The 57,671-nt window shown below is 60.3% G+C and carries 41 protein-coding genes and 1 tRNA gene (2 of these 42 only partly in view); 22 read left to right on the top strand and 20 right to left on the bottom strand.

Annotation, left to right across the window (positions count from 1 at the left end):
- The 6 genes from FYK55_RS13060 to FYK55_RS13035 form a co-directional block, all read left to right on the top strand.
- Positions 1-1,253, top strand: partial view of a sulfatase family protein gene (locus FYK55_RS13060; RefSeq protein WP_235908655.1) — the 3' portion only. 214 nt of this gene lie to the left of the window's left edge; 1,253 of the gene's 1,467 nt are visible here — the last part of the coding sequence; the start codon falls outside the window, past its left edge; the stop codon is at positions 1,251-1,253.
- 157 nt (positions 1,254-1,410) lie between these two features.
- Positions 1,411-2,745 carry an MFS transporter gene (locus FYK55_RS13055; RefSeq protein ID WP_150076861.1) on the top strand — a complete coding sequence of 445 codons (1,335 nt, stop codon included), beginning with the start codon at positions 1,411-1,413 and terminating at the stop codon, positions 2,743-2,745.
- 137 nt (positions 2,746-2,882) lie between these two features.
- On the top strand, positions 2,883-4,253 hold the full coding sequence (locus FYK55_RS13050; protein WP_150076860.1) for a Gfo/Idh/MocA family protein: 1,371 nt from the start codon (positions 2,883-2,885) through the stop codon (positions 4,251-4,253).
- A 314-nt stretch (positions 4,254-4,567) separates the two neighbouring features.
- The gene (locus FYK55_RS13045) at positions 4,568-5,020 is read left to right on the top strand and encodes a HugZ family pyridoxamine 5'-phosphate oxidase (RefSeq protein ID WP_150076859.1); all 453 of its coding nucleotides are present in this window, start codon (positions 4,568-4,570) and stop codon (positions 5,018-5,020) included.
- 132 nt (positions 5,021-5,152) lie between these two features.
- Positions 5,153-6,361: a sialidase family protein gene (locus FYK55_RS13040; RefSeq protein WP_150076858.1), complete on the top strand. Its 1,209-nt coding sequence runs from the start codon at positions 5,153-5,155 to the stop codon at positions 6,359-6,361.
- Positions 6,354-7,883, top strand: coding sequence for a sulfatase (locus FYK55_RS13035; RefSeq protein ID WP_201743705.1), 1,530 nt, complete (start codon positions 6,354-6,356; stop codon positions 7,881-7,883). The genes FYK55_RS13040 and FYK55_RS13035 overlap by 8 nt, the downstream gene beginning before the upstream one ends.
- Before the next feature lie 96 nt (positions 7,884-7,979).
- Here FYK55_RS13035 and FYK55_RS13030 read toward each other — a convergent pair.
- From FYK55_RS13030 to uvrB, 3 genes are all read right to left on the bottom strand, one after another.
- A tRNA-Leu gene (locus tag FYK55_RS13030) sits at positions 7,980-8,063 on the bottom strand.
- A 158-nt stretch (positions 8,064-8,221) separates the two neighbouring features.
- A complete protein-coding gene (locus FYK55_RS13025) occupies positions 8,222-9,181 on the bottom strand; it encodes a hypothetical protein (RefSeq protein WP_150076856.1) in 960 nt (319 codons plus the stop codon).
- Positions 9,182-9,442: 261 nt separating this feature from the next.
- Positions 9,443-11,608, bottom strand: a complete 2,166-nt coding sequence (uvrB, locus tag FYK55_RS13020; protein ID WP_150076855.1) for an excinuclease ABC subunit UvrB — start codon at positions 11,606-11,608, stop codon at positions 9,443-9,445.
- Between the two features lie 274 nt (positions 11,609-11,882).
- Between uvrB and FYK55_RS13015 the strand changes: the two genes are divergently transcribed.
- Positions 11,883-14,225, top strand: coding sequence for a GMC family oxidoreductase N-terminal domain-containing protein (locus FYK55_RS13015; protein ID WP_150076854.1), 2,343 nt, complete (start codon positions 11,883-11,885; stop codon positions 14,223-14,225).
- A 19-nt stretch (positions 14,226-14,244) separates the two neighbouring features.
- Here FYK55_RS13015 and FYK55_RS13010 read toward each other — a convergent pair whose 3' ends face one another.
- The 3 genes from FYK55_RS13010 to FYK55_RS13000 all read right to left on the bottom strand — a co-directional run bounded on the left by FYK55_RS13010 (position 14,245) and on the right by FYK55_RS13000 (position 16,863).
- A complete protein-coding gene (locus FYK55_RS13010; RefSeq protein ID WP_150076853.1) occupies positions 14,245-15,204 on the bottom strand; it encodes a DUF1559 domain-containing protein in 960 nt (319 codons plus the stop codon).
- A gap of 235 nt (positions 15,205-15,439) precedes the next feature.
- A complete protein-coding gene (locus FYK55_RS13005) occupies positions 15,440-15,916 on the bottom strand; it encodes a hypothetical protein (protein WP_150076852.1) in 477 nt (158 codons plus the stop codon).
- Positions 15,917-16,326: 410 nt separating this feature from the next.
- Positions 16,327-16,863 (bottom strand): REP-associated tyrosine transposase, encoded by a 537-nt coding sequence (locus FYK55_RS13000; RefSeq protein ID WP_150076851.1) that lies wholly within the window; start codon positions 16,861-16,863, stop codon positions 16,327-16,329.
- 438 nt (positions 16,864-17,301) lie between these two features.
- On the opposite strand from FYK55_RS13000, the gene FYK55_RS12995 reads away from it, so the two are divergent.
- The 3 genes from FYK55_RS12995 (at position 17,302) to FYK55_RS12985 (ending at position 20,573) form a co-directional block, all read left to right on the top strand.
- On the top strand, positions 17,302-18,201 hold the full coding sequence (locus FYK55_RS12995) for a DMT family transporter (RefSeq protein ID WP_161604482.1): 900 nt from the start codon (positions 17,302-17,304) through the stop codon (positions 18,199-18,201).
- A gap of 134 nt (positions 18,202-18,335) precedes the next feature.
- The gene (locus tag FYK55_RS12990) at positions 18,336-19,379 is read left to right on the top strand and encodes a galactitol-1-phosphate 5-dehydrogenase (protein WP_150076849.1); all 1,044 of its coding nucleotides are present in this window, start codon (positions 18,336-18,338) and stop codon (positions 19,377-19,379) included.
- 72 nt (positions 19,380-19,451) lie between these two features.
- Positions 19,452-20,573 carry an aldose epimerase family protein gene (locus FYK55_RS12985; protein WP_150076848.1) on the top strand — a complete coding sequence of 374 codons (1,122 nt, stop codon included), beginning with the start codon at positions 19,452-19,454 and terminating at the stop codon, positions 20,571-20,573.
- A gap of 288 nt (positions 20,574-20,861) precedes the next feature.
- Here FYK55_RS12985 and FYK55_RS12980 read toward each other — a convergent pair whose 3' ends face one another.
- Positions 20,862-21,134 (bottom strand): membrane or secreted protein, encoded by a 273-nt coding sequence (locus FYK55_RS12980; protein ID WP_150076847.1) that lies wholly within the window; start codon positions 21,132-21,134, stop codon positions 20,862-20,864.
- Positions 21,135-21,270: 136 nt separating this feature from the next.
- Entirely contained in the window at positions 21,271-23,016 is a 1,746-nt protein-coding gene (locus FYK55_RS12975; protein ID WP_150076846.1) for a serine/threonine-protein kinase, read from the bottom strand.
- A 183-nt stretch (positions 23,017-23,199) separates the two neighbouring features.
- Between FYK55_RS12975 and FYK55_RS12970 the strand changes: the two genes are divergently transcribed.
- Entirely contained in the window at positions 23,200-24,321 is a 1,122-nt protein-coding gene (locus FYK55_RS12970) for a FliG C-terminal domain-containing protein (protein WP_150076845.1), read from the top strand.
- Between the two features lie 383 nt (positions 24,322-24,704).
- Here FYK55_RS12970 and FYK55_RS12965 read toward each other — a convergent pair whose 3' ends face one another.
- From FYK55_RS12965 to FYK55_RS12945, 5 genes are all read right to left on the bottom strand, one after another.
- The gene (locus FYK55_RS12965) at positions 24,705-26,621 is read right to left on the bottom strand and encodes a c-type cytochrome (protein WP_150076844.1); all 1,917 of its coding nucleotides are present in this window, start codon (positions 26,619-26,621) and stop codon (positions 24,705-24,707) included.
- Positions 26,622-26,786: 165 nt separating this feature from the next.
- The gene (locus FYK55_RS12960) at positions 26,787-29,540 is read right to left on the bottom strand and encodes a PVC-type heme-binding CxxCH protein (RefSeq protein WP_150076843.1); all 2,754 of its coding nucleotides are present in this window, start codon (positions 29,538-29,540) and stop codon (positions 26,787-26,789) included.
- A 284-nt stretch (positions 29,541-29,824) separates the two neighbouring features.
- The gene (locus tag FYK55_RS12955) at positions 29,825-30,268 is read right to left on the bottom strand and encodes a hypothetical protein (RefSeq protein WP_150076842.1); all 444 of its coding nucleotides are present in this window, start codon (positions 30,266-30,268) and stop codon (positions 29,825-29,827) included.
- Positions 30,265-31,653 (bottom strand): TIGR01777 family oxidoreductase, encoded by a 1,389-nt coding sequence (locus FYK55_RS12950; protein WP_150076841.1) that lies wholly within the window; start codon positions 31,651-31,653, stop codon positions 30,265-30,267. Before FYK55_RS12950 ends, FYK55_RS12955 begins: the two co-directional genes overlap by 4 nt.
- Before the next feature lie 98 nt (positions 31,654-31,751).
- On the bottom strand, positions 31,752-32,723 hold the full coding sequence (locus tag FYK55_RS12945) for a sigma-70 family RNA polymerase sigma factor (RefSeq protein ID WP_150076943.1): 972 nt from the start codon (positions 32,721-32,723) through the stop codon (positions 31,752-31,754).
- A 403-nt stretch (positions 32,724-33,126) separates the two neighbouring features.
- Here FYK55_RS12945 and FYK55_RS12940 point away from each other — a divergent pair, with 403 nt between their 5' ends.
- Positions 33,127-34,050, top strand: coding sequence for a helix-turn-helix domain-containing protein (locus tag FYK55_RS12940; RefSeq protein ID WP_150076840.1), 924 nt, complete (start codon positions 33,127-33,129; stop codon positions 34,048-34,050).
- 137 nt (positions 34,051-34,187) lie between these two features.
- On the opposite strand, the gene FYK55_RS12935 is transcribed toward FYK55_RS12940, so the two are convergent.
- Positions 34,188-35,330, bottom strand: a complete 1,143-nt coding sequence (locus FYK55_RS12935) for a DegT/DnrJ/EryC1/StrS family aminotransferase (protein WP_150076839.1) — start codon at positions 35,328-35,330, stop codon at positions 34,188-34,190.
- 283 nt (positions 35,331-35,613) lie between these two features.
- Between FYK55_RS12935 and yajC the strand changes: the two genes are divergently transcribed.
- The 8 genes from yajC (at position 35,614) to FYK55_RS12900 (ending at position 45,789) form a co-directional block, all read left to right on the top strand.
- Complete coding sequence (gene yajC, locus FYK55_RS12930; RefSeq protein WP_150076838.1) at positions 35,614-36,012, top strand: preprotein translocase subunit YajC; 399 nt, start codon at positions 35,614-35,616, stop codon at positions 36,010-36,012.
- 47 nt (positions 36,013-36,059) lie between these two features.
- Positions 36,060-36,227 (top strand): hypothetical protein, encoded by a 168-nt coding sequence (locus FYK55_RS29080; protein ID WP_161604481.1) that lies wholly within the window; start codon positions 36,060-36,062, stop codon positions 36,225-36,227.
- Complete coding sequence (secD, locus tag FYK55_RS12925) at positions 36,205-39,465, top strand: protein translocase subunit SecD (protein ID WP_150076837.1); 3,261 nt, start codon at positions 36,205-36,207, stop codon at positions 39,463-39,465. The genes FYK55_RS29080 and secD overlap by 23 nt, the downstream gene beginning before the upstream one ends.
- A 157-nt stretch (positions 39,466-39,622) precedes the next feature.
- Complete coding sequence (locus tag FYK55_RS12920) at positions 39,623-41,686, top strand: M28 family peptidase (RefSeq protein WP_150076836.1); 2,064 nt, start codon at positions 39,623-39,625, stop codon at positions 41,684-41,686.
- A 119-nt stretch (positions 41,687-41,805) separates the two neighbouring features.
- Positions 41,806-42,558 carry an OmpH family outer membrane protein gene (locus tag FYK55_RS12915; RefSeq protein WP_150076835.1) on the top strand — a complete coding sequence of 251 codons (753 nt, stop codon included), beginning with the start codon at positions 41,806-41,808 and terminating at the stop codon, positions 42,556-42,558.
- Positions 42,559-42,814: 256 nt separating this feature from the next.
- Complete coding sequence (gene lpxC / locus FYK55_RS12910) at positions 42,815-43,717, top strand: UDP-3-O-acyl-N-acetylglucosamine deacetylase (RefSeq protein WP_150076834.1); 903 nt, start codon at positions 42,815-42,817, stop codon at positions 43,715-43,717.
- A 177-nt stretch (positions 43,718-43,894) separates the two neighbouring features.
- Positions 43,895-44,707 (top strand): acyl-ACP--UDP-N-acetylglucosamine O-acyltransferase, encoded by an 813-nt coding sequence (gene lpxA / locus FYK55_RS12905; protein WP_150076833.1) that lies wholly within the window; start codon positions 43,895-43,897, stop codon positions 44,705-44,707.
- Entirely contained in the window at positions 44,704-45,789 is a 1,086-nt protein-coding gene (locus FYK55_RS12900; protein ID WP_150076832.1) for a Gfo/Idh/MocA family protein, read from the top strand. Before lpxA ends, FYK55_RS12900 begins: the two co-directional genes overlap by 4 nt.
- 195 nt (positions 45,790-45,984) lie before the next feature.
- On the opposite strand, the gene FYK55_RS12895 is transcribed toward FYK55_RS12900, so the two are convergent.
- The 3 genes from FYK55_RS12895 to FYK55_RS12885 form a co-directional block, all read right to left on the bottom strand.
- Positions 45,985-47,238 (bottom strand): outer membrane protein assembly factor BamB family protein, encoded by a 1,254-nt coding sequence (locus tag FYK55_RS12895; protein WP_150076831.1) that lies wholly within the window; start codon positions 47,236-47,238, stop codon positions 45,985-45,987.
- 149 nt (positions 47,239-47,387) lie between these two features.
- Positions 47,388-49,217 (bottom strand): sulfatase family protein, encoded by a 1,830-nt coding sequence (locus FYK55_RS12890; protein ID WP_150076830.1) that lies wholly within the window; start codon positions 49,215-49,217, stop codon positions 47,388-47,390.
- Positions 49,218-49,429: 212 nt separating this feature from the next.
- Entirely contained in the window at positions 49,430-51,622 is a 2,193-nt protein-coding gene (locus tag FYK55_RS12885; protein WP_235908652.1) for a Tex family protein, read from the bottom strand.
- 82 nt (positions 51,623-51,704) lie between these two features.
- Here FYK55_RS12885 and FYK55_RS12880 point away from each other — a divergent pair, with 82 nt between their 5' ends.
- Complete coding sequence (locus FYK55_RS12880; protein ID WP_150076829.1) at positions 51,705-52,466, top strand: exodeoxyribonuclease III; 762 nt, start codon at positions 51,705-51,707, stop codon at positions 52,464-52,466.
- Positions 52,467-52,499: 33 nt separating this feature from the next.
- On the opposite strand, the gene FYK55_RS12875 is transcribed toward FYK55_RS12880, so the two are convergent.
- Entirely contained in the window at positions 52,500-53,528 is a 1,029-nt protein-coding gene (locus FYK55_RS12875) for a hypothetical protein (RefSeq protein WP_150076828.1), read from the bottom strand.
- 257 nt (positions 53,529-53,785) lie between these two features.
- Here FYK55_RS12875 and FYK55_RS12870 point away from each other — a divergent pair, with 257 nt between their 5' ends.
- Positions 53,786-54,730, top strand: a complete 945-nt coding sequence (locus tag FYK55_RS12870; protein ID WP_201743704.1) for a sugar phosphate isomerase/epimerase family protein — start codon at positions 53,786-53,788, stop codon at positions 54,728-54,730.
- 198 nt (positions 54,731-54,928) lie between these two features.
- On the opposite strand, the gene FYK55_RS12865 is transcribed toward FYK55_RS12870, so the two are convergent.
- Together FYK55_RS12865 and FYK55_RS12860 are read right to left on the bottom strand one after the other, a co-directional pair.
- A complete protein-coding gene (locus FYK55_RS12865) occupies positions 54,929-56,677 on the bottom strand; it encodes a sialate O-acetylesterase (RefSeq protein ID WP_150076827.1) in 1,749 nt (582 codons plus the stop codon).
- A 177-nt stretch (positions 56,678-56,854) separates the two neighbouring features.
- Positions 56,855-57,671 carry the 3' portion of a hypothetical protein gene (locus FYK55_RS12860; RefSeq protein WP_150076826.1) on the bottom strand. It continues 1,580 nt past the right edge of the window, so the window shows 817 of its 2,397 coding nt (coding positions 1,581-2,397); its start codon lies beyond the right edge, outside the window; its stop codon occupies positions 56,855-56,857.

Genomic DNA, 57,671 nt, shown 5'->3' with positions numbered 1-57,671 from the left:
TGGATATCCGAACGCCGGCCTTGGACCGATTGGCGGCCGAAGGCATCCGCTTTGACAACATGCGGGCCAATTGCACCGTGTGTTCCCCCACCCGCGCGGCGATCTTGACGGGACGCTTTGCCGATCGCGTCGGAGTTCCGGGGGTGATCCGGACGAACCCGGAAAACAGTTGGGGCTTCTTCGATCCGACCGTTCCGACGCTCGCAGCTCGGCTTGGCAAACTGGGGTACCACACCGCAATTGTGGGCAAGTGGCACCTCGGCTTGCAGTCTCCCAATACACCGACCGAACGTGGTTTTGATCACTTTCACGGTTTCTTGGGCGACATGATGGATGACTACTACACGCACCTGCGTGGCGGTCAGAACTTCATGCGGTTGAACGATCGGGTGATCGATCCGGAAGGGCACGCGACCGAACTGTTCACGCAGTGGGCGATCGACTACATCACCCAGCGAAGTGGCCAACCGGAGCGACCTTTCTTTTTGTACTTGCCGTACAACGCGCCGCATTTCCCGATCCAGCCACCGGACGAATGGTTGCAGCGGACGCAGCAGCGGCTGCCCGACTTGGACGAGAAACGAGCGAAGAATGTTGCCCTGGTGGAACACTTGGATCATCACGTCGGCCTGTTGCTCGAAAAGCTAGACGCACTCGGGCTGCGTGACAAAACGGTCGTGGCGTTCACCTCGGACAACGGCGGTTCCCTGCCGCACGCCCAGCGGAATTTGCCGTTCCGTGACGGCAAGCAAAGCCATTATGACGGTGGATTGCGAGTGCCGTTTTTGATTCGACCGACCGACGCATCGCTGGCTGGGACACGAAGCGACTACGCGGGACTGACGTTTGACTTGGCAGCGACGTTCCTGGATCTGGCCGGCGCCCAGGAATTTCCGAATTGGGCCGGAGAGGGCGACGCGCAAATGGATGCGGTCAGTTTGCGACCCATTCTTGAGGGTCGCACGATGGCGCAAGCCGATCGCGAGCTGTATTTCGTCCGGCGTGAAGGCGGCAACCGGTACGTCGGCAAGGCGTACCATGCCCTGGTCAAAGGCAAATGGAAGCTGATGCAGAATGACCCGTTTTCTCCGCTGGAGTTGTACGACCTGGAAGCCGACCCGGAGGAGACGTCGAATGTCGTCGACGATCATCACGGGATTGTCAGACAGCTGAAGGATGCGCTGCGTGGCCACGTGCAAAACGGCGGACGCGTCAAATGGCAGCCGGCCGTTGATGACCGCCACGATCGTTGACCACCCTCCCTTGCCCAAGACGCCACAGATTCTGCCATTCGCCTCGCTCGATGCGAACGTGGCTGCAGCGGACAGTGTCTTCTGACGAGAGTCGGGGGGGCGAGATTCAACAGCAGTTCGTTTTTCTTCGTGAAGGTTTGACGGATACCGATTGGCAATGAATGCTCTGTCGAATCATTTGGCCAGGCGGTTGCCGTTCTTCTACGGCTACTTGATGTTGCCGATCGCGATGTTGATGCAGATCGGTACCAGCCCGGGCCAGACCTTCGCGGTCAGCGCCTTCACTCCCGCACTTTTGGATTCGTTGGGGCTATCGGAAAGCCGGTTGGGGCTGGCGTACATGCTGGGAACCGTCTTGGCGGCGGTGCCGTTGTCGATGGTGGGACCGAGCGCCGATCGATTCGGGCTGCGACGCGTCTCGGTGGTGGTGATTCTGGCCCTGGCCGGGGCGTGCTTATTCACGTCGACGGTGAACGGCTTCTTCGGGTTGTTGGTTGCGTTCTTCCTGCTGCGATTTCTCGGGCAAGGTTCTTTGACGCTCCTGTCGGGCAATACGACGGCCATGTGGTTTCGCAATCGCATCGGCAGGGTTTCTGCGTTGCTCAGCATCGGATCGGCGGTCGCGTTTGCATTTGTTCCGGCTTGGATCGCACAAACCATTGAAGTGATTGGTTGGCGGTCGACCTATCACTTGATCGCGGTGCTGTTGGTCATGTTGTTGTTGCCGCTGGTCTTGCTGCTTTATCGCAACCGGCCGGAGGATGTGGGCCAACACGTCGATGGCCTGGTGCTGGCGGATGAATTGGCTGATCCGGAATCCGATGAATCGACGGAAGCAGACCGCGAAACGCGTCGCACCGCCGGCGGATTATTGGACCCGCGTTCGTTGACCCTGGCTCAGGCGATGCGAACCAAATCCTATTATGTGTTGGCTCTCGCAAATATCCTTTGGGCAATGGCCGGCACCGGGGTTCTGTTTTACCTGTTCACTTTGTGCGGTGATCGTGGTTTGCCGGAGGACACCGCAAGCTGGTTGTTCAAGATCCTTGGCTTCACGATGTTGGCGATGCAGTTGAGCGGTGGCGTGCTGGCTGACTTTCTTCCGTTGAACCGACTGCTGGGGTTGGGAACGTCGCTGGTCGCGGCAGCACTGATCTGGTTGTACCTGGATCGTTCGGTGACCGGGGCGCAAGCCTTCGCCGCGCTGTTCGGGGGCGGTCAAGGGATGTTGATCTCGGTCAGCGCGGTGGCCTGGTTGAAGTTCTACGGGCGTGACTTTCTGGGCAGCATCCGCGGGGCGGTGTGGTGTGGAACGGTCGCCGGAAGCGGCTGTGGGCCATTGATCATGGGTGCGATCAAGGATCGCACAGGAGACTACGAGCTCGCGATCCTGGTGTTTGCCGCGGCGATCCTTCCGCTGTCGATTGCGACCTGGTTCATTCGTCCGCCGCTTCGGGGCGACGAAGCGGGGGCGGTGCCGCGGGCGTCCTGAGCAGCGTCCTCAAGTGGTGTTTCTGCGCGAGGGATTCCAGCGAGCTTTCCGCGCGGCGTACCGGCGCTGTGGTTTCAGCTATACTTCCTCCTCTTCTATCTGCCTGTCTCCCTCCCAATAGTGAAAGGATCTGCAAGATGTCGTCCCGCCGTCAATTCTTGAAAGCCACTGCCGCGGGGACCGCCTTGGGTGCGTCCGTTGCCGCCAATCCGTTCGCCCAGTCTGCCTTGGGGCAAGGACAATCGCAAAAGCTCCGTCTGGCATCGATCGGTGTCGGTGGATCACGTGGACGCTACAACCGCGGCGGTCAAATCGCTCGCGAGGCATCCAAGTTCGCAAACATGGTTGCCGTCTGTGACGTCGACGACTTGCACACCGAAGAATTCAATCAGTCGTTTGGCGGAAAATTGAATACGTATCGCGACTATCGCGAGATGTTGGACCAGGAGAAACCGGACGTGGTGACGATTGGGACGCCCGACCATTGGCACGTCCCGATCGCGATCGCTGCCCTTCGTAGCGGCGCCGACGTTTATTGCGAGAAGCCACTGACCCTGACCATCGACGAAGGGAAGCAGATTCGATCGGTCGTCGAGGAAACCGGGAGAGTGTTCCAAGTCGGGACGCAGCAGCGGAGCAGCAAGAACCATTTTTTGAGCGCCATCGCCATCGTGCAGTCCGGCCGATTGGGCGACAACGTCAACGCCTATGTCGCGATCGGCGGCGCCCCGGCCGGCGGACCGTTTGAATCTCATGCCGCCCCGGAAGGTCTGGATTGGGACATGTGGGTCGGTCCGGCACCCCAAGCGGATTACTGCGAAGAACGCCGTCGAATGTTCCGCTGGTATTTTGAGTATTCCGGCGGAAAGATGACCGACTGGGGGGCCCACCACATCGACATCGCTCAGTGGGCGCTGGCCCCCGGCGAAGATGGACCTCGCAAAATCAAGGGCTCGGGCAAGTTTCCTGAGACCGTTCCCAGCGACCTGGATTGGGTCGGATTTCTCAACGGAGAGGTTTCACTGCCCAACGGTTACAACACCGCAACCGAATTCAGCATTGATCTCAAGTACGGCAACGGCAGCCTGATCAGCGTCAACAATCACTACAAACGCGATGGTGACAATGTCGATTTCGGAAACGGGATCTTGTTCGAAGGCGACAAGGGACGGATCTTCGTCAATCGCGGGAAGCTGGAAGGCCGTCCGGTCGATGAACTGACCGACGCTGACCGCAAAGAGTTGGATGGCATCATCAAGGAGCTGTGCAACGGCAAATCCCCCGGCAACCACATGGGGAACTTCTTTGAGTGCATCGAAGATGGCGGCAAGCCGATTTCCGACGTCTGGTCCCATCATCGGACCATGACATCCTGTCACTTGTGCAACATTGCGCTGATGACCGGCCGCGAGTTGACTTGGGATCCGAAGCAGGAATCATTCGTCAATGACGAGGAAGCGAACCGGTTCCTGAGCCGCAAGTCCCGCGAGTTGGCCAGTGTCGGCTAGCAGCGAGTGGGTTTTCGAGTGTCGCCTTCCACTCCGTGAAAGTTGCATTCATTCCTGCGGCTTTCGCAGCTGTCACACGGTAGCTGCCGTCGCCAGACGGCAGGGCACCACGCCGTGCTGGCAGGCATGCCTGTCTTGGCACGGAGGCCGGACAATGGCAAGCAACTTCATCAGTGGATCGGTGCTACCCGGTCCGCAGCTAGAAGATTGCGAGTCAACGACACTGCGGCGTTCCGAACTTCAACATTTGGTTTGTTCTTGGCATCGATCCGGTTGATGCCAATTCTTCCCCGCGTCAAGAGGGTCTGAGCTCCATGTCCGGAATCAAATTGGCTCGGGATTTGATTCGCCTCACACCGGCGGCCAGCCTGGGCACGTTGGATCCTGAAGGTGGGCCTTTCGTCACCCTGGTGAACGTTGCCGCGGAAAGCCCAGTGGCGATCACGGTCTTGCTCAGCCGGCTTGCCCGACACACGCGAAATCTGGATCAAAATGGGGCCTGTTCGCTGTTGCTCGTCTCTCCGGCGGAGGACGGTGAGGATCCACTGACCCTGCCCAGAATCACTCTGAGGGCCAACGCGGAACGGGTGGATCGAGCCGTCGATGCGACGCTGCGGGAACTCTTTCTGCAACGTCATCCTTCCGCCGCCATGTACGCCGACTTCGGCGATTTTGGATTCTTCCGTCTGTCCGTGGGCGAAGCGCATTTGGTGGCAGGGTTCGGTCAGATCGAAACCTTCACCGCTGCCGAATTGCAGGCAGATTGAACGCTCCGCTCGCGCAAGGAAACGCGGGCCGCGTTATCGATTGCCAATCCATTCGATCGGGGAATCATCATCACTCGCGGATTACCCCCAGGATCACCGGATCCACCTTTCATCCCTCCAATCATTGAATCCATGCGATTTTCTTTTTTGTATCCGTTGCTGGTTTCATCGTTGTTCGGCATTGTCGGCGCCTCGTGCGGCTTGGCATCGGCCGATGAGCACACCGCGACGACCGTGTTTCAACGTGATAGCGAAGGCTACAAGGTGTTTCGGATTCCCGCGATCGTCCAAGCCGCTAACGGAGACCTGCTGGCGTTTTGCGAAGCACGCCAGGGAGGGGACGCCAGCGAAATCGATTTGGTCTTGCGACGTTCCAGCGACGGCGGGAAAAGTTGGCAACCGCTGCAAGTCGTCCAGGAGAGCGAAGATTTCCGAGCCTTCTTTGCCGATGCCGTGCCTTCGATCACGATCGGCAATCCCGCGCCGGTGGTGGATCGGATAGATCCGGAGCATCGCGGTCGGATCTGGCTTCCGTTCACGTTGGAAAACGATCGCGTTTTTGTGACCCACAGTGACGATCACGGTGAATCCTGGTCCCGCCCGCGCGAGATCACTGCGGAAGTCAAACCTGAGGCGTGGGGTTGGTACGCAACCGGTCCGGTGCATTCGATCCAAATCCAAAACGGGCCGTTCCGTGGGCGTCTGGTGGTGCCTGCGGACCATCGTGTCGGCCCAGACGGCGCCGACGACGGTCTCAATGGCGTCCAAGTCATTTACAGCGACGATCACGGTCAGACCTGGCAACTTGGAGCCGTCGACGATTCGTACGAAGATGAACTGAATGCCAACGAGACGACCGTGGTCGAATTGGAGGACGGTCGGCTGTACTTCAGCACCCGCGATCAACACGGCAAGGCGGCCGGAACGCGGGGCAAAGCCTTCAGTGAAGACGGCGGTCAGACCTTCGTCCCCGCCAAAGAATCGGGATACAAGTGGTTTGTCCCCGAGTCAGACGTCCTGGATCCGCCGGTGGTTCAGTGTGCATTGCTGCGGGTCAATGCCAAGTCGCAGGGAGACCCGCGAAACTTGATCCTGTTCTCCGGACCCGATGACAACGGCCCCAGTGGAAAAGGCCGCAGCGACCTGCGATTACGTTACTCCACCGACGAGGGGAATACCTGGCAAGATGGTCCTTTGATTCACACGGGGCCGGCAGCCTACAGTGACATGGTCAAACTTTCCGATGGCGAGGTGGGCGTTCTGTTTGAAGCCGGATCCGTTGGGAAAAGTTCCTACGATCGCATCGACTTCGTGCGTTGTGTGTTGGATACCCTTGAGTGATTCCATGGTCTTTCGATTCGCCCGTTGTGTGGTAGCACTCTGGCCGTTGTTGATCGCGGTGTCCCATTCAGCCGTCATTGCCGACGAGGCGTCGAAACCCAACGTGGTGTTCCTTGCCGTCGACGACCTGAAAGATTGGGTGGGGTGTTTGCGCGGGTACGACGGCGTGGTGCACACGCCAAACATTGATCGTCTTGCTGCGCAAGGCATGTTGTTCACGAACGCCCATTGCGCGTCACCCAAATGCGCGCCGTCCCGCGCGGCGGTCATGACCGGACTGCGACCGTCGACGACCGGGCTTTATGACAACGGGCACTGGTGGAAACCCAACCTTCCCGAGGTGGTCACGATCCCGATGCACTTTCGCGCTTCGGGATACAAAGTCGTTGGAGCGGGGAAAGTCTTTCACCACACGGCGGGCAACAATCCGCCGAATCAGTGGGACGATTACTTCAAACTGACGTTTCGCAATGATCCGTGGTTTCGCGGGAGCCGCGTCAACTACCCCTGGTCGGAAAGTGGTCCGCCTCCGCCGGGGTTTCCGTTTAGCGGCGTGCCAGGTCTGGGGCATGAGAACGATTGGGGCGCGTTGCCGATCCCCGAATCACAATACGATGACACACTCACCGCCGACTACGCGGTCGACTTTTTGCGAGGGTCGCACGATCGCCCCTACTTCTTGGCATGCGGATTCTTCCGGCCTCATCTTCCCTGGTACGTCCCGCAACGTTTTTTTGACCGCTATCCAACCGAGGACATTCGGCTGCCGCAAACGCAGGCCGAAGATTTGAGGGACGTTCCCGCCGAGGGACAAAAGCTGGCCTCCGCACGACGGAGCGATCTGAAGGCGATTGTGGATGCAGATCAATGGAAGCAAGCTGTCCGCGCGTATCTGGCAAGCATCACCTTCGCCGACTGGCAAGTCGGACGCGTTCTGGACGCTCTGGAAGACCGCCAGGACGCGGACCGCACCATCGTTGTGCTGTGGTCCGATCATGGTTGGCACTTGGGGGAGAAACAGCACTGGCACAAGAGCACGCTGTGGGAGGAGGCGACACGGGTGCCGTTGGTGATCGACGTCCCCGATTCGCCGGCCGGCCGGTGTGAGACTCCCGTCGGTCTGGTGGATTTGTTTCCCACGTTGATTCAGCTATGCAATCTGCCACAGCTTTCCGGCCACGACGGTGTTTCGCTGCAGCCGTTGTTGCAGGATCCGATGTCATCCTGGGATCGGCCAGCGGTGATCGAATACCATCGGGGAAACGCGGCGGTGCGATCCGGGCGGTTCCGCTACATCCGTTACCACGACGGAGGCGAAGAGCTGTATGACCATCGATCGGATCCGCAGGAATGGACCAACCTGGCCGATTCCGAACGACACGCCGATGTGATCCGCCAGCTTTCCAAGTGGTTGCCGAAACGCTGGGCGGAGTCAGCGCCGACCAAGAATGCTTTTGAATTCGACCCCCAGCGATACAGCTGGAGAAACAAGTCCACGGGCAGGGTCACGTCGGGCGATTGAACGAATTCGTTGTGTTCCGTCGATCGATTCCTTTCGTGCTGGCGGCGCGACACAAAAAAAGGGTTTCCGGTGAATCACCGAAAACCCTGTGTTGAGTGCGGATGAGAGGATTTGAACCTCCACCCTCTTGCGAGGACTAGAACCTGAATCTAGCGCGTCTGCCAGTTCCGCCACATCCGCGAGTGGTCATGGTTCCGAGAGCGATTTCACCGAGTGAATGTTCACTTTCGAAGGGGCGGTAGATTATCCGTTGATGTCCGATGCTGCAAGGTGCCCTCAGCGTCTGAAATCGGATTTGATGGGCCGGCACGCCGTCCGCAGCCGCTGCCCTCTCGGGCTTAGAACGAAAAGTATCGCAGCCAGTTTCGGACGCATTGGCCGGGCACGTAGGCGACCGGCTGTCCCCACAGTCCCTGGCCGATCTGCAACGGATAGTTCTCCTGGCCAAACTTGAGCAACGATGGCGCCGGGGCGGCCGAAGGCGGGGCCGCAGGTACCTGCGTGACCGCGGGGCCGTAGATCGTCCCTGGCGGCGGAGGCATCGCGGCCGGGGCGGCGATTTCCGGCGGAAGGGCCGGGCCGGATACCGTGGTGGAAACCGGGGTGACATACGTCGTCGGGGCAATGCATCCGCATGCCGATCCGAATGCGCTGGCCGCCATGTACGGACTGGGCCCGGTGATCAAATGGCAATTGTTTGGTGTCGCGAATCCGCCATCGCCTAATTGTGGTTGGGACATCGGCGTCAAATCGCTGCTCGGCGGGTAGACCGGGGACCCAGTGGCGTTCGGCGGAATGGACCCGGTGCCGGTGGATGAACCGGGTGGCGGAAGCGCGCGTGGGGAACTGGTGGCAGCGTTCGGGGGCAATGCTGGGGGAGCCGAATTTGGATACGGTGGCGTGTCCGGCAGTTGCGTTCCGGGCGGCATTGTCGCTCCGCCCGGCGGGGCTTGTCCGCCCATGCTCCCCGAGCCGGTGATCGGATCGGCCGCTGCTCCGGGAGGCATGGTGAATTCGGATTGCATCCACACGGTTTGTCGCACCGGGTTGGTGTCGGATCGAACCGGCTGGCCTTGCTGCCGAAACGCCGTTTCGACTCGTCCGGTGGTGACGCCGGATGTCTCGATCGCCGCGGTCGGCCGGACGCTGCCACCCCGATACGTGTCGACAGCGCTGGGCGCGCCCAACGGACGCATCCGAGTCATCGGGGTGTCGGACTGAGCGGCCGCGTCCGTCTGCCATCCGCCGTCGAAAAAGACCGACACGGCAAGGCAGGAGACAAGCAAAGACGTACGCATTCGCATCATAAAACCGACGGCAATGAATCCAGAGACTTTCCGCTACCTAGGCTAGGTAGCCTTTCCCGGGAACTGGTTGCAAGGTCGATGCCGTTTCCCGGCGGGTGACCGTGAAACAGGCCGTCGCGAACGCCGGGACCGGTGCCGGCGGCGTCCAATCGGTGTGAAACACGATGACGAGACCGCGGTAGGGCACCGGAGTTTTTTTCAATCGTCGGTAAATCCTACACGGGGCGCAAGCGGTCACCTGCACCCCGGCGATCATCCCCGTTTGGGACGGGGAATCTTTCCCCGACCGGAGGAGCCCCGTGTGCCCTTGCGACGTCGACGCTGTCCGCGCGGTCCAGGGCCGGTCGACGCGGCAGATTCTTCCTCGATCTCCGCCAACGGTTTACCGATGTTGTCTTTCAACTGCAGCACTCGATCTCGCAGCTGCGCGGCACGTTCGAATTCCAAGTTTTCGGCCGCGGCGAGCATTTCTTGCTCGAGGGCTTCAACAAACTCGATGGTGATAAACGTCGTTTCGGAAGTTTCTTGGGCTTCCCGGTTGGTCTTTCGCCGTTTCGCCGCTTCCGATTCGATCCCGGCGCGGATGGTTTTGCGCACCGTTGCCGGGGTGATGCCGTGCGCGGCGTTGTATTCCTTCTGCAGGGCACGCCGCCGCTCGGTTTCATCGATGGCCAACCGCATCGAATCGGTCACCTGATCGGCATACAGGATTACCTTGCTGTTGGCATTTCGTGCGGCGCGTCCGATGGTTTGGATCAGGCTGGTTTCGCTCCGCAAAAAGCCTTCTTTGTCGGCATCCAGGATGGCGACCAGCGAGACCTCCGGCAAATCCAGTCCTTCCCGCAACAGGTTCACTCCGACCAGGCAGTCGAAATGTCCGGATCGCAATTCCTGCAGCAGGTCGACGCGTTCAAACGCATTCAATTCGCTGTGTAACCAGCGGCAGCGGATGTTTTGCTCCTGCAGGAAGGACGACAGGTCTTCGGCCAGTCGTTTGGTCAGCGCGGTGACCAGCACCCGTTCGTCACGCTCGGCGCGCATCCGAATCTCGCCGACCAAATGGTTGACCTGCCCGCGGGCGGAGACGACTTCGATTTCGGGATCCAACAAACCGGTGGGGCGAATGATTTGCTCGATGACCTCGCCGCCCGTTCGTTCCAATTCGTAGTCGCTGGGCGTGGCGCTGACAAAGCAGATTTGGCCGGTTCGCTGTTCCCACTCCTCGAACTTCAGGGGGCGATTGTCCAAGGCGCTGGGAAGACGAAATCCGTGGTCAACCAAAGTCATTTTGCGGCTACGGTCGCCAGCGTACATCGCCCGGACTTGCGGGACGGTGACGTGCGATTCATCGACGAAGGTGATGAAGTCATCCGGAAAGAACTCGTACAGCGTGTCGGGGGTGGCACCCGGTTCTTTTCCCGACAACGGCCGGGAGTAATTCTCGATTCCGGGGCAATGACCGACCTCGGCCAGCATCTCCAAATCGAACCGTGTGCGGGCCGAAAGCCGTTGGGCCTCCAGCAGTTTTCCCTGACTCTGAAACTGCTCCAACTGCATTTTCAGTTCTTCGCGAATCACGTGAATCGCGCGTTTGATCCGGTTTTCCGGCATCACGAAGTGTTTGGCCGGGTAGATAAAGACTTGGTCCAGAGTTTGAACGGTTTCGCCGGACACCGGTTTGATGATCGAAATCCGCTCGATCTCGTCTCCCCACATCTCGATCCGATACGCAAACTCTTCGTAGCTGGGCCACAATTCGATGCTGTCGCCGCGAACGCGAAACTTTCCCCGCTCGAACGCCATGTCGTTGCGTTCGTACAGCACGTCCACTAGCTTGAGCAGCAGGTGGTCGCGGCGGACGACTTCGCCGCGGCGCAGTCCGACGACCAGTTGTTTGTAGTCCTCGGGAGATCCAAGACCGTAGATGCTGCTGACCGAGGCGACGATGACGACGTCCCGTCGGCTGACCAGCGAACTGGTGGTGGCCAGCCGCAGCCGATCGATTTCCTCATTGATCGACGCATCCTTTTCGATATAGACGTCGCGCTGGGGGATGTAGGCCTCGGGTTGATAGTAGTCGTAATAGCTGACGAAGTAGTGGACCGCGTTTTCGGGAAAGAATTCTTTGAACTCGCTGTAAAGCTGCGCGGCCAACGTCTTGTTATGACTGAGCACCAGGGCCGGCCGACCCACTTCCGCAATGACGTTCGCCATCGTGTAGGTCTTTCCCGTTCCGGTGGCCCCCAGCAAGACCTGGGCGGGGGCACCCGAGCGAAATCCCTTGATCAGTTTTTCGATCGCCTGCGGCTGGTCGCCGGCGGGCGGAAAGGGCTGATTGAGGTGAAAGTCTGCCGGCGGGTGCTTCGTCGCGCTCGTCTTTGGGGCGGAATGCCGGGAATCATCTTGCGGGGCAATCATCAACGGCGGCTCTGCGGGTGCCAGGGGAAAGAAACGTCCCGAATGAGAGTATCGCCCAACGGACAGGGCGTCCCAAGGGGGTTCGCCGTGCACGTGAAGGGATTCACGACCATCGGCGCATCCGGCATGACCGGTACGGGGAGCATCGGGATTCGGTTTGGCCGCCCGGCTGACCAGATTGGCTCCAATCGATTCGTCCCGTCGACGATTAGCTCCCCTGACGGAGTCTTTTCACATCAATTGAGTTTCGCGATCTGGACCAGGGAAGGGCCTGATGGACGAATTGTCATCCCTGGACATCCTGGGACGTCGGGATTTTGCAAAGTACGCGGTGTCGGCGGGCTTGTTGCCGCTGGGGCTGTTCCCGGCGCTTTCGCAACCGGAATGCCCGTTGCGAGATGTCCGCGAAAAACGGTTCGACAGTCTGGTTGCGATCCTGCGAGCCCAAATCGACTCGCTCTGGTGCGGACATCAAGGCGACAACGCCTGCCAAGTCGCCGTCGAACTGCTGCGCTACGCCAGCCATCTCCCCTACCGGATGCGATATGGCGTTCGCGTCGCGCTGATCTGGTTGGATTTCTACAGCATCAAGCACACCGCGCGTCGCTTGAAACATCACTCGCCGGGCGACATCCGACGGCTGCTCAATCAGGGGGAAACGCGGCGGACCAAAGGCTCGCCGCCATTGATCCTGTGGGACGAAGACCACCTGCTGCACATGGCGGTCAGTGGACTGGCGATGTTGGGCCGCCTGATCATCCATTCACGGCCCGCCGCGCGGCGGTTGATCGGACTGGGATGGAGCGAGACGTGCGAGAACAGCGTCAACCTGGTCTCGATTGCTCCGCCACCCCTGGCGGACCTTTCGGAGCACTACGACGTGGTGGTCATCGGCAGCGGTGCCGGCGGCGCCACCGCGGCAACCCGGCTGACGGCCCAGGGGCGAAAGGTTTTGATCCTGGACGTTGGCGACTATGTCAGTCCCGACGCATTGATCCAACGCGTGCCTCAGCCCGACGGAAGCGTCAAACTGGCACCGCCGCGTAGCGACGAAGTTCTGTATCGACTGTACAAAGACGCGGGCGGACAGATCAGCGGCGGGCTGGGAAAGGTTCGGTCCAAGTTGGACTTGGTCTTTCCGCACCGCCGAAAAAAAATCCCGCCGCGGCAGACGATCAACGTTTGCCAGGCCCGGGTGTTCGGTGGCGGCCCCTATGTCAACAACGCCATTCACCTGCCGATCTCGCGGGAGATCTACGAGACCAAATGGGCGGAGCGGCAGCCTACCGGCGTCGCCTACGAACAGCTGTCCGACTTGATGCAAGCCATCAATCGGGAATTGGGGGTCAACACCGCCGTCACGGAAACTCAGATCAGCGATCGCAGCATGCGCTTTGCCGAAGGTTGCCGAGCGGTCGGTGAGGAAGCCGAGCCCTTGCCGGTGGCGATGCGACTGCAGTGTTCTGGGTGCGGTAGCGACAACTCCGTCGACAGCTTCGGAGACCACATCGGCGGCATCCATCCCTATTCACCGGGCGGGGCGAACAGCTTCCTGGTGCAGGCCATGCACAATCCGGAACCGGCGCGGGTCTCTTATCGCACCGAGGCGACGAAGTTGCAAATCCGCCGAGACGCGGAGGGGACGCCGCGGGTGACATCGCTGCACGTGCACCGCACGGAGTCGTGTGGCAGACGGACCTACGCCAAGGTCACGGCCGACGAATACGTCGTGGCGGCCGGAGTCGGCGCAACCACCAAACTGCTCGCGCAGGGTCTGGCGTCCGGCGGCCTGAGAAACTCTCACGTCGGAAAACGCTTTTCTGCCAACGTGGGCACCGCGGTGTACGCGATGTTTGACCAACCCATCTGGCCGTCGGGCTCGGACCGACCCGAACCGGGCGTCACGCAGTGCTTTCTGGTCGATCGGCGGTTGGTGCAGGGCGAAGACGGCGAATTGGTGGAAGAACCCGCCCTGGAGAACTGGTTCCATTTTCCGGGAACCGTCGCGTTGGCTTTGACCGGATGGTTCCAGCAGTTCGCCTGCACGATGCGAAAGTTCAACCACCTTTCCATGTCCGGCATCGTCGTTCCCACCCAGGTGCGATGTCAGAACTACGTCGATGCCTGTGGCGAATTCCACATCGAACTGGATTGCAGCGAGTTCGAATTGTTGCTGGCCGGTATCCGCCGCATCGGTCGCATCTATTTCGCCGCCGCCAAGCCCGGCGACGGCGTGACGCTGCATCTGCCGACCAAGGCCATGTTGCTGCGAGGCGGACGCCAAGCGATGATCCGCGACATGAACGACTTGGAGTGGGCGATTGGAGAGATCCGTCGCCGCGGTCCGGCCTTCGTCAACCTGCTGACGACGCACGGCCAGGGTGGCGCATCGTTGGGTGAAGTCGTCGACCAGGAGACGTTCCAAGTCAAAACGGATTGCGGGCAGCGTGTGTCCAACTTGACCGTCGCCGACGCCTCGGTGTTCCCCGCCGGCTGTGAAATCAATCCGCAGCTGACACTCAAGGCCATGGCGACCCTGGCCGCCGAACAGGTGATCCGCCGCACCGAACCGTCGTCATCCGAATCGGCCGCCGAAACCGTCCGGCCGGCAGCCTGAATCAGGCGCGCGTCGCGGTTCAGTACTGATCGGCCTGGATGACTTCCTTGTTGGCCCGCGTGGTGAGCGCGTGGTAGACCGGCAGGTCCACGAACTTGTTGATGAACCGGACGGAGCCGTCGGACAGCACGAAGTGGGCTCCGTCGGCGTGGTAGCTGCTGAAATCTTCGAAGTGCCCGATCGGGTCGTTCGGCACGTGATCGGCAGCACCAATCACCCGGGCGGCTGGCTGATTGGCGTCATGAATGACGCCGTGCCAGATGGATCCGCCCAACTTGCTGCTGCGTTCACCGACCATCAGCGTCTGGCTCAGACCGTCCAGGATGTCGCGGAAGCGATGTCGGCTGTTGCCGTAGAACAATCCGTCGCCCTTGTACAGGTCGTCATGGATGTCTTGTGTTCCGTACACACCGACGTAGTTGCTTTTCGCAATCTGGAACAACCAGTGGTCGACCAGGTCCACGTTGCCGCTGGCATGGTGATCATCGTGGTCGTCATCTTCGTGGTCCTCGTCCTCGTGATCATGGTCGTGATCATCGCCGTGGTCTTCGCCTTCGCCGATGAAAAACGTCGGCTCCAGAATATCGGAAGGACAGATGAAGGCCGCCAGGGAGGAAATCCGGACCGACTCATGTTCGGGATGTTCGATCGGCAGCGAAAAATTGATCTGTCCGTAGGCGGCGGAACCTTCCAGTTGCGGCAAGATCGCTGCGGCCCAGCCCCAGCCCGGTTCATGATGGTCGACGTCCGACGCAATCCAACCGCTTGGCAACTGTTTGAAACTGCTGTGGTAGTTGTGAAGGGCGACGCCGATCTGGTGAAGGTTGTTCTGGCAGGACATCCGGCGGGCCGCTTCGCGGGCCGACTGCACGGCCGGCAACAACAGACCGACCAGAATGCCGATGATCGCAATGACCACCAACAATTCGATGAGGGTAAAGGCGGATCGCGACGAAGTTTTTCGGAAATGATTTCTCATGGATAGAACTTTTTAGAGGGCGGTTGCCCCTTGCCCGTCCCTCCTGCATTCGCAGCGGTCCCGCAGGGCGGGCCGGAGCGCGGACGAAGGGTTGGCAAGCAGGACTGTCCCGGCGAAAGCAACGACAACAGCCGTGCTGGCGGGACCGTCGGGCGGTGGGAAATAGCAGCATGAAAACGAAACGGCGGCAAAGCGATCGCGAGATACGATCGTCTGCCTTCAGGCGTCGAGTCGTTCAGACTGCCGGAGGCCCTCGCAGCAGGTTCGCCGACGTGACAAACTCAAAAGCGACGACATCATGGTCGGGGCGAACGCTCTGGGTCGGCGCGGCGATGGCGACCACGATCGGTCGGGGCAACCCGACCAGTCCGTGGCGCGAAGTGAACAGATGGTGGCAGATGGCGCAGTCGTCACCGTGGTGCCCGTCGGCGGGAGCGGGATTGCCGTCGGGATGGTGGGACTGGCAAGCGGTCTCGGCAGCGGCGGGATGCTGCCAATGCTTTCGCAGCGGAGATTCGTGGCAATCGCAGTGCTCAGCCGAGTGCCCGGTTGAAGACTGGACGTGATGTGGGGATGCCGACCCCAGATCACACGCCGTGGGGTGTGAACACCCGTGGTGCCGGTGCTGCGCAACGTGCACCCATCCGGCCGCATTGCCGAGCAGCAACGTGGCGGCGGCGAAAATCGCAAGGATGTTCTGCCGTGGCTTCATGGGATGGGTTCGGGTTGGATGCCCCCAGAATACTCCGTCGAGGCGGTTATGCGATATTTGTACGCCCCGAGTCAAGCACTGGTGCGGCAACTTCACGGAATGTTCGCGGATTCGGCGTGTCCCCATCCGGGAACGCACTGCGGGCGGGCTCTGCCAGCTTTGTCGGCGCGGTGGTCCAGGCGGGAGTCTGGGGGGCAGTGGGTTCCGAGTCAGGACTCGTTCCCGGGCTCCCGCCCGGGAACGCACTGAATGCTGGCTCTGCCGCTCTGTCGGCGTGGTGGTCCAAGCGGAGGCTGGGGGAGCAGTGGGTTCCAAGGCGGTATCTCGTTCCCGGGCTCCCGCCCGGGAACGCGGTGAATGCTGGCTCTGCCAGCTTTCCGGGCGTACGAGTCTCGTGCGATCGCGACGGCTCAATGCCAATCGATCTCGACGTCGAGCAGGCTTTCCAGCCCCGCGTACGCTCGAGCGCTTGAATAGCGCCAATGCAGCGGATCGTCAACGAAACCACGTCGAAGTGGATTGTTGTGGATGTACTCGACCTTCTGTGACAGCACTTGTACCGACTCCATCACCTTGGGGTGGAATCCCTCCTGCCAAAGCTGATGTCGTTGAGCGTTTCGGTGCCGCAGCTTGACAAAATGAAGCTCTTGCAGCAGTGTGCGATAGCCCTTCCGCTCCATCTGTTGAATGATCCTGGTGGCGGTGAATGATTTGAATTCCGCGGCACGTTGGCGAAGTTTAGGGCCAACGGCAATCCAGTGAACATGGTTTTCCAGGATGACCCAGGCAAGCAACCTGATGCCACGTTCAGTTTGAAGAAATCGCCAACTGCTGAGCAGCGTATTGGCAAAGTCCGGGCTGGAAAAAACCGGCAGCCAGGCTACGACGGTGCACGTCAAGAAATGCGGTTGGAAATCTTCACCGAAGCGGTAGCGTGTACGTGTCATTTCAATGCCCCAAAGAATGACGATGCGGACGGACTGCTCGGATTGTATGCCGGTCGGATCGCCACAGCTTTTTTTCTGTTGAATTGTTCTACGAACTTTCTGGTTTCCAGCCCCGGCGGCTTTCTCGGCGCGGAGGGCCAGGCGGAGCCTGGAGAGCAGTGGGTTCCAAGGCGGGAGCCTTGGAACCAGGGCGGGATCTCGTTCCCGGGCTCCCGCCCGGGAACGCGGTGAATGCTGGCTCTGCCAGCTCTCGGCGTGGTGGTCCAGGCGGAGTCTGGGGGGCAGTGGGTTCCAAGGCGGGAGCCTTGGAACCAGGCGGGATCGGGAACGCGGTGGATGCTGGCTCTGCCAGCTCACTTAGCCGCTGTCAGGGCCGCTGCCGGAAGCGGTGCGTGCGCGGTATGTTCTTCCGCCCAACCCACCGACAGCGACCGATTTGTGCTTGAAGATTCCTACCACTTGTTGTTCCCGCTGCTGGCCAGCGTGCTGTTCGCCAGCGGGTTGTTGTTTTTAAAGCGTGCGACGGTGGCCGGAACGAACCCCTGGACGGTGACGCTGGTGGCCAACCTGTGGGCGGCCACCCTGTTTTCGTCGTTTTGGTTTCTGGAAAGCGATCCCATCCCTTGGGCGCTGGCCTGGCAACCCGCGTTGGTGGCGCTGTTCTACGTCAGCGGCCAGATCGGGACCTTTTTCGCGATCAACCATGGCGACGTCTCGATCGCGGCGCCGCTGTTCGGGATCAAGGTGTTGTTGGTCGCCATCATGGCGACCTTGATCGGCGGACAGAATCTGGCCGCCGCCATCTGGCTGGCCGCCGTTTTGGCGACCGTGGGCATTGCCCTGGTGCAGTGGACCGGCGGCGGGCATCGCAAACGGATCTGGTACACGATTTTGAGCGCCTTGGCGGCCAGCTGTTCCTTTTCGGTGTTCGATGTGCTGGTCCAGAAATTCTGCTCCTCGCCGGGAGCCGCCTGGTCGACCGGGCGGTTTTTGCCCCTGATGTTCTGGAGCGTGGCGGTTTATTCCAGCGTGTTTTTGGTCGGATTCCAGAAAGAAAAACTGGCCGACCCGCGGGTGCGGCGGCCGTTGTTGCTGGGCGGGATGTTGATCGCGATGCAGGCGATGTGCATCGTGTTCACGCTGTCGGCATTCGGCGACGCGCCGCGAGTCAACGTGGTCTATTCGATGCGCGGCATCTGGGGCGTCTTGCTCGCCTGGGGGACCGCGGTGATCTGGGGCGGGAGCGAAGCCGATTTGACAATCCGCGTGATGATCTTGCGGCTGGCGGGTGCGCTGCTGATCACGGTCTCGGTCGTGATCGCGATTTTGTTTGGGTAATGGTCGCAGGAGGCTCGCGACCAATCTCATTGCGTTGGGCGGGATATTTTCTACCCTGTTAGCTCCCACGGGCCCCGCCATGCGCGCACATTTGTCACGCCCCGACTCCCCGTTCCTCCTCCCGAGATCCCGCGATGAAAGCCCTGTTGCTGTCTGAATACAAGAAACTTGAAGTTGCCGACGTGGAGAACCCGACCATCGGACCGAAGGACTTGCTGGTTCAGGTCCGGGCCTGTGGCATCTGCGGCAGCGACATTCACGGCTACGACGGCAGCAGCGGGCGGCGGATCCCGCCGTTGGTGATGGGGCACGAAGCGGCCGGTGTCGTGACCGAAGTCGGCTCGGAAGTCAGTGACTTTTCGGTCGGGGACCACGTCACGTTTGATTCGACGGTTTCCTGTGGAGAGTGTTTTCATTGTCGCCGGGGAGAGATCAACCTGTGTGACAACCGGATGGTCCTGGGAGTTTCGTGCGGCGAATACCGACGCCACGGAGCCTTTGCCGAACTGGTCTCGGTGCCACAGCACATATGCTACCGGTTGCCCGAGGAGATGCCGTTCGAGCACGCGGCGCTGATCGAAGCCGTGTCGGTCGCGGTGCACGCCGCCAATCGCACGCCGGTTTCGTTGGGCGACACCGCCGTCGTCGTCGGCAGCGGAATGATCGGGTTGTTGGCGATCCAGGCGATTCGATTGGCCGGATGCGCCCAAGTGATCGCAATCGATTTGGATCAGGGGCGGCTCGATGCGGCACTCGACCTGGGGGCGGACGTCGGGCTGAAGGCGGACGAGGTGGACGTGGCCGCGGAAGTCAAAAAGCTGACCGGCGGACGCGGCGCCGACGTCGCACTGGAAGTTGTTGGCGCGACGGCCACGATCGAAACCGCCATCAATAGCGTCCGCAAAGGCGGTTCGGTCACGTTGGTCGGCAACCTGGCGCCCCGTGTCGAGATGCCATTGCAGGCGATCGTCACGCGAGAATTGAACGTTTTTGGGACGTGTGCCTCTAGCGGTGAGTACCCTGCGTGCATCGAACTGATGCGTTCGGGAGCCATCCGCGTGCAACCGCTGATCACGGCCACTGCCACGCTGGAAGAAGGTCCCGAGTGGTTTTCCCGTCTGTACGCCGGCGAGAAGGGCGCGATGAAAGTGATCCTTCAGCCGAGCGTGTCTGCCTGATCGGCTTGAACGCCGTCGCCGCGTTTCCGTTTCTCCTGTTCCCCACCTCTCTCGTTCACTCAGGATCTCACCATGTTTGTCCGACGTTGTTCGGCGACCGCTCCGGCCGCCTTGCTTGCGTTGCTGTTGTTCGCTTCGGTCCCCTGCCGGGCCGTGGACGTCACTCCATCGGAAGAAATCAAGTTTTTCACGCTCCAGAATGATTCGGGCATGAAGGTCCGGATCACCAATTTCGGCGCGATCATCACTTCGATCGTCGTTCCGGATCGAGACGGCAAGCTGGCCGACGTGGCCCTGGGGTACAACGACATTTCCAGCTACACCAACGCCGTCGACAAGCCCTACTTCGGTGCGGTCGTTGGACGTTATGGCAATCGTATCGCCGAGGGTAAGTTTACGTTGGATGGTGAAACCTACACGCTGGCCACCAACAACGGTCCGAATCATTTGCACGGCGGCATCATCGGCTTTGACAAAGTGATTTGGGACGCGCAAGCCAACCAGAACGATCACTCGGTCACGTTGACCTACCACGCCAAAGACGGTGAAGAGGGCTATCCGGGGAACCTGACCTGCACCGTCACCTACCGACTGACTGACGAGAATGCGATCGAGATTGAGTACTCGGCGACAACCGACAAAGCGACGCCGGTGAACGTCACGCAACACACCTACTTCAATCTCAAGGGTGAAGGCGAAGGCGATATCCTGGACCACGAACTGATGCTCAACGCGCAGCGTTACACCCCGGTCGATGAGACACTGATCCCGACCGGGAAAAAGACGGCCGTTCAAGGAACGCCGTTTGATTTCACCACCGCCAAGCCCATCGGTCGCGACATCGGTGCGGACCACGAACAGCTAGAGTTCGGCGGCGGCTATGACCACAACTGGATCCTTGACAAAGGCGGGCAGACGGGCGAGCTGACCTTGGCGGCACGTGTCTACGAGCCGACCAGCGGCCGCGTGCTGGAGGTGATGACCACCGAGCCGGGGATTCAGTTTTACTGTGGCAACTTTTTGGACGGTCGTTTGACCGGCAAGTCGGGAAAGAAGTACGTGTACCGAGGCGGTTTCTGTCTGGAGACGCAGCATTATCCAGACAGCCCCAATCAGCCCAGCTTTCCGTCGGCAATTCTGAAGCCGGGCGAAGAACTGCACAGCAAGACGGTGTTCAAGTTTTCCACGAAGTGAGTGGGGCCGGCGCAAAGTGGATTGACTTGCGCCACCCGACGATCGCGCGTAGCCACGCTCGCCAGAGCGTGGAAGAGCCGCGTTGAGGCGGTGGAGGAAACAGACATTGCCACCGTCTGGCGACGGTAGCTACGTCGAATTTGTGATTCGCGAGCCAACCGCTTCAAGGCGTTGAGACCCGACGATCCATTGAAGTAGCCACGCTCGCCAGAGCGTGGAAGAGCCGCGTTGAGGCGGTGGAAGAAGCAGACATAGTCACCGCCTGGCGACGGTAGCTACGTCTGTCCGTCAGGGGGCCAGCCAGGGGGCGACTTGCGTCTTCATCTGATTGCGGACCGGCAACGGCAGCGGATTTTGGTAATCCGGCGGCCGCATCGTGTGGTCATCGGGGCCCAAATCCGCTTGCGGGAACGGGTCGTGAACGACGGCGTTGGCTTGTTGATAGTTCATCGGGCCGGGCGGTGCGATGCAGCCGCTTTGGACCAGGGCCTGGCAACCACCCGATCCGGCCAGGATCGCCAGTCCCAGCGTGCCAACGACTGTCGATTGTTTGATTTTCATTCGGATCGTTCCGTGCCCGGCGGGGCCGTGTCGCACAGCGTCCGAGGCACGTGTCGGGGGCCGGGCGAGAGACTCACCAGGGGCAGAAAGTCCTGGCGAGGATCGATTCGGCACGGACGGATCGCAATTGCTGCTTCTAAATCGTCTCGGACTCTACCTGGTTCCGGGTGTCGGCCGGTAGAGCGATTTTTTTGGCCGATCTCTTGTAATGCTGGCTGATGGCAATGATCGAGAGCAAGTACGTGGTGCCGAACAGCAGCGGCGCGACGTTTTCCAGCCAAGCTGTCAGGGGCGCAAGCAGGAAAAACGCGATGCCCGCCAAGGCCGAACCGCCCCAGATGTGCCCCGACATGGCGATGAAAGCGAAACCGCTTAACGCCGACGCGAGCGGGAACAAAGCTTTTTGATTGACGTCGCCCAGGATCAGCAGAACGTTTACCACCGCCAGCGCACACAGGTACCCCAGCCAGATGGACCACACCGGGCGCTCGGCAATGCTGCGAGGGGACAGCGATCGGTCGCGGGCGTAGTAAATCGTGCCGATGATCACCGTCAACATCGTCAGCCGAGGCATCCAGTAGGCGACAATGTTGGGCAAATCCAACTGCAGCAGGACGAAAATCACCACGTGGGCGACAAAGATCACCAGACCCAGGAACAGCAAGGTTCCGTGCCACTCCTGAAACTGGTCTCGGTGTTGGTCTCGGCCGATTTCACGAGCGACCCTCTCGATCAGTCCGCTGCTCGCCGCACTGGTCGTCTCGCCCGATAAAAATCGATCCAGGTCGTCGGCCAACGCATCGGCGTTCGGGTACCGCCCGTTGACTTCGCGGCGCATCGCCTTCAGGCAAACATTTTCCAATTCTCTCGATACGCCGGAACGATAGCTCCGGGGCGGACAAGGTTCATCCTGCATGACGCTTCGCAGCACCTCCGCGAATCCGTTGCCGGTGTGCGGCGGCACGCCGGTCAGCAGGGCGTACAGGATCGCGCCCAGCGAGTAGACATCGGTTGCCATGCCGATCTCATCTCGGCCGGACGCCTGTTCGGGGCTCATGTAGTTGGGCGTGCCCAATACCTGGCCGGTCCGGGTCAGCATGGTTCCTTCACGATTCCATTTGGCAAGACCGAAGTCGGCGACCAGCGGCCGTCCTTCCCGGTTGACCAAGATGTTTGCCGGCTTCAAATCGCGGTGGATGATGCCGCAACGATGCGCGTACCCGACCGCGCGGGCAACATCGCGCACCATCGTCGCCGCGCCAGCATCGTCCAAGCAACGCTGGTCGACATAGGATTGAAGCGTCGGACCTTCGACCAACGCCATCGAGAAGTATTCGTGTCCGTTGCAGGTCCCGATTTCGTAAATGGAAATGATGCCGGGATGGTCCAGCCGTGCCGCCGCTTCCGCCTCGATTCGGAATCTGCGCCGTTCTTCATCGCTGGCCAGCACTCCGTTGCTAATCAGTTTGACCGCGACGGGGCGCTCCAAGCCCTTTTGTCGGGCCCGGTAAACGACCCCCATTCCGCCGCGAGCAATTTCGGATTCGATCTGGTAGGAGCCGATCTCGCTACCGCACAGGGACGTGGGAGGCGGTTCGGGGGTGTCTCCGATCCAGTGATGGTTGCGAAAGAAGCTCCGCAGTTCGTCCGCATACTCCGGGTGTTGCCGAAGGTATTGCGCGGGGTCCGGCGTTTGACCGTCTTCCAAACGCTGCAGGTAGTCCGCCAGGATCGCATCCAATGCGTCCTCGTCCTCCTGGCGGAAATCTTCCGCTGCCGCGCCCCGCGGATCGTTCGCCACATCGCCTGACGGGGGCTCGGGCGGACGCCGGCCGGGCCCGTTTTGCGGCGGAAGGAATTGGGTTTCGTCGGAAGCACTCATCAAATCAAGTATAGCCGTTGAACGGGCAATTCTGGCGGCCAATGCCGATCGTCCCCGATCAAGATTGGCCGCGACCAGCAAAAAAACAGTCGCCTGAGACCAGAATGTTCAAAGAAACCAGGTCGGACGCGACGATGGCAGTTCGGCGGCCGAACCGATCGATACGAGCGGATCGATGGCCGCGTGCTCAGCCGTGTTGGACAACTCGCCAATCATTTGCGTCGCTTCCCGACGACGCTGCCACGTCGCGAGCTTTGGATCATGCCGAACGTCAATCCGCAGCCGCCGGACGCCGGCTCGGTGTCAGGGTTTCCGGATTCAGCACGGGGCGTTGTTGAACCACGACTTTCTTGGCAACCATCCGCCCGCACCTCAGCCGCCCGGTCCCAGGTGTCGCGTCTCGCTCCCGGACAGCGGACGGATCAGGCGGAACTAGTCGCCGCGGTGGCGTTGGCGACCGTGCGGCCTGCCGCCGGCACCGCGATCCTGGCCCGATTACCGGAACCAGATCGCAAACGCGTGCAACTTCGAATGCTTTCCAAGGACTTTCCCTCGCAGCATTCCCGGCGGCGACACCACTGCGTCGCTCTGTTGGCCGGCGGTATTCGACTGGCGAAACGTCAACGGATTCCCGTCCGGTCGCGGTGGATCGGACCGCTGCGGGATCGGATCGAGCGGGATGCGGACAGCTTTGCGGAGGCCTTGCGGTCGGAATCCTCGGCGGTGGTCGGAATCCTTCTGAGCGAATTGCCCGAAGACGCGGCGCGTCGCCTTTTGCGTGCCATGCCACCTGGGCAGCAAACGGAATCCTTGCAGACACTCCGATCGATGCGTCGGGTCGATCGGCGGGTGGTCCATCAGACGCTTCAGGAATTGGCACGTAAGGTCGACGCGCGGGAAGATCAGGAAGACCCGTTGCAGGACGCCGGCTACGGCGTGGCGTGTCGGATTGTGGCCGGGTTGTCGCCGGACGATGAAGGCCGGTTGATGCGCATCATTGCGAAACAGGACCGCCAGTTGCTGGAGCGACTGGATGCATCCTTGATTCAGTTTGGTGACCTGTTGGGCCTTCCCGAATCCCTGCTGCGACAAGTCGTTGCATGCACCGACCGCGACGTCTGGGCGATCGCGCTGCAACGAACTTCGACCAGACTGCTGGAGAGAATTCGATCCGTGCTGGACGAGCAAGGGCGTGAGGCCCTTGCCGATGCGATGCGGTACCATCACGCATCGACGGATCAAGAACGCCGGTCGGCGCAACAGCAGGTCGTAGCAGTCGCCAGGAAGATTTCACCGCCGGGCTGAACGTCCCCATCGCGAGATAGTGACATCTTGGTGCCAGGAAAGTTGCTGTCAGGCCCTAGCGGTTCTTCCATTCTGGATTTGTGATGCCACTTCACCCTCCCGCTTGGAGGTCGTGCAGCTTTCCGAGCCAGGAAAAGACTTGCTTTTCTGAAATTCACCCTCCCTCCGGGAGGGTCAAAGGCGAGGCACGAGCCTTTGGGGAGGGTGTCCTATAGAACCCCCTGAAATACAATGCCCCCGGCCGTCCCCTCCCCGCGTCGTCGCAAGCTCCTCCGCGACCCTCCCGCTCGCGGGAGGGTGAACCAGAGAACGCCGGACAATGAACGCTAGATGGACCTCTGCGGAGTTGACCCGCAAATGCAGGGCAGTTGAACCACTAACGCTTACGGTTGCGACATCGATTGCAGGTACGCCAGCAATTCCAGGACCTCGTCCTTGGTGAATTGATCCATCAATCCTTTTGGCATCATCGAGGTCGTCGAACGAACCATTTCTTCGATGTCGTCTTGAGGCACCACAATCGGCTCTTTCGAGTCCGGATTGGTCACCAAGGTCACTTTGTCGTCGTCCTCGGCGATGACGATTCCCGAAAGCGTGTTGCCTTCCACGGTCAGGATCAATTGCATCGCGTATTTGGGATCGATCGTGTGCGATGGTTGCAGGATCTCCCGCAGGATGGCCGTGTCATCCCCTTTCCATTTCTTGTAAACCTCCGTCAATTCGGGGCCCACCGCGCCGCCGACCCCTTTGATCTTGTGGCATCCGACACACGAGGCTTCGTTGAAAATCTTCTCACCGATTCTGGGTGAGCGGCCTTGAGGGTCGGTCGGAAGCGCGTCGGCAAAATCATCAAGCTTCCAGGCTTGCGCAAAGCTGCGGTTGCTTCCGATGGGATTGGCGGGCACCGTGGGAGACCGGTTCCAAGCCTCCAAGTCTTCCACGACGACCATCACGCCGTACATGCGGTACCAGTGCTGGGGAAACGTGCACACGTAGGGGTATTCACCCGGCTGCTCGGGCGCGTCCAGGGTGATGCGTGTGGTGCTGTCCGGAGCGACCATTTCACTGGCGGCCAGAACGTTGGGCGAATCCGGAACGTAGGGCAGTCCGCCGGTGCCTTCGGGCCCCGCGGCAAGTCCGCCAAGGGCAACCGCTTTGAGCGCCCCCGGCTGCGTGACCACCAGGTTGTGGGGCATCAGGTCATGGTTCTCCAAGAGGATTTGCACCGGCCGACCGGCTTCGACGGCGAAGTAAGGCGTGTCGTAACGCATTTCTTCCTCAACCGTTTGGATCTTCACGACGCGGACCGTGATCTCGCGAAGCCGCTCGCGGTAGCCGCGGGCGGTATCGGCGGGCAGCTCCCGCATCAGACGATCGACCAACTGCATTGCGTCGATAAATTCCGGGCTGGTGCGATCGGCTGGCCGCGTTGCCTCGGCAAACTCCACCAATGCCAACGCCGCGTCACGACTCGGCTGGGTGCGATATACCGTTTGCGGCAACCGCAACAGTCCGCGGGCAGCCGTTATCCGCAGGCCGGTGGATTGCGTGTCGACATCCTTGCCAGCGATGACCAACGGAATCAACCGGTCAAACGTGTCCTGGACGGCGGACGGGATCTTCGACAAAGCCTCCATCGAGGCGGCTTTCAATTCAGCCGGCTCACCGGCTTCGAAGCAGGCAACCGCGAAATCACGCTGGGCCGTTTTCAGCTTGTCGTCGGGCAGCAATTCAATGGCGTGAAGCAGCGCAATGCGTTGGTCGGTCTGTTCGCCCGCGTTGCTCCGTGCCTGGTCGGATCGTCCGGCGGCTAGCAGCCCGGCGAATCCGATCGTGCTGAGCTTAGTGCCACGACTTTGGGACGCCGTAACCAGCGCGTCAGCGATCCCCGCCAGTTCGCTCGGCGGTCGATCCAGCAGCATCCGTGTCAACATCTCGATCGAACGCTTGGATTTCTCGTCTTCTGGTTTGGCCGCTTCGATTGCTGACAGAATCTCCGCCGCCGGTGAAGAACCCCTCAGTTTGACAAGTGCGTCGACCGCCTCTTCCCGATAATTGGGGCTCATCGCCGGCCGCTTCAGGATCGCTTCGTACACCGGAATGTATTTCGCGTCGTCGGTCGATCGTGGAACCAGCAGCAATCGTTCGTCGCTCAGCCGTTGAAGTTGGTAGGCGACGATCCTCGGGCTCTTGTCCAAAAAAACGGTCGGCGCCGTCACCGAATCATCCGCGGATGCGATCGTGCCCGCAAAGCAGTAAAGAAGTCCGAGTAAAGTACGGACCAGGTGGTCGTGTCGCATATCCGCTATCGTCAGAAAAAGAATCGTCGGTGGGATAAATGGTGGGGGAGAGAGCCGTCGTCTCGTCGCCTTTGGCTCCGCAAAAGTCGCGTTATTGAACGCCGCGTTCACGGAGTGAGAGACGAAGATCGAGTATCGACAGGCTGCTCGACGGAGTGCCGTCGCCTACTGTTCCAGCTCTCGCATGGTTTCGTCCAATGTGTACTGGAGGTACTCGTCCATGTCGTGCTCCAGCACGCCGAGGGCCATCTCGATGGCCGCATCGCCCTCCAAGAAGCTGATCGCACGAACCGCTTCCAGTCGGACGCGGGGATGCTCGTCGTGGACGGCTTGGCCGATACGTTCGGCGTGATCCGGGATGGCATGCATCATGTGCGACACCAGACGCACGCTGGCGGCTCGGGCCCGATGATCGTCGCACGACAGCATCGCATCAAGCAATTCGGACGGGACGCGATTGTGCGTTTGGTACATCCAAAGCGCCTCCATTTTGTGATGATTCCATTCGGGATCGGACGGATCCAGGTCTGCGACCCACTGGTCCAGCGCCGCGACAACCTGTTGCGTGTCCCGTTCGGCAAGTTCGCGTCGGACGCGGTACCGTGTTCGATCCTCGGGGGACTTCAGCAATTCCAACAGCGCCGGGATCTCCTGGCCGGCGATTGGGGGTGCTTTCAGCAGCGGCCGGTTCTTGTGGGTCAAACGCCAGATCCGTCCGTGGGAGTGGTCGCGGCTGGGGTCCCGAAGGTTGTGTTGCAGGTGACCGATCAGCGCGTTGTGCCAATCGACGATGTACAAGGACCCGTCGGGGGCAAATTCCAAATCCACGGGGCGAAAGTTTCCGTCGCGACACGACAGCAGCGTCTCCACCTCTTCGCCCACGAACCCGCTGCCGTCCTCGCTCTCGCGGATCTGGTGATTCAGGATCGCGCGTTCTCCGATCACGTTGGTGACCAGAAAGTTGCCCTGCATCTCTTCGGGAAAGTGTCGGCTGGAAACAATCGCACACCCGGCCAGGGGACGAATGCGTTTGGGATAAAACGTCGGATGTTTGTAGGTCGGGTCGCCGCCGCTGATTTCCGCCACACGCCGGTGCTGGCTTCCGCCGGGGTGCTTATTGGGATAGGTGACGTGACCGGTCAGGGGCGCGGCCCAGTACGCAAACCCCGGCGAGGCGTCACCGATAAAATCCTGGCCCCATCGGTCATAACAGTAGCCCCAGGGGTTGGAGAAGGCGAATGACGCGTGCACGTCCATGCGCTCGGTGCGCGGGTTGTATTTCCAGACCCCAGCTTCGGCCATCCTGCGGGGACCAAACGGTGATTCGATTGCCGAGAACTTGAAGGTGCCCTCTTCGAAATACAGGTTGCCACCAGGACCCCATTCAAAGGCGGCGATGCCGTGGTGGGAGTCGGCCGAATCGAACCCAATCAGCCGACGCTGAACCACGTCCGCTCGGTCGTCACCGTCGGTGTCCTTCATGTACCAAATGTCCGGTTGACGCGAGACGAATGCGCCGCCGTAGCCGAGTTCGAAACCGGTCGGCTGATGCAGGTTTTCTGCGAACACCTTGCAAACGTCCGCCGCGTGGTCGCCGTCCTGGTCCTCAAAGATCAACAGCTTGTCATTCATCGGCGTCTTGGGCTTCCAGTGCGGATACGACTTCATCGTCGCCACCCACAAACGGCCCTGGCTATCGAAGTTCAGTGCGACCGGATTGGACAGCTCTGGAAACTGTTCCTCGGAAGCCACCAATTGAATTTCAAAGCCATCGGCAAGGTCGAACAATTGCTGCTGCTCGGTGGCGGGCAGGTAGGACAGCGACCCCAGTTTGCCGGCCTTTGCGTTTTTGTCGCCCGGAATGCCCACGTTGGTTTTGGGCGTGATGAACGGCAGGGTGTTGGAATCATCGATCGATTCGGGAACGCTCCGGCCGGCGGCAACGGCCCACACCCGAGCGTCCCGGTTGGCCGTCATCTGGTCCAGGATCGCTCGTTCGCGTTCCATCACGTCCCGGTTGTTGTACGTCCCGTCATTTCCCGCCAAGCCGCGATCGCCGTAGATCGAAAACCCGTTGACCGCGCGATAGCGATGAAACCAATGAAAATTCTTGTCGGCAATTTCGGCTTGCAGCCCGGCGTTGGGTTTCGTGTCCAACCGGGATCCGAACAATTGCTCGTCCAAAATCGGAGCCAGCATGGCGTAGCCGTCCGAGTTCAAATGAAATCCGTTCAACGTCCAACGTTGTTCATCGGATTCGAACTGCTGTCGTGTGGGTTCGAACAGGTTTGCAAACACCGCATCCGTTTGCTCAGCCACCTCCGCCATGGCTTGGGTGTACAACGCCAAGTTTTGGTTCTGCTCCTTTCCGTCAGACAGATTCGGATCGTCGGACCCTTCAAAGGCGATCGGGGAAATCAGCACGACTTGGGGTTTCCCTTTGCCAAAATCCGAAGCTTGGGTGTCGCGAATCAGTTTTGATAAGTCGGACTTGAACGAATCGATCCCCTCTGGCCCCGCAAACGATTCGTTGTATCCAAAGAAATACATCACCACCGACGCTTGGCTGTGACGAAGGTGGCTGGCCGGGTCCCCGAAATTCTTCGACCGAATTCTCAGGTACGGTTCGTCGCCTGGAAAGCAAAGGTTCCTGACCACCAGCTGCAACTCGGGGAAACGCGTGTGCAACAGCGTTTCCCACTCGTTTTGGACCTGCATCCGTTCTCCCAGGGCGTTGCCGACCAGGCAAACATGGTCGCCCTGTTGGAGCTTCAACTCGGCTGCCGACAGCGAGCCGGGAATCGTGGCGGCCGCGACCAAGATGCAGGCTCCCAGCAGGAGGCCGTGGATTGGAGACCAAGCCGTCGCTTCGCGAGGCGCGCGGGCGGTGAGGTGGAAATGAGGCGAAATCGATTTCATCCGGATTCTGTCCATGGGAGGCGGGACGATTCGGCCGGTAGGACGGTCCGCGTGGCGAGACGACGTCGGCCGGCAATCGGGAAGACGGGGCGGGACAGTATGCACCGCCGGAAGCCGATAGTGTAGGGAAGATTCCGCGCCGGTATGTCGGACTGCCGAATTTGCAGGGGGGAGTGCGCCGCCCGGCTTTCGGACGGGGGCAATCGGTGACCAACTGCAGTAGGTCAGGCTGTGCCTGACGACTGCAGTAGGTCAGGCTGTGCCTGACGACCGATCTAGACTCTTCAATCCGTGATCAGCCGGGCTGCAAAGTAGGCCAACAAGATCCCTCGGCCGCTCCACAGCAACGTGCGAACCCAGTTGGAAGAAACCAGCCATTGATAATCGGCTCGGTTGAACCCCTGGGACAAACGGTTGTGGCAAGGGACCTGAATCAGGAAAGTGGAGATCCAAATGACCACGACGGCCAGCAGTCCCAACAAGGCCGCCCACCGCGGAAGACCTGCCGGAGCCGCAAAAACCAGCACGATCGCGGTGGCCAGTTCGAGAATCATTTGCGGTCCGGCGATCGGAGCCATTCGTCGTACATGTTCGGCCTCGTACCGGACGAAGGTGTTCTCACCGATTCGATCGAACAGGCTGTAGTGAACCATCTGGATGGTCCAAATCAGCCCGACCAGATACCACGTGCAAATCAGATGAACCAGGAAAACCAGATTCGCACTCACTCGGTCGACTCCAAGCGGTCTTTGCCCAAGCAGTATCGCAGGGCCGAATCAACTTCTGAAAACCGAAACGCGTAGCCAGTCCGCTGCAGTTTGTCCGGAACCGCTCGGGCACTGGCCAGCAATAGTTCGTCCGCCATCTCGCCCAGGGCTAATCGGAGCGCAAAGGCCGGAGCCGGAACCAGCGCCGGTCGTCCGATCACGGCGCCAAGTGTCTTGGCCAATTGACCAGCCAGGACCGGGTTGGGAGAGGTCACGTTGAATGGACCTCGCAACGGTTCCGTGCAGATCGCATGGTAGATCGCCCCCACGACATCGTCGGCGGCCACCCAACTCCACCATTGTTTGCCGTCTCCCAGAGCTCCGCCGCCGAACTTTGCCGGTGTCAACATCTTGTTGAGGGCACCGGAGCTGGGATCCAGTACGATGCCGAGACGAGCATTCGCAACCCGGATGCCGGCCTCCATCGCCGGCTGGCAAGCGTGTTCCCATTCCGCCGCGACGTCACTCAGAAAGCTCTCGCCCCGGTGCGAATCTTCGTGCAACACCTCGTCATCTCGGTCGCCGTAAATGCCCACCGCGGATGCGCAAACCAGGACGCGAGGTTTGGTTTCCAGGGCGGCCAGTGAGGCGGCGAGCTGGCCGGTTAATTCGACGCGACTGTCCCGAATCTGCCGCTTGACCTCGTCGGTCCAACGCTGGTCGGCGATCGGCTTTCCAGCCAAATGAACCACCGCATCGGCCTGCGAAAGCTTTTCGGCGTCGGCACGACTGGACCACGGAGCGAGCGCGTTCGGATCGTCCTGGGCCTTCGCCGCTGAACGTTCCAGCCGAATCACTTGATGTCCCAGCAGAGTGAGCAGGGCGCACAGCTTTTGACCGACCAACCCGCTGGATCCGGACACGGCGACCGTCAGTGACAAGGTCGGGTAGCGGCGAACCAGTTCCAAGTCGTCTCGCGTGATGCGATGGCGGTAGGCGAACATCCGCTCCAATTCGCAGCGGGCCTTTCCGCTTGCAAAAAACTGACCCACCGATCCTCCCGGGACCTCGTAGTCGATGCGGTCGGTCAGTCGGCAAGTGTCATCGCCGGCCGGATGAAACTCATGCCGGTGCAGCCAGGAATCGAAGGGCCCGCTGACTTGGCGGTCGGCAAACAGATTCGGAGGGTCGTAGTTGCAGTGTTCGGCAACCCAACGCACCGATGCGGGACCGAAATGGAGTTTCATCACGACCCGACTGCCCGAACGCAGTGATCCGTCCGACGACTCAATCGTCACCTGCTGCCAGGGCGGAATCAACCGCTGCAGTGCGCCCGGTCGTTCGTGGTAGGCGAATGCGACCGACTGCTTGACCGGAAGCAAAGTGGATGCGACGTAGCGATTCACGGATGATGGAGCAACCCAGCGTCAGACGGTGCCATTGATGTTAGAGCGATTGTTACCGCTGAGCCTTGTGCGGCAAGAATCGGATCCCGCAATCTCGCTCAAGGCGATTCGAGTTCGGCGAGCTGTGCGTTGCCCGCCATCCCACGCAGCTTATCCATGGCACGGCGTTCCAGTTGACGGACCCGTTCTTTGGAAACCCCAAGTCGGTTTGCGAGAGCCTGCAACGTGTGCACCTTGCGATGGGCGCCGAGCGAAAATCGGGCGCGAATGATGAACTTCTCGCGACGGTCCAGGTCATCGAGCATCACGCTCAGACGGCTTCGCAATTCATGCCACCGCTTCTCGCTGATCGCCGATTCCCGGCCTTCGTCTGTCAGATCGATTTCCATGTCCTGCAGCCCGCCAACCGTCTTCTGACGCTCCTGCTGCTTGACCACCACGGTGCGATAAGAGTTCCGTCGGATGACCTGCGTCGCGTACGTGCTGAAACGGAAGCCACGGTCGAAGTCGAATTTTTCAACCGCGCGGATCAGCGCCACGATGCCGTCGCTGAGTAAGTCGTCGAAATTGTTGTTCGGATTGACGAACTTCTTGACGATCGAGAACACCAATCGGAGGTTGGCTTCGACAATCCGGTCGCGGTGCCAGGCAGCTAGGGCAAGCAGGCGATCGATCAGTTCCAGCCGGACGCGCGACGGTCGTGCCGGATTCAGCAGGCTGCGGTGGATGGCAGCCTGCTGCAGCAGGTAATTCATCCGTTGAAACAACATCCGCTCCTGGTCGGGCTTCAAAAGAGGCGCCTCGCACAGTCGGCCCAAGTGGATCGGCATGTCGATCCCGCTGCGACGAATCGCTGCCACGCCCAGAGAAGCTTGGCGGGGTGCCAGTTCCAGGGATTCTTCAAAGATAGCCTTGCCCAGCTCGGGGTCGCGAAAGTCGTCGTTGGCGATAAACGCGATTTCTTCCCGCAACCGCCGTTTCGTTCGAGTCCGCAATTGAGCGGTCGTCAGCCCCTCGAGCGATTCGAGGAATTGATCCGCTTCCCGATTCGCCGGCTCCAGTTCGGCCATCTTCAGCCATGCCGGCGGACGGGCACGCAGCTTGCGACCGCGGGCCGACTGGGATCCCACAGCGGATCCGCCGCTGGTTGACGTCTGTGTTTCCGCTGAAGTGGCGTCTCGCGTTGCAGCACTCATCTGTCAATCCTGGCTGAGAGGGGGCGAGTTTCGTAAAACTCGTTCAAATCGTTCATAACGGTACCTGTGGTTTCGCGATGAAACAACGACCGGATGCGGAAAAAACAAAATATTTAGAAATTGGCCGTGTTTTGTGGTGCCGGATGACGCATCAGATTGTAAGACAGGTTGGCAAAATGAACGATTTTGCTACCGTTTGATGACCTGGACAGCCCAGGAAATGTCCTGGTAAACGTTCAAAGCGTTCAGGGTGCTGCCTTCCGCCCCCGGAGACTCCGTGTCCGACGCCCCGCCTCAGTTCTCTCCCAAGCAGGTTGCCGCTTCGCTGCAGGTCAGTGAATCGTCGGTCAAGCGTTGGTGCGACCAGGGCATCATTCCGACGATCCGCACCGTCGGCGGGCACCGACGGATCACGCTTTCTGGTCTGCGCGAGTTTCTCCGCGCGACCAACCGGATGCTGGTCGACCCCAAGCCGTTGGGGGTGGAGTCGCTGGGGATCGACGCCCGGGTGATGGACGTCGCTAGTCGCCCCCGGACACGTCGTCGGCCGATACCCGGGCAAGGGAATGAGCCGATTCAGCAGGAATTCCGCGCCGCGCTGGCTTGCGGCGACGAGGCCCGGTGCGAGCAACTGATGCGCGACCGGATCGCTCTGGGCTGGACCCGGGCCGAAGCGGCAGAAGACTTGATCACCGACGCGATGCGAGGATTGGGGGACGCGTGGGATTGCGGCGATCTGGAGGTGTACCAGGAACGGCGGAGCTGCAACATTTGCGCGCGTCTGATCTACCAGCTCCAGGACGGGTTGGAGGAATTGCCCGAGGGAGCGCCGACAGCAATCGGCGGTGCCCCGGAGAGCGACCCTTACCAGTTGCCGAGTGCTCTGGTGGAGTTGGCGCTGCGTGAAAGCGGTTGGAACGCCGTCAATTTGGGAAACGATTTGCCGCTGGAGTCGCTCGTCCAAGCCGTTTCGGATTACCAGCCCCGCTTGGTCTGGTTGAGTGTCACCGCCGTCGATGACCCGGCCCGGTTCATTCGCGAAGAGAACAAGCTCGCCGACGCGTTGGGCGATGAGGTCAGTTTGATTGTCGGCGGGCGGGCTCTGGGAGACGACCTGCGACCGAAGTTGCGCTACACCGCGCATTGCGACGGCTTGCGTCACCTGGTCGAGTTGGGGGCGATCTTGAAGCGGGGAACGTGAATCGATTCAGCCGGATAGAAAACGTCCTTTCCAGGATCCTTGGTGGCGTTTGGGCAGCCGTCTCCGTCGGCTTGCACCGACGGCAGGAAGCTTTCGCCGCTTCGCGGCTGGAATCAAGGGAGTGGCCGTTGTCACCGTCACGCGGCGAAGGCATTCAGTATTTCAACCACGCGGTCACGTTGGGGGCCGGTTGAAAGCAGGGCCGAATGGTCCAGGACGCAAAGCTGTTGGTCCAGGGCTTGGCAGCGCTGCAGCGGGCCCAGCTTGTCACAACGGCGATCGCTGCTGCGGTGCATCGATCGATAGCCCGTTCCGACCGGCAGGCCGGCTTCGGACAGCTGGGTGATTAAGTCATCGCGTCGATCGGATTGCCAGGCCCATTTGTACAGCGTCGATGTCCGATCGGCCGACGGCAGCGCCGACGCCGTCCGCGTCCAGGGAACGGCCGCCAGGATCTGTTGCACGGATTCCGCCCGCAGCCGGTTGCAGGCGTCCAGCCGATCCAGTTGCGGCAACAAGGCGGCGGCCTGCAATTCGCTCATGGGCAACGCGTCACTGGGGCGATCCAGCCACCGATTCCAGCGAGATTCGATTACCGGGTCTGCTGTCAGCACGGCGCCGCCGTTGCCGGCCGTCAACGGTTTGCTGCCCCCGAAGCTGAAGACGGCAGCGTTGCCCCAACTTCCCGCCGGTCGGCCGTCGATGATCATGCCGGGCACCTGGCACGCGTCTTCGATCAACGCGAAGCCGCGCCGGTCGCATTGTTCGCGGATCGAAGCGACGGCGGCGCCCACGCCATACAGGTGCGAGACGATGACGGCTTTGACGTCCGCCGGGCAGGCTTGCACGGCCGAAGCGTCCAGCGAGTAACTGTCGGACGCTGCATCGCCCAGCACCGGTCGCCCGCCAAGCAGTTCGACAGCGCGAAAGTTGCCCGGGTAGTCGTAGCCGCACAGCAGGACCTTGTCGCCGGCGGAAATTCCGACGGAGCGCAGCGCCAGCTCAATTCCGGCCGATCCGCTGCAGAGCAGCCGGCAACTCGGGCACCCGCCAAGTTCGCCGATCCGGATGCGAAGCTGTTCGGCAAGCCGGCCGTGGTAGCGACCCCAACTGCCATCAGCCAATGCGTGCGAGACCGAGTCAGTGATTTCCGGCCATTGGGGGGGCCAGGGCGGCAGCCAGGATGCCGACCGGTCGCCGTCCGGTCGACGGCCGCCAGGCGTTCCGCGGCTCGCGGTTTGGCGGTGCGGGTCGGTGTGTTCTGAAGCTGCGTCGTTCATGACGGGAAGGATTTGGAGAACAGCAACGGCGAAAGGGTGGGGCGAAACGGACCGTCATCGGCGATCGCGATTGAAAGAACGCGCCTGGCTGGGCTTGTGACCAAAATTGGCCTTCCATATCATGCCGCACTTGGTTTTTCCGCTCTCAGGCCGGCTTTTTGGCTTGTGAAGCTTGTCCTCGTGCATTCGATTGGCGCCTCGCGTTCAAAACGTTTGCTGAATTTAACCTGATTGGGCCCGGATTGTGCTCCCCGTTCTTTCCCATTTCGCCGCATCGCTATCGGTGCCGTGGCCACTCGGCTTGGGGCTGCGCGGGATCATCGCGGACGTCAATTTGCTCGTGGCTCAGGGTCCGAAGGCTGCCCCGGCGGCGGACAAGCCCTTCATCTTGCAGCTGATGGAAAACCCGCTGTTTCCGATCGTGGGCATCCTGCTGATCTTCTACATGACGCTGGTGGTTCCGGAACGCCGTCGCAAGGCCGAAGAAGCCAAGCGGATCGCGGCGATCGGAAAGAATGACCGGGTCATTACTAGCGGCGGGCTTCATGGAACGGTCGTCAGCGCTTCCCCCGAGAGCGACGTGGTGACGCTGCGATTGGACGAAAGCGGCCAGGTTCGAGTCAAAGTCAGCCGTTGGGCGCTGACGGTCGTCAACGAAAAGAAGGCCAAAGAGGCTGAATAGGACAAAGAAGTTCCAACGCGACACGAACCAAATCGCGACCGATACGAATGAATTCGAGTCCGATCCGACGAACGCTCGCACTCGCGGCGGCGGAATCCTTGGCGGACGACCATCCCAACACCACCACGGCACACCTTTACATCACCGCATTCGCTAGCGACTGCATCCTCCCCGACTGCGAAACAATCAACGATGGACTGTCTCTCACTCGCTGAACCGTTTTTCGGTGCCCTCGCAACGATCGATTCGCAATCGATCGGAAACTGGGTCGGCGACGTTTTTTCCGCTCAATTGTTTGCCCAGGCGAAGCCCGACGATGGGATCTCCTGGACGCAACTCGGCTGGGTGGCCGCTGCGTTGGCAGTACTGATTCTGCCCTTCACGGTCGGCGGCTTTTTGGCCAAGCGGATGAAAATGCCCTCGCACTCGTTGCGGCTGGGGTTTGTGCTGTTTGCCATCACGGCCAGCGCCGTCGTGCTGCTCAATCGTCTGCCGGGTCTGGGCGTCGACCTCCGCGGCGGAACGATTCTGGTGTACGAGATCGATCCCAGCAAAGACAATCCGGACAGCAGCGTCAAATCCCAAGACCTGGTTGGACCGCTGACCAAGCGGATCAACCCCAGCGGGACCCGCGAAATCGTGATCCGGCCCTATGGTGATTCTCAAATCGAAATCATCGTGCCGGAGGTGGATCAGCGCGAAGTGGCCGCGATCGAAGAGATTGTCGAACAGGCCGGAATTCTGCGGTTTGCCATTGTCGCCAACGAGGTCGATCACCGCCGGGAAATCGATCTGGCTCGCGACCAGGCCCAATCGGAAGATCGCGCCGTTCGCTTGAGTGAGGTGGTCACGGACATCGACGGATCCGTCGTCGGCCGTTGGGCCGTCGTCGATCAAGAGACCGCCGCCAAGACCGACGTCAAGCCGTTCCGCGTGAACGTCGGCGACGCCATCGTCCGCAACCCCGAGAACGGCCAATTCATCGATTTGCCCAACAGCGTCCGCGGCCGCGACGGGGAGTACTTGCAGGCCCAGTGGGTCCAGCAACAGGGTTTGCCCGGGTTGGAGGTGTTGATGATCATCGACCCCAATCTGGACGTCAAAGGCGAAGACCTCGCCTTCGCTTCGACCACGTTCGACGAAAAGGGGGCGCCCGCCGTCGCCTTCAATTTGACCGATTCGGGAAGCGGCAAGTTCTTCGCGTTGACCACGGAGAATGCCCCGCAGGGAACACGCCAACGCCAGCTGGGGATCGTCCTGGATGATCGTTTGCTTTCAGCACCGAACATTTTGCAGCCGATCCGCAAGCAAGGTCGGATTACGGGAAACTTCACCTCCGAAGAAGTCAAATCGCTGGTCGACATCTTGAAGGCGGGTCAATTGCCGGCCGCCCTTTCCAAGCAACCCATCGCCAAGAACCAGATCGACGCAACGCTCGGGGCCGACACGATCCGCAAGGGTGTTTATGCGATCGGCGTCTCGCTGGCTTTGGTGCTGGTGTTCATTCTGTACTACTACCGATTCGCCGGCCTGATTGCCTGCATCGCCCTGCTGCTGAACCTGGCGATGATTCTGGCGACGATGGTGTTGATCAACCAGCCGCTGACCTTGCCCGGTCTGGCCGGTCTGGTTCTGACGGTGGGGATGTCGGTTGACGCCAACGTGCTGATTTTCGAACGGATTCGGGAAGAAATCAAAAAGGGCGCCAAGGCTCGGATGGCGATCCGCAACGGATTCTCCAAGGCCACAGTCACCATTGTCGACGCGAACTTGACGACGCTGTTTACGGCGATCGTGTTGTACGCGATCGGGACCGACCAGATCCGCGGGTTTGCCGTGACCTTGATCTTAGGCATCCTGTTCTCGATGTTCACCGCGATTTACATGTCGCGAACCCTGTTTGACATCGCCGAGCGGCACAACAAGTTGACCCTCAGCATGTCTGACATGGTCAACAATGTTCGCGAATCGTTGTCCGGTGGTGGCATGTTGGATTTCATCGGCAAAGGGAAAATCTCCCTGGCCGTTTCCGCCGTGCTGATCGTGATCGGCGTCGCCTCGCTTGTCGCCCGCGGCAAGAGCATTCTGGACATTGATTTCGCCGGCGGCTCTTCGGTGCAGTTCCGGGTCAACGAGCAAACGACCACCGAGGAGATTCGTCGCATCGTCGGTGCGGGCATCGGAGAACAGAACGGCGTCGGCGTCCAATTCACCGTCAACGGTGTCACGATGGAAGGTGCCGCCGACGGCACCGTGTTCAAGGTCGATTCGTCGATCGAAGAAGTTTCCGAGTTGCAGCGACGCGTGGTGGCGTCCTTCGCCGATGAGCCGGGCACCGATCTGGTGACCTACGATGTCGATATTCAATCCGCCGGAGCGAACACGTCCGTGATTCAACCGGAATTCAATGGCGTGATGCTGACCGCCCTGCTGCAGGATCAACCGGCAGCCGAGCCTGAAGGCGACAATAACGCCCCGGGTGACGAGGCTGCGAGTGAAGCCGCTGCGGGCCAGGAATCCGGCGACGATTCAGCCGAAGCTCCCCAAAGCGATTCCGGGCCTGCCCTGGATGCCGGGCAGTCCGCCACCCGCCGCATCAGCCTGTCCATTGAAGGTGCTTCCAATGCCGCTTCCATCAGTGGAACCACTTTGGTGGCACGGATGAAGGAAGCTGCGGATGAACTGGGAATCCCGTTGAACGAACGCGCGGTCGAACTCGAGCCTGAAGGCGAGGGGGCGCAGGAATGGAGCAACGGATCGAGCATTCCGTTCTCTGAATGGACCGTGACGTTGCCGATGGGCGAACAATCCGCCGACCAACTGATGCAGGCCGTCGGTCAATCGCTCGGCAGCGAGCCGGTTTGGGTCAGCAGCAGCAGCGTCGGGTCGCGCGTCGCCGGTCAGATGATCGGGCGTGCTTCGGTCGCACTGTTTGCCAGCCTGTTGGTGATCATTGGATACATCTGGTTCCGCTTCCAACGCGTGATCTACGGCTTTGCCGCCGTCGCCGCGTTGATCCACGACGTCTTGATCACATTGGGTGCCATCGCGATCAGCTACTACGTGGCAGACGCCTTGGGTTTCCTGTTGATCGACCCGTTCAAGATCAGTTTGACGGTGGTAGCCGCCTTGCTGACGATCATCGGCTACTCGTTGAACGACACGATCGTGGTGTTTGACCGAATCCGCGAAACGAAAGGAAAGGCGCCGCGGCTGACCAGCGAGATGATCAATTCCAGCATCAACCAGACGCTCAGCCGAACCTTGCTGACGTCGTTGACCACCCTGATCGTGGTGCTGTTGCTGTACGCCTTCGGCGGCGAGGGCATCCACGCCTTTGCGTTCGCATTGGTCGTCGGCGTGCTGGTCGGAACCTACAGTTCGATCTTTGTTGCCAGTCCGATCCTGTACTACCTGGTCGCACGCGGCGACAAGCCGGCCGAAGCGGCTTGATTGAACCGGTGATGGATTCGCGGCGGTACCGTTGCCGGGGCCGGCGGGGCGAACTCAAGGGAGCGAATTCCGCTCCCAGCACGCCTGCAATTCGGCATCCAGGTCAGGTATTTCGCTCGGCCGACTGCTGGGCAAGCATCTCATTGGGGGAAACGTCGTGAATCCAGTGGACTCGCGAAGCCGCGGTGAAACGTCCACGCGGTTGAGTATTGCCGCGGTGGTGTTCGCGTTCGGAATGTTGTCGGCGCAAGCCACCCTCCTTCGCGATGCGGTCGGTCAAGAGGCTTCCAACTCCGGTGGCACCACCGAAGCGCTCCGTCAGGATGTGCAATACCTGGCTTCGGAGGAACTGCGTGGTCGGAGCGTGACCGACGAGACTATCCAGTTGGCCGCCAAGTATGTGGCCGACCGAATGCGTTCGATCGGCCTGCAAACCGACCAGATCGCCGGTACGCCCTTTCAATCGGTCGATGTCCCGGTTGGCAGCGAGGTCGGAAGCCAGGACCGCAACTTTTGCCGAATCCAGCTTGCCGACGAAGAGACGATCGAGGCCCAACTGGGCGACGGGTTTGGCCCGCTGGCAATCGGCAAAGAGAACGCCAAGGCCTCCGGCCGGTTGGTGTTTGCCGGCTACGGCATCACCTCCGCCGAACACGACTACGATGACTACGACGGCGTCAATGCCGAGGGTGCCGTGGTGATGATCTTGCGCAAGGAGCCCGGGATCAGTGATCCAGACAGCCCCTTCGACGGCGTAAAGAACACGCGGCACGCTTTCTTTGCGACCAAAATTGCCAACGCGATTTCGCACGGTGCGGTCGCGGTGTTGTTGGTCAATGATCCTGCCAGCGTTCGCGAAGCGACTCAGGACCAGACCAATCGGATTGCGCAGGAACAGCAACGCCGCGAAGGGCTGGTCCAATTGCTGGAGAATCTGCCCGAAGAAGCGGTCAAGAATCGGGCCGCGACCCAGGAAAAAATCGATCGAATCGACCAACTGATCCAGTCAATGCGGTTGGATTTGCTGACGGCCCAGCGCGGCGTGCTGGGGCTCAGCGACGCGGGACGGCAAACCAAACAGACCGACGCGATCCCCGTCGCCTCGCTTGCGCGTGATTTGGCGGACCGAATCCTCTCGTCAAGCGGATCCGGACTGGAATCGTTGGAAGACAAGATCGATCAAACGTTTCGCCCGGCAAGTCGCGATCTGGAATCGGTCACCGCGACCGTTTCGGTCGATCTGAAACCATCGGTCGCAACCAGTGACAACGTGATCGGCGTGCTGCCGGGCAAAGGAAGCCTTGCCGATCAGACGCTGGTGGTGGGAGCCCACTACGACCACGTCGGGATGGGCGGCTTCGGATCCCTGGCTCCCGGAACCATTGCCGTTCACAACGGGGCCGATGACAACGCCAGCGGCACCGCGGCGATGTTGGGATGCGCGGGCGAGCTGGTCCCCCGGCTGAAATCGGTCGCCAGTCACCGGACCGTGATGTTCATCGCCTTCACCGCCGAGGAACGGGGGCTGGTGGGCAGCCAGTGGTACGTCCAGAACCCGGTCCGGCCGCTGGGAAACACGGCGGCGATGATCAATCTGGATATGGTGGGGCGGTTGCGGGACAACGAATTGACGGTGTACGGCACGGGAACGGCGGACGGCCTGGAATCGTTGGTTGATGCGGCCAACGAGCGGTTCGGATTCAAACTGTACAAGGTTGCCAGCGGCTACGGGCCCAGCGACCACCAATCTTTTTATCGAGCCAAAGTGCCCGTTTTGTTCTTCTTTACGGGTCTGCATAACGATTATCACCGTCCATCAGACGATTTCGACAAAATCGATTTTGGTGACCTGACCCGATTAACCGATATGGTTTCCGATGTGGCATTCCAACTGGCGACGCGTCCTCAGCGGCCGCGTTACGCTGAAACGGAGAAACGCGTTCAGATTCGGCGTCAGATGACGGCGTTTCTGGGCGTGCAGATCTCCCAGCGGGATGGCTCGGTTCGCATCACCGGCGTCACGCCGGACGGACCAGCATCCAAAGCCGGATTGCAGATCGGTGACCAGATACAGCGTCTGGGTGAAAAAGAGATGCGCACCACCGCCGACGTGTTGTCGTGGGTGCGAAATCATTCGCCGGGCGATCGATTCGAAATCAAGGTCATGCGAAATGCGACCGAGCTGACGCTGCGTGGAGAGCTTGAGAAACGTTCGAATTAGCAGCAATCGGAACGAAAAAAAGTTTTTGCTCGCTTTTCGAAACGACGTTTTCAATCTTTACGCCGGCACGCCGGATTGCCACAATCGACGACACTGAACAACGCCGAAGTGATTTCGGCATGCCAGTAAACAGATGGTGGAAGCGGGCAACGGATGTCCGCTTTGACTATTTCGGATCGAATCTGGAAAGTCCAGGTATTCGATTCACTGCTGGCACCAAGGACGTGCGACCCGAAAACGCAAGGAGAGCGAAAGTGCGAACCGTTCGCCATCAAATCTGTGGAATTGCCATCGCAGTGGCATCCGTTGTGGCTCCCAGCAGCATTGCTGAAAAAGCCTCGGCCCAGGATACGGCGCCGCACCGCGTGGCGGTCGTCGACGTCGCTTATATCTTCAAGAATCACCCCGGCATCAAAGCCCAAGTCAGCAAGGTGGAAGCCGACCTGAAAGCTTACGATGCGGAGCTGAAGGAAAAGCGGGAAGCTCTCAAGAGCACCGCGGCCAAATTGAAGGCCCTCAATCCGGCATCGCCCGATTACGCCGCCCTGGAAGAACAGGTCGCGGAAATGGAATCGAAGCTTCGTCTGGATATGGCTCGCAAACGCAAAGAGCTGGCCGACGCCGAAGCCAAGATCTACTTCGAAAACTACCAGCGGATCACCGCCGGCGTGAAGTTCCTGGCCAACCATTACAAGATCAACCTGGTCTTGCGTTACAACAGCGAAGACATGAACGAGTCCAGCGGCGAGTCCGTGATCCGTGGCGTGATGAAGAACATCGTCTACCACGACGACTCGTTGGACATGACTCCGGGCGTGATGCAGTACCTGGACAAGGTCCTGGTTGCCGGCAAAACCCCGAACCGCCAATAGTTCGCGCGGTTCGCGGGCAGGCCCCTCGCAACGGTCGATCCGGAGCGGGGGCGCGGGGCGTGATTCCAACGCGGCGAATGTGTCTTGACGCAGCGGTTGTCGTTTCCGAGGCGTCCGCCAAACGGCGGCGATCGGACGCGCCAGCGTGACAATCGTCGGTTCGCTTCGGATGCGTCAGGACGTGGCAGGTCAAGCTTCAACGGACACGGATGTCCGTCACTTGGTATCGCCGACCCTTTCGGCAGGGAGGCCGGACGTGATCATTTCGCGAAATCAACATACCCTCGCTTCGGATTGCGAAGTCGTTGGCACCGGGTACTGGTCCTCCAGACAGACCCGTGTCGTGATGCGTCCCGCCGAGAAGAACTCGGGGGTGCGATTGGTCCGAAGCGATCTTCCCGGTCGACCGTCTTGCGTCGCTCATGTCCGCCACCGGACGGACGCCAAGATGAGAACCAACCTTGCCGATGGCGAAGCCCGTTTTCAGATGGTCGAGCATCTGATGGCGGCGCTCTACGCCATGGAAATCGACAACTGCATCGTGGAAGTCGACGGGGAAGAGTTGCCGGGGTTGGACGGAAGCAGCTTTGCTTACGTCCAGGCGATTTCGGGTGCCGGGCTGGTGATTCAGGCGGCCGAGCGGCCGCGTCTGGTGATCGAGCAATTGATCACGCTGCACGACGGCGCCGCTTGGTTGACGGCTTCCCCGGCGACCTCCGGCGTCAGCCAGTACGGATACCAGCTGGTGTTCGACCACGCGTGTGCGATCCCCAATCAAAGTTATGCCTTTGCGTGCACACCCCACCGATTTGTACGTGACGTTTCCGAGGCACGAACCTTCGTGACCGAAGATCAGGCGGAAATGTTGCGTTCTCAGGGTGTCGCCCAGCACGTTTCCTACAGAGACCTGCTGGTGTTCGGTGATGCCGGCCCGATCGACAACCAACTGCGTTACCCCAATGAATGTGCGCGGCACAAAGCCTTGGATCTGGTTGGTGACCTGGCCCTGGCCGGAGTCGAGCTGGTCGGAAAGTTCGTCTCGCACCGCGGCGGCCACCGATTGAACGGAAAAATGGCTGAAGCGCTTTATCAGTTGGCGCTGCAAAGCCAATCGCGCAACAGTCGCGACGGATCGGTCAGCCGGCGTCCGGCCGCCTGAGTCCGACTGCGGATCATGAATGGTTCCCATCCCACCACCTGCCACCCGCCACCAATGAAAACGACTTCGATTCCTCTCGATTCCGAACGCCGGGATTGACTAAGGTGCGGCGGTCTACGACGACTCGCCCCCCATTCCAAACTCACGACCGTTTCTCCACACGTAGATTGTTTTGCCATGAGTGTTGTGATCGCTCAAACCGCCGTTGTTGATCCGCGTGCCCAATTGGGAACGGGCGTCCGAATCGGCAACTTTTCCGTCATCGGGCCGGACGCCAAGATCGGCGACGGAACGGTCATCGAAGAGCATGTCGTGGTGACCGGACATTGCACCATTGGAGAGCGAAACCACATCTTCCAGGGAAGCGTCATCGGTGGCCATCCGCAGGACACCAGTTACAAGAACACGCCGACCCAAGTCCTGATCGGCGACAACAACATTTTTCGCGAACACTGCACCGTCAACCGGGCGACCGAGAAAGAAGACGGTGTGACGGAAATCGGCAACAACAACTTTTTCATGGCGGGAACCCACGTCGCCCATGATTGCAAGGTCGGTGATCGAATTGTGATCGCCAACAACGGAATGCTCGGCGGACACGTTCGCGTTGGCAACGATGTGACCATCGCGGGCGGAGTGGGAGTCTCTCATTTCGCCACGGTCGGTCAACTGAGCTTTGTCAGTGCGATGAGCCGCGTGCTTCACGACGTCCCGCCCTACACGATTGTCGACGGTCAGCCGACCAAGCCGCGGGCGATCAACACGATCGGATTGAAGCGGCACGGATACACTTCGGAAGACATCGCCGTATTGGTCCAAGCCTTCAAACTTTTGTATCGGGCCCGCGTGGGAGTCGAGAAGGCTCGCGAGACCGTTTTCAGCAAGGGGCCGATTCGCCCCGTGCTCAAACACCTGTTCGACTGCGTCGATCGTTCCTGCAGTGGGCGGCACGGACGTGGCCAAGATCAACGGAGCAAGAAAGCAGCATGACCCGATTGCGAGTTGCCGTCATCGGAGCCGGCCATCTGGGGCGGATCCACGCAAAACTGCTCTCCAGTGTCGACGGGGCCGAATTGGTCGGGATCAGTGATCCGATCGAATCGGCTCGCCAGAACGCCCGAAAGCTGTTTGGCGTGCCGACCGTGGCCGATTACCGCGAATTGATCGACCAGGTCGATGCCGCGATCATCGCCGCTCCCACCGACGCGCACGCGGAGATCGCCACGGACTTGCTGAAGTCTGGTAAACATTTGTTGGTTGAAAAGCCGTTAGCCACCACGGCTGCCGACGCGAATAAACTGGCCATGCTTGCCTCGGCACGTCGGCTGACGCTGCAGGTCGGGCATGTCGAACGCTTCAATCCGGCGTTCACCTCGTTGGAACAACTGTCCGTCGATACGAAATATGTCGAAGCCGTTCGGGCCTCGCGGTTTCCGGGACGATGCCTGGACGTCGGGGTGGTCATGGATCTGATGATTCATGACATCGACCTTGTTTGTTCGATGACCGAAGCACCGGTGCGACACGTCGCCGCCAGTGGTTTGGCGGTGGTCAGCGACCACGAAGATTTGGCGGAAGCCCGGGTCGAATTTGAATGCGGTTTGGTCGCCAACTTGAAGGCGTCTCGGATCAGCCCCACGCCCGCCCGCAGCATGCAGGTGTTTGGATCCAACGGATTCGCCGAGATCGATTTCTCCGGTCCCGCATTGCACACCGTTCGACCGAGCACCTCGTTGGTCGAGCGCACGTTTGACCTGGAAGTTGCCACGGACAATCCGCTGCAGTATGCCGACGAGTTGTTCCGAGACCACTTGGGAATCGAAACCCGCGAGCTGGAACCACGCAACGCGATCCTGGATGAACTGCATGATTTCGTGATCAGCATCCAGTCCGGGATGCTGCCCACGGTCAGTGGAGCCGACGGAGCTCGTGCGGTGACCATCGCGGAAGCGATTCTGGACTCGATCAAACATCGCCAGTGGTACGGCGACGCGACGCCAAGCGAAATCGGCCCGTTGGCCTCGGTTCGGCCCCGCATCGACGCCCCCTCACGAACCCGCAAAGCGGCCTGATCCGTCGAGGCTCTGTCTGAAAGCTCGCAAAACCCGTGGCTACCATCGCGATCGCGGTGGAAAGCGACGCTCTGGCGAGCGTCGCTACTCGTTTTTTGCTCCCGTAGGGCATGCTGTGCATGCCTGCAGCCCTACTCTTTTTTTCTCCCGTAGCATGCCTCTCGTCGACTGCGCCTGCGATCGCTGGCGGCTGGTTTACGGATTCGTCCGGATACAAAACAGGTGTTCGCGCGTGCGAACGAAAAGATCGCCTTCGGAGATTGCCGGCGAGGCGAAAACGGATTCCCCCAATTCGTTGACGGCAACGACTTCCGGCTCACGGGACGCTCGCATCACAGTGGTTTCTCCGTCATCGGACGTGAAGTAGACCCGTCCCGCGGCAGCAACGAGCGACGCGCTGAAGTGACGTCCCAATCGTTCGCGCCACAGTCGTTCTCCGGTGGATGTGTCGAAACAATGGGCAATGCCGCGGTCGTCGGCGACAAACAGCAGCCCATCGACGACGACCGGCGAGGGCACGTAGCTCTTGGCGTCATTGACGTGCCATTTCACGTGTGACTCGGTGACGTCGCCTTCGCCTCCGGGACGGATCGCCATGACGTGGTAAGTTGGAAAACCGGCCGTCAGATAAAAACAGTCGCCGTCGTCGACCATCGAAGCGACGAACTGTTCGGTCGGTCCTTCGATCCACCACAGCCTACGGCCATCGACCGGATCAAATCCGGCAACACGCTGACTGCCGCTCAGGATCAACTGCATCTTCCCGTCGACTTCGCGAAGCAGAGGGGTGACGTAGCTGCGTGTTTGATGGACCCGCGGCGTTTTCCACAGCAATTCCCCGGTGTGCCGATTCAAAGCCGCCAAATACGACTGGCCGTCATGATCTCCGTTGACGATCACCTCATTTCGGAACAGGACAGGGCTTGTGCAAAAGCCATGAATGCTGGCGAACGTTCCGACGGTCTTGATCCATTGTTGCTGGCCGTCATGATCGTAGCAGGCGACAACCATTTCTCCCGGAACGCCTCGTTCTCCGCTCCCGTCGTCGGTCCGAAAGAAGGTGACGAAGACTGCCTGTTCGTCCGCGGCGGGCGTCCCGGAGGCTCGGCTGTTGAGTTTGTGCATGCCCTCCAGTGGCGCCTCGATGACGACGCGTGTCCACCGGATGCTGCCGTTTCGACGGTCCACGCAATGCAGCAAACGCTGATTGGACGATGGGTCACAGGCGGTCAAGAAAACCACGTCTCCGATGACGACCGGGGAGGAAAAACCGGTCCCCGGGATGGCCGACTTCCAACGAATATTTGTTCCCGCCTGGCCATCCCAAACCGTCGGCACCTGCGTTTCCTGACTGGTGCCGTCGCCCCGCGGTCCGCGCCAGCCTGGCCAGTCCTCGGCGAAGCAGCAGGTTCCCAACAACGCCAGAAAGATGGTCCAGACAAAACGCATGGAGAAGCTCCTGGTTCGGTTCAACGGCGACATTGGCTCGCGAAAAGGTATCAGACGTCGTGAACTTTTGGGGGGACCGCCCGAGAACCGTTCACGCGGTCGTTCTGCCGGTTGCGATTGGGGCGGTCGAGTGACGGTCGATCGCTGGATCACTTCGCCGGATCCACGCTGACGGGGCCTTCACTGCGGTGCAACAAGTTGGTGGGATAATCTTCGCCGACAAACGTCGCGACAAACACCGCCTGGCCACGGTAGTCCGCGGGAATCTGAAAGGGCACTTCCAGTCGGCCATCGGCGGACGCCGTCTTGACGACGCGTTCGATTCGTCGGCCCTGGGCATCCTTCAGCGTGACGTGAAACGATTGCTCACCCAGTTTTTCGGGCAGCTGATGCACGACCGTGACAAGGAACCGCTGGCCGGGAACGGCTTGTTCGGGATACTGCAATCGGAACAGGTTGGGGTTTTGGCGGGTCTGGTTTGGTGACTGTCGCGAACGTTGCCGCCGGTTTCGACGCGCGTCCGACTCTGCTTGCACGCGATCCACATAGGCACTGACAAATGCATCGTCGTCACGGTTCTGGAACACTTCCAACATCGGGTCGTCCGACTGCCGCATGAATTCCAGCATCGCCTGCCGATGGCGGCGGAGTTGATCGGCGTACTTGGGATCGTCGATCAAGTTGTGCAACGCATCAGGATCGTTCTGGTAGTCATAGAACTCTTCGCGCACCCCGTGGCGGAACAGTTCCAGTCGCTTGGCAACTTCTGGATCGGACTGAGCAACTTTCTGCATCGCACGATAAGTCAAAGTTCCCGTCGTTGCCGTTTTGAAAACGCGATTGCCGTCGGACCAGGGGTTGAACAGGTATCCAAAGCGTTTGGATTGCACGCTACGCATCGGACTTCGGTTTCCGCCGGCGTTCTCGTTGTAGACCTTGTAAACCATGTCGCGTCCATCCTGCGGCTTGCCCAGTAACGTGGGATAAAAAGAACGCCCATCGAATCCCTGGGGAGGATCGATGCCCACGATTTCGACCAGCGTGGGTAGCAGGTCCACCGCCGAGATCATCTCTTCTGTGTTCACCGTTCCCGGCTTGACGACGCCGGGCCAGCGAACAATCCAAGGCGTTTTGGTGCTGTGGTTCCACAGCGCGGTTTTCGCGAAGGGCAGCGGCATACCGTGGTCGGAAAGAAATATCACCACCGTATCGTCCGACTGGCCCGACTCCTCCAACGCTCGAAGCACCTGCGAGACGCAGTCGTCGGCGCGGCGGACCGAAGAGTAGTAATGGGCAAGCTCCAGCCGTACATCCGGATGGTCGAATAAGAAGCCCGGGATCGGCACTTCGTCTGCCGTAAAAACGTGGGACGGAACGTTCTTGTCGGCAACCACCTGGCCGCGACCGTTCATCGCGTAAAACGGCTTGTGCGGATCCGAGATGTTGATGTTCAAACAGAACGGCTTGCCCGCTTCACGTGCCAGGTCAATACCACGTTTGGTCGACCGGTAGTACGAAGCTGGGCTCTTCATGTCCTGCTTCTGCCCATCAATTTCGGTCAGGTCAGCGTCCCAGCCGTAGGGCTGATACGGGGTCGAGTGGGATACCTTTCCGCGGATGGCAACGAAGTAGCCCGCCTGTTTCATCAGGTCCACCAGGTGCGGATAGTCGGCATCGCGAACCTGGTAAAATCCTTCCACACCCGTGTTGTGCGGGTAGCGTCCGGAGAACATCACGTTGCGAGATGGATAGCAGTTGCCGACTTGAACGTGGGCATGCTCGTATCGCAGGCCTTCGGCGGCCAGTCGATCAATGGTCGGCGTTGTTTCGGCCAGTTCGCAACCGAATGCGCCGACCGAATCGCAACTCATGTCGTCGACCGTCACGATCAACAGGTTGGGGCTTTCAGCTTTGGCATCGCCGCCGGTGCTGACTGCCAGCAATCCAATCAGGAGAACGAACAGAGGGGGGAGTCGCATCGGTGGTATCCTGGGCGGTGCTGCGGTGCATCAGGACCGGTTGGTCCGGGGAGGATTTGGGACAGCCATGGTATCACGGGCAGCCGAGCCCGTGGCGGCGCAAAATGGGTTCGATGGTGATCGGTACGCGTGCAGCGTCTATTGATGAATGGCAAGTTGGCATTCGTTCACACCAGGAATGGTGCGGAATGCCGACGTCAGGAACATCAGCATCAGAATTTCAACGTCAGCGAAATTCGTTTTCGAGCCGCGTCAACCTCCAGTACCTTCACTCGGACGACGTCACCCACGGTCACGATTTCGCTGGGGTCGGACACAAAGCGATCAGCCAGTTGCGAAACATGCACGAGCCCATCTTGATGGACGCCCACGTCCACGAAGGCTCCGAAGTGCGTGACGTTGGTGACCTGACCCTCCAACACCATCCCGGCGGTCACGTCCTCAAACGCGTTGACCGTCTCGCTGAATTTGACCGCCCGAAACTCGCTGCGAGGATCTCGCCCGGGTTTGGCCAACTCCGCCAAAATGTCGCGCACCGTTGGCAATCCGACCTCCCCCTCCACAAATTCCTCAGGACTGAGCGTTTGCGTTAGAGCCGGGTTCCCCAGCAGCGAGTTCACGTCACGGCCCAGTCGTTGAGCCATGTGTTGCACGACCCGATAGCATTCGGGGTGCACCGCCGAATCGTCCAGCGGTTGAGCACCGCCGCGAATGCGTAAGAAACCGGCGGCTTGTTCGAACGCCTTTTTGCCAAGCGTCGGTACGGACGTCAGATCTGTGCGGCTGGCAAAGCGACCGTGGCTGTCACGATAGTTGACAATGCGTTCGGCCAATTTGGGCCCGATTCCCGCAACGTACGAAAGCAGCGGCGCGCTGGCCGTGTTCAGGTCCACGCCGACGGTGTTGACGCACGATTCGACCACGCGGTCCAGGCACTTGCGAAGCCGCGGCTGATTGACGTCGTGTTGGTACTGACCCACGCCGATGGACTTCGGGTCGGTTTTCACCAATTCGGCCAAGGGATCCTGTAGCCGCCGAGCGATGCTGATCGCACCGCGGACGGTGAGATCCAGATTTGGGAATTCCTTGACGGCCAGATCACTGGCGGAATAGATCGATGCCCCCGATTCGCTAACCATCACGGAGGTTACGCTCAAATCGTTCTCACGGACCAACGTTCGCACAAACGATTCGGTTTCTCGTGAAGCCGTCCCATTGCCGATGGCGATCAATTCGACGCCGTGCTTTTGAATCAACCCGATCAGCGTTCGACCCGCGGCATCGGTGTCATTTCGCGGCGGCGTCGGAAAAACGGTTGCGTGATCCAGGAACCGCCCAGTCTTGTCCACCACGGCCAACTTACAACCGGTTCGAAAGCCCGGGTCCACTCCCAAGGTGACGCGAGGTCCCGCTGGAGGCGACATCAACAACTCGCGGAGATTCTTTCCAAACACCTCAATCGCTTCCTCGTCGGCTTGCTCCTTCAGCTGTTGCAGGATGGTCGATTCGGTCGCGGGAATCAGCAACCGTTGGTAGCAGTCCTGCACGCATGCCCGCAACTCCGAGGCAAATTCGAATTGACGATTCTGAACCAGGCGCCGCGTCAGTTCGTCCAGTTCTCGTGTTCCGTCGAAATGCAATTGGACACGCAGCACGCCTTCGGAAACGCCGCGCATCATCGCCAACACCCGGTGCCCCGGCACACGTTTGACCGATTCAGTGCGGTCGAAATACTGTTCGAACTTGTCGGCTGACGTTTCGTCTTTCTTCCCACGTTTGACTTTCGATGTCAGTTTTCCGAACTTGAATGCCTGGTCGACCAGCCACTTGCGGGTCGGCGGATCTTCCGACCACTGTTCGGCAACAATATCCAACGCACCCTCCAGCGCGGCTTGGCAGTCCGGAACGTCGCCGGATGCGTCCACGTAGGGTTGCAGCGTGGCCGTCTTGGACTGCCCGAGACTCCGCTGGGCCATCAGCTGGTCGGCGAGTGGCTGCAGCCCGCGTTGGCGGGCGATTTCGGCACGCGTCCGACGTTTCGGCTTGAAAGGCAGGTAGATCAATTCCAGCGAGGCCATGTCGCCGCACTGCTGGATCTGTTGTCGGAGGGCATCGGTAAGCAAACCTTGCCCGTCGATCGACTTCAACACGGTCCGCTTCCTTGCCTGTAGCAGCTCAAATCGCTCCAACGCGTCTTCGATTGCCCGCAACTGAATCTCGTCCAAGGTGCCGGTCGCTTCTTTGCGGTACCGGGCGATGAATGGAACTGTATTGCCCGATTGCAGCAGCTCGATAGCCACCCGAATCCGCTGCGGTGGGATCCCCAATTCGGTGGCGATGGCGGCGACCATCGCTTGATCGATATCGGAACGGCCGGTTCGTTTTGCGTCGGATTGATTGCTCATGGCCGGAAGTATAAAAGATCTTTCCAGTTCTTAAAGCAAGCTTCTCCCGCGACGCCGACGACCAGCCCCCCGAAAACACGCGATGAAACTGATTTCTTGGAACGTGAACGGAATCCGCGCCGCGATGGACAAGGGGTTCCGGGATTTCGTTGTTTCCGAACAGCCCGACATCTTGTGCCTGCAGGAAACGAAAGCCTCTCCCGAACAGGTGGACCTGACGTGGGCTGACGAGCTGGGTTACGCTCAAACGTGGAATTGTGCCCTCAAGAAGGGGTACAGTGGGACGTCCATTTGGAGCCGCGTTCCGATCCGAAAGACTTCGTTGGGAATCGGTGCGTCGGAACACGACAATGAAGGACGCGTGATCACCGCAACCCTGGACGATTTTCACCTGGTGACGGTTTACACACCAAACTCGCAACGGGGCTTAACCCGATTGAACTACCGCCTGCAGTGGGACGCGGCGTTTCTGGACTACGTCAGAAAGCTCAACCGTCGCAAGCCCGTCATTTTTTGCGGCGACGTCAACTGTTCGCACCAGGAAATCGATTTGGCGAATCCAAAGGCGAATCAAAAGAATGCCGGCTTCACGCCCGAAGAACGCGCATCCTTGGATCGTGTTTGCAAGGCGGGATTCGTCGACGCTTTTCGAGCGTTCCATGATGGCCCCGGTCACTACAGTTGGTGGACGTACCGCAGCAACGCCCGTGAGAGGAACATCGGCTGGCGGCTCGATTATTTCTGGGTCGCCAAGAAGTTCATGGATCGAGTGCAGGGTGCAAGCATTCGTCACGACGTGTTCGGATCGGATCACTGCCCGGTCGAATTGACGCTGCACGAATGAGATTCTTCAGCGCCGCACCGAGCGGGATCCGGGCTATCGTTCCCGTACCAGAGCGTCGCGGTCCAGACGTTGACCGCGGATCGTGGTCGTGACCTGTTTCAAAAAGCGTTCCGCATCGGAGGGGTACCCGGCCGTCGGACGCAAAGGCGGGTCCGCGTCGTGATGGCGGGCGAAATACCGATTCAACGACTCCATCGCTTTTTCCCGCAAGTATTTTGCGACCAAAGACGAGAAAGCGACAGGTGCGAATGCATCGCCTTTGACGGTGAATCGAATCGCAAAGTCGCTGCCACGAAACGGGACTCGATAGCTGCTTTCGCCCGATGTCTCCAAGCCGACCTGCACCAACGAACCGTCGAACGCCGCTTGCAGTGGCGCGGCGTAGTAGCGTCGACCGCCGTGGCGGTCACAGTACACCGAAATGGATTCGCCGGCTCGGCTGGCCGCATCGATGTCGTGGGTCGAGTGCAACAACGTCCGGACCAGGCCCAAGGTGGCTTCGGATAGCAAATCTGATTTGTTTCGGCCGCCGGCACAGTGTCGATTGAACGCGTTGGCGGTGATGATCCGGGTTGCGACGCCGATCAACCTGGCTCCGCTTGCGGACCAGTGGTCGATCAGTGGACGGACGTTGCCGACGGCGACTGATTCCGCCGCAAAGTCGGACAGCCAGGGAGTGCCCGCGATGGAATCAGCGTCTTCGGGCGCCAAGTCCTGTACCAGCTGCACACTCGCGCCTCCGATGCCCGCCCACCGACATCCGGCCAGCGCCACCGTCTCCAAAACGCCATAGCCCGGATCCCCCGATTTGCGAGCCGACCGTGGTTGGAAGATGGACTTGGAATCGTCCACCAAGATACGACGCGTCCCCAATTGGAAGGGGCGTGCGAGCGTTTGGAATGCGGCGAAACAACTGTCGGCCGTTCGATCCACCCCGTCTTCGCCCGCCGCGTGCGTTTTTCCACGCTGCTGGCCGTCTGGGATCTGCCAAACGGTGCCTGCGATCACCAGCGGCCCGAGACGGGGGCCGTAGCCGGCTTCGTCGGTTGCAATCAGAATCATCGGCGGATCGACGTGGGGAAAGACCGAAACGGGAAACCTGCAGACAAGGTTCTGGCAATCCAGCTGGTTGACCGGATCGTTCGATTGATTGCTGATTTCACTGGACTGCTGATTTCACTGCCCGCGGCATCGGGACGCAAGACCCCGGTTATAGTGTGGGGAGATCGAATGCGGCCGCGGCATCCAATTGGGCTGCTCGAACTCGCGTGGCCGGCAAAACTCCCTTTCCCACTCTCCCTTCACTCGGTGAATCCTCCATGATCCATTCACGTCGTCATTGGTTGAAAGCATCCGCTGGCGCCGCCGCGATTGCCTGCTTGCCCCGATCGGCGAGCGCGGCCGGGACCGGGCGCAAATTCACCATCGATCTTCGTCCCGGTAGTATCGGCGTCAAAGCGAACCAGATGGAGGCCATCGCGCTGGCGGCGAAACACGGCTTCGAATCGGTCACTGCCTCACCGGCTGATCTGGCCAAACTTTCGGATGCCGAAAACGAGTCATTGCTGGGGCGTTTGGAAGAGGAGAATCTCGTCTGGGGTTCCTCGGGGCTGCCGGTTGATTTTCGCAAGGACAAACTGACGTATCGAAACGGCCTGAACGATCTGCCGCAGCTTGCCAAAGCGTTGCAGCGAGCCGGGGTGACCCGGATGGGCACCTGGATCATGCCGGGCCATGACGAGCTGACTTACATCGACAACCTGAAGCAGCATACCGAACGGTTGCGCGCATGCGCCAAAATCTTGAAAGACCACGGTCTGCGTTTGGGGCTGGAATACGTCGGAACGCCTTCTCTGCGAAGCAACCTGCGATACCCCTTCGTGCACAACATGCACGAGACGGCGGAGCTTCATGAGGCCATCGGAGAGGACAACGTGGGGTTCATCCTGGATTCCTGGCACTGGCACACCGCGGGCGAGTCAGCCGATGACATTCGGGGTTTGAAAGCCGAGCAAATCGTCGGATGCGACTTGAACGATGCGCCGGCAGGGATTGAATTGAATCAATTGAAGGACAACGAGCGGGAATTGCCGATGGCAACCGGTGTGATTGACACGAAGTCGTTCTTGCAAGCTCTTGTCGAAATTGGATACGACGGGCCGCTGCGCGCCGAGCCGTTCAACAAGCAGCTGAACCAGCTGGACAATGACGCGGCGTGTGCCGCCACCTCCAAAGCACTGCACAAAGCCTGCGCCTTGGTGTGACGACTTCATGCTCCGTTGCAAGGGAAGTCGAGCGTGCCGACGCTCGACTTTCTCGGTGAGAATTGGTGTAGGGGCAAGCGCAAACGCTTGCAATCAACCTTCACCCTCCCCCGTGGCTCGTGCTTCGCCTTTGACCGTCCGGGAGGAAGGGTGAGCTGCACGACCTCCGGGCACGACGCGGGATTCTGGCCGGGCCCATCATTTCGAGGTGGCTTTCGGGGCCGATGACCGGAATGTTTTCAGGGACTCATTCAACTCCCGGGAAACCTCCCGAAACGCTTCACTACCCGGCTGGAGTTGATTGCGTTTTTGTTTCAAGGCCTGGATCTTTTCCGCGATCTGACGACGAGGATTCTGGGCAGCTCTTGCCGAGGTAGTGGCTGCCGGTTCAACGTCGTCCCACTGGTCGGTGCGAAAGACCGACGTCGGCAGTCCTTCGCTGTTGACCAGATTCGCACCTTGGGGATTGGAAGCCCACGCGTAGCGGACGGCGATCGGTTTCGAGACGTCCGGGCTGCTGACCGCGACGCGGTTGGGAGCCACGATCTTTGCGTCGGCCCAGTGCCAAACACGATCATCGCCAGCGATTTCGAATCGGTTCAGGGACTCTCCGTCGCGCGAACGTAGTCCTTCGCCCACGTGATCGAACGTGATTTCAATGGTGTCTCCCGAAACGTGCTCGGACTGGAAGAGTGGTCCGGAATACACCAGGTCCCGATCGTAATCCTTGGCGAGAGCCCATCGAGCCAAGCGTTCGCCGGGGGCCTGTTTGTTTTTAGGGTGAATGTCCTTTGCCTCGCCCACGTCATTGATCACGGCCATGCCGGTTTTGGGTGTGGTTTGCAGGATTCGACGCATCCGGTCTTGCAGCAGCGCCCATGGGTCGGTGCTGCCCGCTTCCGTCGTCGGGTCGCGAAAATTCGCCAGTTGGACGAAATAAAACGAAAAGTCGTCGTCCCATCGCTGCCGCCAATCGCGAATCATCAATGGCAGCGTGATGTCGTAGGGAATCGCACCGGGTTTTGCGTTGGCTTCACCCTGATACCAGATCGCCCCTCGGAGCGTGTACCCGACAAACGGGTTGATCATGGAATTGAACAGGACTCCGGGTTGCCCTTCGGTATTCAGGGGACGCTTGGGCGGTGACGGTTTCCGTGGCTGTCGACCTCGCTGGTCCGGTGGCAACGCTTTTCGTTTCTCAACCGCAGTGTTCCATTGTTCCAGACGTTTCTGATAGGCAGCGTTGGCGGTTTGCAGATCGAAACTCGCGTCGGCTTTGATGGCGGCATCCACTTTGTCCCTGGTTTGGGGCAGCGACGTCAGTGCTTCGCGACTGGTAAAGGTTTCTACGGGTTTGCCGCCCCAGGCGGATTTGATAACGCCGATCGGAACGCCAAGCTCCTGCTGCAGCTTTCGGGCAAAGAAGAACGCCACGGCGGAATAGCCGCTGGCGGTCTCCGGGCTGCAAATCGTCCATTGGCCGTCGATGTCCGTCTTTGGCTCCACGGAAGTAACCGTCGGGGCGTTGAACATTCGAATCTGAGGGTAATCGGCCTTGGCAATCACCGATTGGTATTCGGGCACGCGATTCATCGTGAACACCATGTTCGACTGCCCCGACGCGAACCAGACTTCTCCGATCAAAACGTCTCGGATCGTTTGTTGATCGTCTCCACTGGCAACCGTCAGCTGCGTACCATTGCCGTCAGCCTTTCCCGTCGGAATCGTCGTCCGCCATCGGCCCTGCGCGTCGGCGTGGGTCGTCACACGCTGGTCCTTCAGGGTCACCGTGACGTCGGCATTGGCCGTCGCGGTTCCCCAAATCGCTGCATCTCGCTCCCGCTGCAGCACCATGTGATCGGAAAAGAAGTGCGGCAGAGCTAGCTCGGCCCAACTCGCCGCGGGGAAGGAGACCAGCAGCCCGGTGACCAACAGTAATCGCATCATGGTGACGATCCGGAAGGGGAAAGAGGGGGAAGAATGAGGATCGGCGGATCGGTCGCGACGCCGAAGCTGCTCCCAGTTTATCCAACGCCGCTGCGTCCATGGACTGGCTGTCGCAAGACGGAGCGGGTGCAGTTCACTTCACCCGCGAGGAGCCCGCGTCATTTTTAGTGCCGTGCGTTAGAACGCCGCGAACCGCAACGCCCCCGACTCCGCGTCCCGGATACGAATCTCAATGCCAGGCAGCACCGGTGAGGCGAGTGTGGAATCAAGGCGCCGTTCGGGAAGCGAATTGCGTTGCCATCCTCGCACTCGAATCGGCTGGTCACCGGGATTGGTAATCTGGAATGTCCAGGAATCTGTTTCACGCAGCGTCTTCAAATCGATCGGGCCGTCAGTGACCCAACGGCTGTTTTCAAACCGGCGGACCGGAATGGCTTTGCCATCCACCAGCCAGCGCAGTTGCACCGGAGCCGAAGCGCCCAGAAAGAATTCGATCTGGGGGATTGTCGCAGCATTTGATTGCGCAGCGAACTGGTCCAACAGGTCCGCGCGCGGACGCACGGAGTATTGGATCGTTTCGCGCGGCGCGATGGGCAACGCTTGCAGATCAAACACGGCCGGCTGCCGTTCGATTCGTGCGAAAGACATCACACCGCAAAACAGGAAGGCGGACGCGGCGACCGCGGTCGTGATTCTGCGGCGGCGCCGATCATCCAGAATCAACCACACGGTCACTAGAATTGCCCCGACAAAGAACACGCGGCTGAGGACCATCAGCGGAAAGGAACGCATCGGCACCGGCTCGGTCGCCGGAGTGCGGACGGCTCCCCCGTCAACAAAGGCTGCGGTACCGCCGAGCGCGATCGGCAGCGGCTCCTGTCCGGTCAGGCTCTCAATTTCTGGCCGGGTCCAAAGTAGCGGGCTCGCTTTGGGAGCCCCCAGCAAAAACATCTTTGCCGGCCCGGTCCAAAATCGATGATGCGCGGTCGTCCAG

It is taken from the genome of Roseiconus nitratireducens (assembly GCF_008629675.1).
Classification (GTDB): Bacteria; Planctomycetota; Planctomycetia; order Pirellulales; family Pirellulaceae; genus Stieleria; species Stieleria nitratireducens.
This window is presented reverse-complemented; position numbering and strand designations above follow the sequence as displayed.

Excerpts from the sequence above, each read along its gene's own strand:
- FYK55_RS12935 (WP_150076839.1), bottom strand. The coding sequence starts at position 35,330 with ATGAACGACGCAGCTTCAGAACACACCGACCCGCACCGCCAAACCGCG.
- FYK55_RS13050 (WP_150076860.1), top strand. The coding sequence starts at position 2,883 with ATGTCGTCCCGCCGTCAATTCTTGAAAGCCACTGCCGCGGGGACCGCC.
- FYK55_RS13010 (WP_150076853.1), bottom strand. The coding sequence starts at position 15,204 with ATGAGAAATCATTTCCGAAAAACTTCGTCGCGATCCGCCTTTACCCTC.
- FYK55_RS12885 (WP_235908652.1), bottom strand. The coding sequence starts at position 51,622 with ATGAGCAATCAATCCGACGCAAAACGAACCGGCCGTTCCGATATCGAT.
- secD (WP_150076837.1), top strand. The coding sequence starts at position 36,205 with ATGGACTGTCTCTCACTCGCTGAACCGTTTTTCGGTGCCCTCGCAACG.
- uvrB (WP_150076855.1), bottom strand. The coding sequence starts at position 11,608 with ATGATTGCCCCGCAAGATGATTCCCGGCATTCCGCCCCAAAGACGAGC.
- FYK55_RS13005 (WP_150076852.1), bottom strand. The coding sequence starts at position 15,916 with ATGAAGCCACGGCAGAACATCCTTGCGATTTTCGCCGCCGCCACGTTG.
- FYK55_RS12875 (WP_150076828.1), bottom strand. The coding sequence starts at position 53,528 with ATGATTCTGATTGCAACCGACGAAGCCGGCTACGGCCCCCGTCTCGGG.
- lpxA (WP_150076833.1), top strand. The coding sequence starts at position 43,895 with ATGAGTGTTGTGATCGCTCAAACCGCCGTTGTTGATCCGCGTGCCCAA.
- FYK55_RS13015 (WP_150076854.1), top strand. The coding sequence starts at position 11,883 with ATGGACGAATTGTCATCCCTGGACATCCTGGGACGTCGGGATTTTGCA.
- FYK55_RS12960 (WP_150076843.1), bottom strand. The coding sequence starts at position 29,540 with ATGAAATCGATTTCGCCTCATTTCCACCTCACCGCCCGCGCGCCTCGC.
- FYK55_RS12945 (WP_150076943.1), bottom strand. The coding sequence starts at position 32,723 with ATGGCCGAACTGGAGCCGGCGAATCGGGAAGCGGATCAATTCCTCGAA.
- FYK55_RS12895 (WP_150076831.1), bottom strand. The coding sequence starts at position 47,238 with ATGCGTTTTGTCTGGACCATCTTTCTGGCGTTGTTGGGAACCTGCTGC.
- FYK55_RS12870 (WP_201743704.1), top strand. The coding sequence starts at position 53,786 with ATGATCCATTCACGTCGTCATTGGTTGAAAGCATCCGCTGGCGCCGCC.
- FYK55_RS13040 (WP_150076858.1), top strand. The coding sequence starts at position 5,153 with ATGCGATTTTCTTTTTTGTATCCGTTGCTGGTTTCATCGTTGTTCGGC.
- FYK55_RS13045 (WP_150076859.1), top strand. The coding sequence starts at position 4,568 with ATGTCCGGAATCAAATTGGCTCGGGATTTGATTCGCCTCACACCGGCG.
- FYK55_RS12880 (WP_150076829.1), top strand. The coding sequence starts at position 51,705 with ATGAAACTGATTTCTTGGAACGTGAACGGAATCCGCGCCGCGATGGAC.
- FYK55_RS13000 (WP_150076851.1), bottom strand. The coding sequence starts at position 16,863 with ATGACACGTACACGCTACCGCTTCGGTGAAGATTTCCAACCGCATTTC.
- FYK55_RS12990 (WP_150076849.1), top strand. The coding sequence starts at position 18,336 with ATGAAAGCCCTGTTGCTGTCTGAATACAAGAAACTTGAAGTTGCCGAC.
- FYK55_RS12865 (WP_150076827.1), bottom strand. The coding sequence starts at position 56,677 with ATGATGCGATTACTGTTGGTCACCGGGCTGCTGGTCTCCTTCCCCGCG.
- FYK55_RS12975 (WP_150076846.1), bottom strand. The coding sequence starts at position 23,016 with ATGAGTGCTTCCGACGAAACCCAATTCCTTCCGCCGCAAAACGGGCCC.
- FYK55_RS12890 (WP_150076830.1), bottom strand. The coding sequence starts at position 49,217 with ATGCGACTCCCCCCTCTGTTCGTTCTCCTGATTGGATTGCTGGCAGTC.
- FYK55_RS29080 (WP_161604481.1), top strand. The coding sequence starts at position 36,060 with ATGAATTCGAGTCCGATCCGACGAACGCTCGCACTCGCGGCGGCGGAA.
- FYK55_RS12900 (WP_150076832.1), top strand. The coding sequence starts at position 44,704 with ATGACCCGATTGCGAGTTGCCGTCATCGGAGCCGGCCATCTGGGGCGG.
- FYK55_RS13055 (WP_150076861.1), top strand. The coding sequence starts at position 1,411 with ATGAATGCTCTGTCGAATCATTTGGCCAGGCGGTTGCCGTTCTTCTAC.
- FYK55_RS12985 (WP_150076848.1), top strand. The coding sequence starts at position 19,452 with ATGTTTGTCCGACGTTGTTCGGCGACCGCTCCGGCCGCCTTGCTTGCG.
- FYK55_RS12915 (WP_150076835.1), top strand. The coding sequence starts at position 41,806 with ATGCCAGTAAACAGATGGTGGAAGCGGGCAACGGATGTCCGCTTTGAC.
- FYK55_RS12965 (WP_150076844.1), bottom strand. The coding sequence starts at position 26,621 with ATGCGACACGACCACCTGGTCCGTACTTTACTCGGACTTCTTTACTGC.
- FYK55_RS13025 (WP_150076856.1), bottom strand. The coding sequence starts at position 9,181 with ATGCGTACGTCTTTGCTTGTCTCCTGCCTTGCCGTGTCGGTCTTTTTC.
- FYK55_RS12980 (WP_150076847.1), bottom strand. The coding sequence starts at position 21,134 with ATGAAAATCAAACAATCGACAGTCGTTGGCACGCTGGGACTGGCGATC.